The organism is Streptomyces sp. NPDC026589 (assembly GCF_040638385.1).
Lineage (GTDB): Bacteria > Actinomycetota > Actinomycetes > Streptomycetales > Streptomycetaceae > Streptomyces.
In genome coordinates, this window is record NZ_JBEZYG010000003.1 from 156,143 (window position 1) to 213,137 (window position 56,995).

The 56,995-nt window shown below is 69.5% G+C and carries 53 protein-coding genes, 1 tRNA gene and 1 pseudogene (1 of these 55 only partly in view); 13 read left to right on the top strand and 42 right to left on the bottom strand.

Annotated features, from left to right (window positions below; translation table 11 throughout):
* The 4 genes from AB0F29_RS06665 to AB0F29_RS06680 form a co-directional block, all read right to left on the bottom strand.
* Positions 1-1,243: hypothetical protein (locus AB0F29_RS06665; protein WP_361868102.1), on the bottom strand; the 1,243-nt coding region annotated here is incomplete at its 3' end.
* Entirely contained in the window at positions 1,240-1,884 is a 645-nt protein-coding gene (locus tag AB0F29_RS06670) for a WhiB family transcriptional regulator (RefSeq protein ID WP_361868105.1), read from the bottom strand. The genes AB0F29_RS06665 and AB0F29_RS06670, both read right to left, overlap by 4 nt.
* Before the next feature lie 153 nt (positions 1,885-2,037).
* Positions 2,038-2,733, bottom strand: a complete 696-nt coding sequence (locus tag AB0F29_RS06675; protein ID WP_361868108.1) for a hypothetical protein — start codon at positions 2,731-2,733, stop codon at positions 2,038-2,040.
* A 6-nt stretch (positions 2,734-2,739) separates the two neighbouring features.
* Positions 2,740-3,615: a helix-turn-helix domain-containing protein gene (locus AB0F29_RS06680; protein WP_361868110.1), complete on the bottom strand. Its 876-nt coding sequence runs from the start codon at positions 3,613-3,615 to the stop codon at positions 2,740-2,742.
* Positions 3,616-4,262: 647 nt separating this feature from the next.
* Here AB0F29_RS06680 and AB0F29_RS06685 point away from each other — a divergent pair.
* Positions 4,263-5,177, top strand: a complete 915-nt coding sequence (locus AB0F29_RS06685) for a helix-turn-helix transcriptional regulator (protein WP_361868113.1) — start codon at positions 4,263-4,265, stop codon at positions 5,175-5,177.
* Here AB0F29_RS06685 and AB0F29_RS06690 read toward each other — a convergent pair.
* The 9 genes from AB0F29_RS06690 to AB0F29_RS06730 all read right to left on the bottom strand — a co-directional run bounded on the left by AB0F29_RS06690 (position 5,174) and on the right by AB0F29_RS06730 (position 13,646).
* On the bottom strand, positions 5,174-6,421 hold the full coding sequence (locus AB0F29_RS06690) for an MAB_1171c family putative transporter (RefSeq protein WP_361868115.1): 1,248 nt from the start codon (positions 6,419-6,421) through the stop codon (positions 5,174-5,176). The two genes, AB0F29_RS06685 and AB0F29_RS06690, sit on opposite strands and share 4 nt — an antisense overlap.
* Positions 6,422-6,778, bottom strand: a complete 357-nt coding sequence (locus AB0F29_RS06695; RefSeq protein ID WP_361868118.1) for a hypothetical protein — start codon at positions 6,776-6,778, stop codon at positions 6,422-6,424. It lies immediately after the preceding gene.
* Positions 6,779-7,569: 791 nt separating this feature from the next.
* The gene (locus AB0F29_RS06700; protein WP_361868121.1) at positions 7,570-8,121 is read right to left on the bottom strand and encodes a hypothetical protein; all 552 of its coding nucleotides are present in this window, start codon (positions 8,119-8,121) and stop codon (positions 7,570-7,572) included.
* A 604-nt stretch (positions 8,122-8,725) separates the two neighbouring features.
* The gene (locus tag AB0F29_RS06705) at positions 8,726-9,316 is read right to left on the bottom strand and encodes a GntR family transcriptional regulator (RefSeq protein ID WP_361868124.1); all 591 of its coding nucleotides are present in this window, start codon (positions 9,314-9,316) and stop codon (positions 8,726-8,728) included.
* A gap of 22 nt (positions 9,317-9,338) precedes the next feature.
* The gene (locus AB0F29_RS06710; protein WP_361868127.1) at positions 9,339-10,223 is read right to left on the bottom strand and encodes a hypothetical protein; all 885 of its coding nucleotides are present in this window, start codon (positions 10,221-10,223) and stop codon (positions 9,339-9,341) included.
* Positions 10,198-10,632: a hypothetical protein gene (locus AB0F29_RS06715; RefSeq protein ID WP_361868130.1), complete on the bottom strand. Its 435-nt coding sequence runs from the start codon at positions 10,630-10,632 to the stop codon at positions 10,198-10,200. Before AB0F29_RS06715 ends, AB0F29_RS06710 begins: the two co-directional genes overlap by 26 nt.
* A 203-nt stretch (positions 10,633-10,835) precedes the next feature.
* Positions 10,836-11,546, bottom strand: coding sequence for a response regulator transcription factor (locus tag AB0F29_RS06720; protein ID WP_361868132.1), 711 nt, complete (start codon positions 11,544-11,546; stop codon positions 10,836-10,838).
* A gap of 601 nt (positions 11,547-12,147) precedes the next feature.
* Positions 12,148-12,399, bottom strand: a complete 252-nt coding sequence (locus AB0F29_RS06725; protein WP_361868134.1) for a hypothetical protein — start codon at positions 12,397-12,399, stop codon at positions 12,148-12,150.
* Between the two features lie 62 nt (positions 12,400-12,461).
* Complete coding sequence (locus AB0F29_RS06730) at positions 12,462-13,646, bottom strand: helix-turn-helix transcriptional regulator (protein WP_361868136.1); 1,185 nt, start codon at positions 13,644-13,646, stop codon at positions 12,462-12,464.
* A 121-nt stretch (positions 13,647-13,767) separates the two neighbouring features.
* On the opposite strand from AB0F29_RS06730, the gene AB0F29_RS06735 reads away from it, so the two are divergent.
* Positions 13,768-14,322: a flavoprotein gene (locus tag AB0F29_RS06735; protein WP_361868138.1), complete on the top strand. Its 555-nt coding sequence runs from the start codon at positions 13,768-13,770 to the stop codon at positions 14,320-14,322.
* Positions 14,323-14,508: 186 nt separating this feature from the next.
* Here AB0F29_RS06735 and AB0F29_RS06740 read toward each other — a convergent pair whose 3' ends face one another.
* From AB0F29_RS06740 to AB0F29_RS06870, 27 genes and pseudogenes are all read right to left on the bottom strand, one after another.
* Positions 14,509-14,916, bottom strand: coding sequence for an NUDIX hydrolase (locus tag AB0F29_RS06740; RefSeq protein ID WP_361868715.1), 408 nt, complete (start codon positions 14,914-14,916; stop codon positions 14,509-14,511).
* Between the two features lie 211 nt (positions 14,917-15,127).
* Positions 15,128-15,709: pseudogene (locus tag AB0F29_RS06745) on the bottom strand (class I SAM-dependent methyltransferase); the annotation flags it as partial.
* Positions 15,709-16,611: an NUDIX domain-containing protein gene (locus AB0F29_RS06750; protein WP_361868140.1), complete on the bottom strand. Its 903-nt coding sequence runs from the start codon at positions 16,609-16,611 to the stop codon at positions 15,709-15,711. The gene AB0F29_RS06750 and the pseudogene AB0F29_RS06745, both read right to left, overlap by 1 nt.
* Positions 16,612-16,742: 131 nt before the next feature.
* The gene (locus tag AB0F29_RS06755) at positions 16,743-18,011 is read right to left on the bottom strand and encodes a M15 family metallopeptidase (protein ID WP_361868142.1); all 1,269 of its coding nucleotides are present in this window, start codon (positions 18,009-18,011) and stop codon (positions 16,743-16,745) included.
* Positions 18,008-19,489, bottom strand: a complete 1,482-nt coding sequence (locus AB0F29_RS06760; RefSeq protein WP_361868145.1) for an NUDIX domain-containing protein — start codon at positions 19,487-19,489, stop codon at positions 18,008-18,010. Before AB0F29_RS06760 ends, AB0F29_RS06755 begins: the two co-directional genes overlap by 4 nt.
* Positions 19,490-19,540: 51 nt before the next feature.
* Entirely contained in the window at positions 19,541-20,596 is a 1,056-nt protein-coding gene (locus tag AB0F29_RS06765) for an NUDIX hydrolase (RefSeq protein WP_361868147.1), read from the bottom strand.
* Between the two features lie 141 nt (positions 20,597-20,737).
* Positions 20,738-22,672, bottom strand: a complete 1,935-nt coding sequence (locus AB0F29_RS06770) for an ABC transporter ATP-binding protein (RefSeq protein ID WP_361868150.1) — start codon at positions 22,670-22,672, stop codon at positions 20,738-20,740.
* A gap of 234 nt (positions 22,673-22,906) precedes the next feature.
* Positions 22,907-24,019, bottom strand: coding sequence for a hypothetical protein (locus AB0F29_RS06775; protein ID WP_361868152.1), 1,113 nt, complete (start codon positions 24,017-24,019; stop codon positions 22,907-22,909).
* A gap of 4 nt (positions 24,020-24,023) precedes the next feature.
* Complete coding sequence (gene fxlM, locus AB0F29_RS06780) at positions 24,024-26,066, bottom strand: methyltransferase, FxLD system (RefSeq protein ID WP_361868155.1); 2,043 nt, start codon at positions 26,064-26,066, stop codon at positions 24,024-24,026.
* A 34-nt stretch (positions 26,067-26,100) separates the two neighbouring features.
* The gene (locus AB0F29_RS06785; RefSeq protein WP_361868157.1) at positions 26,101-27,171 is read right to left on the bottom strand and encodes a lanthionine synthetase C family protein; all 1,071 of its coding nucleotides are present in this window, start codon (positions 27,169-27,171) and stop codon (positions 26,101-26,103) included.
* Positions 27,168-29,123 carry a lantibiotic dehydratase family protein gene (locus tag AB0F29_RS06790; RefSeq protein ID WP_361868716.1) on the bottom strand — a complete coding sequence of 652 codons (1,956 nt, stop codon included), beginning with the start codon at positions 29,121-29,123 and terminating at the stop codon, positions 27,168-27,170. Before AB0F29_RS06790 ends, AB0F29_RS06785 begins: the two co-directional genes overlap by 4 nt.
* 172 nt (positions 29,124-29,295) lie before the next feature.
* On the bottom strand, positions 29,296-29,481 hold the full coding sequence (locus AB0F29_RS06795) for an FxLD family lanthipeptide (protein WP_361868159.1): 186 nt from the start codon (positions 29,479-29,481) through the stop codon (positions 29,296-29,298).
* Positions 29,482-29,749: 268 nt separating this feature from the next.
* Positions 29,750-30,694 (bottom strand): Scr1 family TA system antitoxin-like transcriptional regulator, encoded by a 945-nt coding sequence (locus AB0F29_RS06800; RefSeq protein WP_361868162.1) that lies wholly within the window; start codon positions 30,692-30,694, stop codon positions 29,750-29,752.
* Positions 30,691-31,404 (bottom strand): hypothetical protein, encoded by a 714-nt coding sequence (locus AB0F29_RS06805; RefSeq protein WP_361868163.1) that lies wholly within the window; start codon positions 31,402-31,404, stop codon positions 30,691-30,693. The genes AB0F29_RS06800 and AB0F29_RS06805 overlap by 4 nt, the downstream gene beginning before the upstream one ends.
* A gap of 157 nt (positions 31,405-31,561) precedes the next feature.
* On the bottom strand, positions 31,562-32,461 hold the full coding sequence (locus AB0F29_RS06810) for a zinc-dependent metalloprotease (RefSeq protein WP_361868165.1): 900 nt from the start codon (positions 32,459-32,461) through the stop codon (positions 31,562-31,564).
* Positions 32,461-32,679, bottom strand: a complete 219-nt coding sequence (locus AB0F29_RS06815) for a DUF5999 family protein (RefSeq protein ID WP_361868167.1) — start codon at positions 32,677-32,679, stop codon at positions 32,461-32,463. The genes AB0F29_RS06810 and AB0F29_RS06815 overlap by 1 nt, the downstream gene beginning before the upstream one ends.
* A 146-nt stretch (positions 32,680-32,825) precedes the next feature.
* Positions 32,826-33,401 (bottom strand): DUF6624 domain-containing protein, encoded by a 576-nt coding sequence (locus AB0F29_RS06820; RefSeq protein ID WP_361868169.1) that lies wholly within the window; start codon positions 33,399-33,401, stop codon positions 32,826-32,828.
* On the bottom strand, positions 33,398-34,042 hold the full coding sequence (locus AB0F29_RS06825) for a hypothetical protein (protein WP_361868172.1): 645 nt from the start codon (positions 34,040-34,042) through the stop codon (positions 33,398-33,400). Before AB0F29_RS06825 ends, AB0F29_RS06820 begins: the two co-directional genes overlap by 4 nt.
* Complete coding sequence (locus AB0F29_RS06830) at positions 34,039-34,536, bottom strand: helix-turn-helix transcriptional regulator (RefSeq protein ID WP_361868173.1); 498 nt, start codon at positions 34,534-34,536, stop codon at positions 34,039-34,041. The genes AB0F29_RS06825 and AB0F29_RS06830 overlap by 4 nt, the downstream gene beginning before the upstream one ends.
* 122 nt (positions 34,537-34,658) lie before the next feature.
* Complete coding sequence (locus AB0F29_RS06835) at positions 34,659-35,909, bottom strand: acyl-CoA dehydrogenase (protein WP_361868175.1); 1,251 nt, start codon at positions 35,907-35,909, stop codon at positions 34,659-34,661.
* An 87-nt stretch (positions 35,910-35,996) separates the two neighbouring features.
* The gene (locus tag AB0F29_RS06840; protein ID WP_361868178.1) at positions 35,997-36,641 is read right to left on the bottom strand and encodes a GAF domain-containing protein; all 645 of its coding nucleotides are present in this window, start codon (positions 36,639-36,641) and stop codon (positions 35,997-35,999) included.
* Positions 36,641-37,225, bottom strand: coding sequence for an ATP/GTP-binding protein (locus AB0F29_RS06845; protein ID WP_361868717.1), 585 nt, complete (start codon positions 37,223-37,225; stop codon positions 36,641-36,643). Before AB0F29_RS06845 ends, AB0F29_RS06840 begins: the two co-directional genes overlap by 1 nt.
* Before the next feature lie 52 nt (positions 37,226-37,277).
* Positions 37,278-37,697: a DUF742 domain-containing protein gene (locus AB0F29_RS06850; protein WP_361868180.1), complete on the bottom strand. Its 420-nt coding sequence runs from the start codon at positions 37,695-37,697 to the stop codon at positions 37,278-37,280.
* On the bottom strand, positions 37,694-38,212 hold the full coding sequence (locus AB0F29_RS06855) for a roadblock/LC7 domain-containing protein (RefSeq protein WP_361868183.1): 519 nt from the start codon (positions 38,210-38,212) through the stop codon (positions 37,694-37,696). The genes AB0F29_RS06850 and AB0F29_RS06855 overlap by 4 nt, the downstream gene beginning before the upstream one ends.
* 70 nt (positions 38,213-38,282) lie before the next feature.
* A complete protein-coding gene (locus AB0F29_RS06860) occupies positions 38,283-39,779 on the bottom strand; it encodes an ATP-binding protein (protein WP_361868184.1) in 1,497 nt (498 codons plus the stop codon).
* Positions 39,780-39,826: 47 nt separating this feature from the next.
* A complete protein-coding gene (locus AB0F29_RS06865; RefSeq protein WP_361868185.1) occupies positions 39,827-41,851 on the bottom strand; it encodes a glycoside hydrolase family 15 protein in 2,025 nt (674 codons plus the stop codon).
* A 149-nt stretch (positions 41,852-42,000) separates the two neighbouring features.
* Positions 42,001-42,627 (bottom strand): ATP-binding protein, encoded by a 627-nt coding sequence (locus AB0F29_RS06870; protein ID WP_361868188.1) that lies wholly within the window; start codon positions 42,625-42,627, stop codon positions 42,001-42,003.
* Between the two features lie 144 nt (positions 42,628-42,771).
* Here AB0F29_RS06870 and AB0F29_RS06875 point away from each other — a divergent pair, with 144 nt between their 5' ends.
* Positions 42,772-44,112, top strand: a complete 1,341-nt coding sequence (locus AB0F29_RS06875; RefSeq protein WP_361868190.1) for a hypothetical protein — start codon at positions 42,772-42,774, stop codon at positions 44,110-44,112.
* Between the two features lie 3 nt (positions 44,113-44,115).
* Here AB0F29_RS06875 and AB0F29_RS06880 read toward each other — a convergent pair whose 3' ends face one another.
* Positions 44,116-45,147, bottom strand: coding sequence for an NAD-dependent epimerase/dehydratase family protein (locus tag AB0F29_RS06880; protein ID WP_361868192.1), 1,032 nt, complete (start codon positions 45,145-45,147; stop codon positions 44,116-44,118).
* Between the two features lie 544 nt (positions 45,148-45,691).
* On the opposite strand from AB0F29_RS06880, the gene AB0F29_RS06885 reads away from it, so the two are divergent.
* From AB0F29_RS06885 to AB0F29_RS06895, 3 genes are all read left to right on the top strand, one after another.
* A complete protein-coding gene (locus AB0F29_RS06885; RefSeq protein ID WP_361868194.1) occupies positions 45,692-46,030 on the top strand; it encodes a helix-turn-helix transcriptional regulator in 339 nt (112 codons plus the stop codon).
* A 355-nt stretch (positions 46,031-46,385) separates the two neighbouring features.
* On the top strand, positions 46,386-46,583 hold the full coding sequence (locus tag AB0F29_RS06890) for a helix-turn-helix domain-containing protein (protein WP_356727852.1): 198 nt from the start codon (positions 46,386-46,388) through the stop codon (positions 46,581-46,583).
* Positions 46,580-47,971, top strand: coding sequence for a site-specific integrase (locus AB0F29_RS06895; RefSeq protein WP_361868197.1), 1,392 nt, complete (start codon positions 46,580-46,582; stop codon positions 47,969-47,971). The genes AB0F29_RS06890 and AB0F29_RS06895 overlap by 4 nt, the downstream gene beginning before the upstream one ends.
* A 263-nt stretch (positions 47,972-48,234) precedes the next feature.
* Here AB0F29_RS06895 and AB0F29_RS06900 read toward each other — a convergent pair.
* Positions 48,235-48,310 (bottom strand) — tRNA-Arg (locus AB0F29_RS06900).
* A gap of 306 nt (positions 48,311-48,616) precedes the next feature.
* On the opposite strand from AB0F29_RS06900, the gene AB0F29_RS06905 reads away from it, so the two are divergent.
* From AB0F29_RS06905 to AB0F29_RS06935, 7 genes are all read left to right on the top strand, one after another.
* The gene (locus AB0F29_RS06905) at positions 48,617-50,260 is read left to right on the top strand and encodes an ATP-binding protein (RefSeq protein ID WP_361868199.1); all 1,644 of its coding nucleotides are present in this window, start codon (positions 48,617-48,619) and stop codon (positions 50,258-50,260) included.
* A complete protein-coding gene (locus AB0F29_RS06910; protein ID WP_361868202.1) occupies positions 50,257-52,152 on the top strand; it encodes a GTPase in 1,896 nt (631 codons plus the stop codon). The genes AB0F29_RS06905 and AB0F29_RS06910 overlap by 4 nt, the downstream gene beginning before the upstream one ends.
* A 135-nt stretch (positions 52,153-52,287) precedes the next feature.
* Entirely contained in the window at positions 52,288-52,749 is a 462-nt protein-coding gene (locus AB0F29_RS06915) for a single-stranded DNA-binding protein (RefSeq protein ID WP_361868204.1), read from the top strand.
* A gap of 199 nt (positions 52,750-52,948) precedes the next feature.
* Positions 52,949-54,436, top strand: a complete 1,488-nt coding sequence (locus tag AB0F29_RS06920) for a Cys-Gln thioester bond-forming surface protein (RefSeq protein ID WP_361868207.1) — start codon at positions 52,949-52,951, stop codon at positions 54,434-54,436.
* A 125-nt stretch (positions 54,437-54,561) separates the two neighbouring features.
* Entirely contained in the window at positions 54,562-56,226 is a 1,665-nt protein-coding gene (ettA, locus tag AB0F29_RS06925) for an energy-dependent translational throttle protein EttA (RefSeq protein ID WP_361868209.1), read from the top strand.
* 5 nt (positions 56,227-56,231) lie between these two features.
* Positions 56,232-56,654 (top strand): thioesterase family protein, encoded by a 423-nt coding sequence (locus AB0F29_RS06930; RefSeq protein WP_030077631.1) that lies wholly within the window; start codon positions 56,232-56,234, stop codon positions 56,652-56,654.
* Positions 56,651-56,995, top strand: partial view of a hypothetical protein gene (locus tag AB0F29_RS06935; protein ID WP_361868211.1) — the beginning only. Its footprint extends 372 nt past the window's final position; the window shows 345 of its 717 coding nt (coding positions 1-345); it begins with the start codon at positions 56,651-56,653; the stop codon falls past the right edge of the window. Before AB0F29_RS06930 ends, AB0F29_RS06935 begins: the two co-directional genes overlap by 4 nt.

Genomic DNA, 56,995 nt, shown 5'->3' on the forward strand with positions numbered 1-56,995 from the left:
TCCCCGTGTCGGTGGTGGTCGGTCCTCGGTCCCCGGTGGGTTCGGTCCCCGTGTCGGTGGTGGTCGGTCCTCGGTCCCCGGTGGGTTCGGTCCCCGTGTCGGTGGTGGTCGGTCCTCGGTCCCCGGTGGGTTCGGTCCCCGACTCGGCGCTTCCCGGTCCCCTGCCGCTGCCGGGCTTCGAACCGGCGGCCCCGCTCTCCTCGTTGTCCCTCTCGATCCCGGGCGAAGAATCCTGGGTCCCTGCGTCACGGTCCCCTCCGCTGTTATCGGGACTCGCCTCTTCCGGTCCCCGGTCCCCGGCAGGCTGAGCGGGTGCCTGGTCCCGGCTGCCGGGGACCGAGGTGGCCAGCGCATCTTCTGAGACGGGACCGAGTGCGACCGTGCTGTCCCGGACCGGGGACCATGGGGACGGCAGAGGGGTCGTGACCAGCGTGAGGGCGTGCCGCCGGGCGGCAAGCCGGGCGAGGAGTTCTTCCCGTTGGCCGGAGTCCGACCCGACCCCGGCGCGGCCGAGAGCCTTGGACAACTGCCGTGCGAGCCGGCGTCCGCGCCACCCCTGCCGTTGCTGCGGCGAATGCTCGGCCAGGCGGGCGGCGAGCTCGACGGCACGGGAGGTGGCGCGGTCGCGGGTGATCTGTGCGGCGTTGCGGTCCCGGGCGGAGATGCCCAGGCGGGACAGCAGCCGCTCGCGTACTTCCCGCCCCAGAGTGGCGAGCAGGCTCTGCGAGGCAGAGCCGGGCTGGCGCGACCGCAGCTCTATGCCCATGACGAAGTGCCAGAGGATGGCGGCCATGATGGGGCCGAAAACGGCTCGTACCGAGCCTCCGACCATGCCGCTCTCGGCGTAGGCGGGGACCACCATCACTCCGGTGATGACCCAGACCAACGTCCCCGGAAGCCCTGGGGTCCCTTCGTTGAGCAGCTGCTGGCGGGCAATCAGGGCGAGCGCGAGCAAACCGAGTTCGGCGACTCCGAAGAGCGCTGCTCGGGCAATTCCGTCCATGCCGAGGTAGTCGGTGGCGAAAGCCCAAGACGTCTCGCCGCTGTAGGCGGTGCACCCAGCCGCGGCGAGCGAGGAAACCGTCACGGCCAGGCTGCCCCGACGTTTCGTCGGCCGGCTCTGCCGACGTCCGAGCACCCAGCCGACCAGGACGAAGAACAAGGCGGCGACGGGAATGCCGATGGCGAGCAGGACGGTCTGTTCGGGGGCGACGCCGAGCGCCAGGGTAGAGTGGTGAGTCATGCGGCCTTTCCGAGAGGGGCATGCGACGAGGTCGACATAACCGAGTGCGTCACCGGCTGACTGGAGTTCGGGGTTGCAGGTACGGCCGTCTTGGCCCGCCGCTTCCTCTTCCTCTTTGCCTTCTTCTTGTAGGGGTTGGGAGGCACACCCAGGGTCAGATCGCGGTCGGCGACCTTGATCTCGGCCTTGCGCAGCAGGTCGCGTGCGTGCTTGGTGCCGATGCTCAGAGCCGCTCCGAGACGGATGGGGCGCCACCCGCGGGCGTAGGCGTGGTCGACGACGATGTCGCGCTCGGCCTCGGTCAGATGTACGTCGCGGCCGTTGAAGAACGCGACTACCCGGCTGTAGTCGAGTCGCTCGGGGAGCCCTTTGTGCCAGGGCGCTCGCTCGTCCTCGGTGAGACCGCCCCATATGCCCTCCGCGAGGCCGTTCTCCAGAGCGAAGTTGAGGCACTCGCGGACGACCGGGCACATGCCGCAGAGTTCCTTGGCCTCGGCGATGGCCTCGTGGTCCCGGCGGGTGGGGAAGAAAACCTCTTCGGAATCCTCGGGGTCCATGCCGTAGCAGGCGCCGTCGGGCTGCCAGAAGGTGTCGGCGATGCCGCGCAGTCCGGTGGCCGGGACCTGGTGATTGGTGCGCATGGTGATCTCCGTGGTGCTGCTGCCTTGCCATACCCGGGCGTGGGCAGGCGCACGAGGCGTCGGGTTCCGGCTGTGGCGGGGCGAGGGCGACAGCCGGGCGGAAGTGGTGGGGAGCGCCGCACGCGATCGGTGGGCGTCGGCTCCGGTGGCCGGTCAGGCTGGTGCGTGTTGAGGAGCCTGCCGGGCGGCGAGGTCGAGGCGGCTGGGGTGCGGGGCGGACATCAAGGCCCCTCCGCGCGTGGAGCCGTCGGGGCCGACACGCCTGCGGCGGCACGGTTCATCGACCTGCGCCTGGCACCAGTCGCACGGCACGCCGAGGGGGTCGGGGTGGCCCAGGGCGACGGAGGCTTCGCGGGCTGCCCGCGCCGGCCGAAGGGGGGCGAGAGCGGCTCGGGCGGCGGGCGGTATGCAGGACCCGACCTCGCGAAGGCGCTTCTGGAGCTGCGGGTCGGGTCCGGCGCGACCGCTGGTGATGGCCCGGTCCTGCGCGGGCAGCGCGTGGCCCGCAGCCACGGCGCGGCGGGTGCCGATCAGCTCGGCGGTCCAGGCGGCCTGGTCGTCCGGGTCGACACAGGGGGTCGGGTCGGTGTGACGGCTCAGGCGGTCGCGCTTGTAGCCGTCCCACGGGCGCCCGATGTCGGCGGGCAGGATCGGGTACTGGGAGGTCCGGATGTGCCGGTGGGCGGCGACGCGGGCGTCCCAGCCGTACGGCGTCGCCATCGGGACGTCACCCAGGAGCGCGTGCCACTGGTCGACTTGGTAGCGGGCTTCGCCCTCGTCGGTGCGGATGGTGCGGGGGTCGAGTCGGCCGATGTAGGCCAGCAGGGCGGCGATTTCGCGGCGGTCCATGGGTGGCTACTCCGATCCGGTCGGCGCGTCGATGGCGGCGAGGAGGGCGGCGGTGTGGGCGTCGGCGCGGGTCATCCCACCCTTGACCGCAGGGCCGGAGTGGGAGCCGCTGGGCCGGTGTGGGGCGTGCTCCCGGGCGATCCAGGAGCGCCAGTCGGCAGCCCAGAAGGCGGCGGGGCGCGGCTCCCACTCCGCTCGGTGCGCCCGCCACTTCGCGTCGGCGGCGGCGAGGCCCTCTTCGCCCAGTCGATCGCGGTGTCCTTGCTGGGTGGCCCAGGTGTGGGTGACCGGATCCACCAGCCAGTCGTCGACCGTGGTGACGGCAGCATCACTGCTGTACTTACCGTTCACCTTCGGTTCACTACGGTTCTGTGTACCGGTGACCGGTACAGCCCTGTACCGGTCACCGCTACGGCGATGTACCGGTTTCCGGCGCGGGGTACCGGTTCCCGGACCTGCCGGTGTCCGGACCTTCGTCGGGGATTCCGGTACCTCACGGGGGCGGATTCCGTACCGCTGGAGGGCGGAGATCCGCAGCGGCAGGTCCGTCTCGGGCGCTGGCACCGGCTCGTCGGAGTCCGTCTCCTGCTCGGTCGCGGCCTGCGCCGCTGCCTGGGCGGCGAGGGGCAGGCGGTAGACCGTGCTGCGCTGTGGGCCGGTCAGGTCGACGAGCTCGTCGAGTTCTCCCGCGGTGAGCAGTCGGTCGAGGGCCTGTTGCACGGTGCTCTTGGAGGCCCCGGTGCGCTTCACCAGGCTGCTCAGGGAGGCCCAGCAGACGCACTGCTCATCGACCACGCGGTCGGCCAGCGACAGCATGATCAGGCGGGCCGCGCCTCGGCTGGAGCTGTGGTCCCACACCCATTCACGGGCATCCCGGCTCATCGGCGGCCCCCGATCCTGGGGCGCGAGCGGCGCTTCGTCGGGGCGGGGCGGGTGTCTGCGGGCCCGGCGCAGGAAGGCGCCGAGGCGGGGGTGGCTGCCGCGCAGGCCGGGCGAATCGGCCTTTTGCGCAGGGCAGGGTGCATGTAACAATCCCCTCTGGTGTTGCCACGCTGACGCGCCCCGTGGAAGGGATCAGCGTGGTGATGGTGGGCAACCTGCGCCCTTGCAGGGGCGGAGGTTGCCGTTGCGCGTTCGGCGTCCGGGAGTTCCCGCTCCCGGGCGCCGCCGCTGTTTGCGGCTTGGCCTGCCGTACCTCTCGTGGTCGTCGTCCCCGGGCGGCTTGCCCGGGGACGACGAACATGGCAGGAAGCCTCGCCAAGATCCAGACTTGGCTCTAAAACCCTGTACTAGTTGCAGAGAGTCACGAGTCGAGATGTCCGTTCGCGGCCCTGCGGCGCGGTCCCTGCCGCGTCGTTAACCATGGCCTTCGGTGTGCGGGCATAGGGGCGGGTCCTGCCTGTTCGCGGCGTCACCCGGGGTGCCTGCCTGGAAGGGAAGGGGAATAGAGTGAGTCGAAGAGGGGTTGACCTCTGGGATCTCGCACCGAAAACTACGTGATGCGGGTTCTTGTTGCAAGACCTTGTCGTGTGGCCTTCACCGCCACGGACCAGCACGTTCGGGAGTCAGTTTTGCCGCCACGCCGGTTCAATGGCCCTCAGTTGATGAGGGCGCGCCGTGCCGCAGACGTGCATCGGCGTGAGCTGGCGGCTGCGGTGGGGTCGAAGTCCCAGGCGATCGTCGTGGGCTGGGAGACGGAGAAGACGTTCCCGCCCGGCGAGAAACTCCCGGTGATCGCGGCGAGGCTCAATGTCGACATCGACGTTCTGTTCCCTCGTGAGGGTCCGCGCGATCTTGCCGACCTTCGGTGTGACGCTGGGTATACCCAGTACGCCGCCGCAGAGGCGGTCGCGATGAGCCGGTACCAGCTGAGCCGCGCGGAGCGTGGCGAGCGCCGACTGGACCGTGAGTGGGTCGAGCCCTTGGCGAAGCTGTACGGCGCTCGCATCGATGAGCTGCTGGCGGCCCAGCGCCTGGCATTCGGCGAGGCCGTGCCCGCACCCTCGCCAACAGATCTGCCGGCGCTCACGCTTAACCTCCGTGCCCAGGTCGCCGAACGCCCGGAGAGTGAATCCTCGCCCGACGTGATCGCGGCTGGCGTCAACCAGGAGGCGGGCGCCGAGATCATTCGAGGAGACCAGGTCGAAGCCCTGCTCCGCGGCATGCCGGCAGACCGCGTATTCGCGGGCGCTCAGGCAGCCCGAGCCATAGCGATCACTGGCCTGGCCAGCTATTTCGGCGTGTCCGAGCTCCACCTTGACGACCGCGCCGAGAGCAGGGTGTTGGACGACCTGCGGTATCTCGCGAGCCGGTACAACATCGCCCTTGCCGCGCGCGGCGGCGAGGGAGGTGTTTCGCCCGCCATGATTGCGGTGCTGTCCGATCTGCTCAACCGCGAGCAGAGCGATCCCTCCGCGCCCTGGCGTGGTCGGGGCCCCGCCTAACCCTGGAAGTTACCGGGGCCGGCCGCCACCCGAAGGGCAGGCTCCTCGTTGATGGGGGGCTCGCCCGCCCGCTCGTGGAGCATCCGCACCACCTCCGCGGAGACGGGCACCGACACCACGCGCGCCAACCAGTTCGCTTCGGAGACGTAGCTGGTCAGGGGCTTTTGGCGGAGCTTCCTGGAGGGGGTGGCAGACCGTCGGCCCGACCGTTCGCTCTCCTGGGCCGCCCTGATCCAGTACGCCTCGGCCGCGGCCCCGGGGTCGTCATGGGACTCCGCCAGATCCTCCGCGACGGAGAGCAGGTCCGGGGAGGCGTGGTGACGCAGCTGCTCGACCCCGTCGGCGATTTCCTGTGTCCGCCGATCCAGGCGGACGTCCAGGGATGGTGCGCAACGCAGCGACTCGATGACCTTGGAGCCGGGCTGCTGCAGGGCATGGTGGGGGAAGGCGCTCATGAGGTCTGACCACAGCGGGTAGAGCGTGCGCAGCGTCCGCCACGTCGTCCAGCGGGTCGAAATCGCGATGGTCGACGGCACAGCGGCTCCAGCCGCCCAGAGGAAGGCGACCGTCATGCTCACCGAGTCGGCCACCGTGCGCATCGTGACCGCGCTGATGTCAGGAGGGAACCACGTTGTCACGGTGCGGAGGACCGGATAAACCGTGTAGATCGCCATGGCCGTCGCCATGAGGGCCAGCCCGACTTTCAGCACCCGCTTCTCCGCGCGGCGACTTGCCCGAGCCCACTGATAACAGCAGGTGCCCGCAGCCACGCCGAGGTAGGTGTACTGGATGGTCAAGAAGACTGATCCGCCCAAGCTGCCGGCCTGTGCGTCGGCGAAATCTATGCTCGGATGACTTCGGTCCACCACGGTGAAGAAGAGCACGACCAGGGCGACCATGGCCGCCAGCGCGCAGGTATGCGCCACATGGCTGATGCGCCGGCTCACGGCTACATGCCGATCGGAGTCTCCGGACGGCTCTCCGTACGCGGCAGTGATGTAGCGCAGTGCAGCGAGGATGGCGATCAGGGACGTCAAGTATTTCAGCAGTGCTGACAGGTCTGTCACGGGTGAGGTATCCAACGCGTGCTTTACCTGCGGGACTCTGCACCAGACTGTGGCGGCGAAGGCTACCGAGCACGCCCATAGGGCCCGCTGCATCGTGTTTCCGGACCTCAGAGCAGGAAAACGCCAGACAGCCGTGATGGTCATTCCGAGGGCGACGGCCCAGAGCATGGTCGTCATCTACGCGACCTCTCCGGGCCGAGGGCGGCGCGGTGGCGCGAGAGGGTGCGACAAGGTCGACTCCAGCCTGCTGACCAGGTCATGACCCGTCACAGTGGCCCGGTGGATTCTTCTCTTGATGAGGTAGGCCGAGAGTTCCGCCTCGCGCTCGTCCACACTTCCGTAACCGGCGCGAGCCTGGACGACCACTCCCGGGCTAAATACCTCGGCCACATCACTCTGCAGGGAAGGCGGCATAGATCGCATCGCCTCGTCGAGAGGGATGCCGGTGCCGTGGTCCAGCCACTCGTGGGCGAGCTCGTGCAGGACCACGTGCTCGGTCTGGTGCGGAGTGGATCGCGGACGATAGAGAACCACAGTGCTGTCCGCACCCCGTATCCGTAGCCCGCAGGCCGTTCGTAGATCGACTTCGGGGGCATCGACTGCTACAAGCCGGATGCCGCGCCCGCTGGCCGCCTCCATCGCTGCCACTAGGGCGGGAATGGAGAACGGGTCTGGGGCTGGCAGGTCAGCGATCTTCCTTGCGCAGTCCCTGAGCAGTTTGCGCATTTCGCTTCCTTCGCGCAAGGCTCGCAGCATCGTTCTCACCTCAGCTTCCGTCCGATCGGCGCCGGGTGATAGATAGCTTCTCTCCACGTGCCAAAAGGGGCATGGAGGAAGTGTGAAACCCGGAATGCTGACCATATGCCGGTCGTCTGGCAGATCTGAAACTGGGGCGTGCCGAATTCCGCTTCGCCGGATTTGACCGTACGGGCGAAGCGGGGACGTTTCATCGAAATTGCGTGAGGCGAATCACCTTGACGGAAGCAATCCGAGCTGTTCCGTCAGGGCTAGTGGGTTTCTGTGGCTCGGGCGCGAACCGGATTGATCTTTATCAATGCCCGGAATGTGCTTCGGGGCCTGCGGCCTGACCGGCTGAGATTGGCAGCGGAGTCCAATGCTTCGGTGTCGGGGCATCTGTGGTCTGCAGTTGGTGCGTTGCGAACTTTGGGCACGCATTCAATTGGAGCGGACCAGATTCGGGGCACAATCTCGCACCCGTGGGAGGGCGTTCATGCGTGAGGAGTCCCAACTTTAAGGGCGGCTGGGGATCGTTCGGCGGGCGAGCCGACGTAATCGGTAGTCTTTCGGGCTGCGGTGACGCCCAGTTAGATCGCCGGATTCCTCATCTGCTCGTCCCGCGGGGCCCTCGGTGTTGGCGGGCGGGAGTGCTGGATGCCCAGTCCTGGGAGGGTCAGGAGTCCCTCGCCCTCGCCCGCGCCGACGTCCGCCAGGTGGAGGTCGTGAGGGCTCTGGGCTCCACGGGCTCGCACCTCGGTCACGATCAGATGTGCCGCTGCGGCAGCCCCCGTCGGCGTGCGCTCGAAGTAGGAGCCCCACCAGCAGTGCAGAGGTATGAAGTCCTGCCACCCCCGGCCGGTCATCTCGGCGCGGTGGCCGTCGCTTTGCGCACCGTCCCTGTCGTCCACGAGCACCGTCACGCTGTCCGCCGGGCTGACCAGGACCACCAGCCGCCGCGGCTTGCCGTCTGCGCTGACCACGATGTCGAAGCCGGCGTCGTCCTGGCCGAGCTGCGCTTCGAGCTGGTCGCACCAGGCCCGGAGCAGCGCTTCGAGGGAAGCTCGAAGGCTGGCCCAGTCTGGAGCGACCGGCGCGGGCGGGGGCGGGGGTGCCGCCGGACTCGGTTGCCACTGCCACAAGAAGGGCAGATCCCCGGTAGTCGCCTCGGCGTGCCGGAAGAGATCGGCCTCCGACCTCTCCAGAGTCGTTGTCCGGCGCACTGACAGCTGCAGGCCGCCTTGGGTAGCACCAGGTGAATCCAGGATTACCGTGTGCGATGACGTTCGCCAGCGAACGGTCGGTCCGGTGGCGCTGCCGCCATACGACGTCGGCGAGCCGAGGCGCTGACTCACCGCGCCTATTGCCTGCCGAAGCCCATCTGTAGCCGACGGTGTCGAGGCCGACGCGAGGTGAAGGCCGAGCGTGACCGGCGGTCGCAGTTCCTGTGAGGGTGCTGTTCGCATCAGATGGGCAGCGAGCTCCGGTATCGAAAGTGCACTCGATGCGGCTATGTCCATATAGTCAGTTTGCAGCACATAGCCCACTCAATGACTCAACTGTGATGGAATACGCATTTTGCTACTCTGTGTGCTCGGAGTGATACGTGGACCCGCAGGCGTGGTGCGCCCGCCCCGGACTCGGAGCAGGTAGTCGGCTCCCGCCCCTGCTGGGCGGCCTCGCACAGCGCGGCGGATCGCGCGCGAGAGGGGGACCCACAGAGAGCGATGCAGCAACCCCTCCTTCTTAGCGAGCGTCGCTGGGCCCGTCCGTCCGCTTATCCGCCACGAATGTGCCGCGCGGTCGGACAGTAACCAAAACCCCTTCGTGCAGCAGGGGGCGGATCGCCCTTCGTACCGTTGCCACGGATACCGAGTGCTCGGCGGCGAGTGCCATCAGGGACGGGATGCGATCACCGGGGCCGTAGACGCCCTCTGTCACCAGTTTCCGGACGTGACGTGTGATGTCGTCTTGAATCGACGTCCCAGTCGCGAGGCGCCAGCTTTCTCCCACGACCTTAGGCCGCGTACCCATGCGACGGGTTTCCACCAGCCCTGCCTCGCGCAGCCGAGCGAGGGCCGTAGCCACGGTTTCGCGGCTGACTCCGTACAACTGCTGGATATCCGCGTAGGTAAGCACGCGGCCCGGCGGCCACCGGCCGTCGGTGATTCGCTCGCGTAGGTCCGCGAACACGTGCTCGGGTGAGTAGCGCAGTCGTCGGTTCCCGCTCATGTCAGGTCCGCGAATAGAGGGGAGCCGACCACGTGGAAGGAGCCAGCCATCGGCACGAGGTCCCGGTGTGTAGAGCCCCCCGAACATCGCCGGGGCCGGTGCCATCGCGGCGCTACGGTGCCGCCGTTCATGACCGATGTCCTCGCAGCAGCTTGGTCAGCAGGCGGCCCCCGTCGTCGGAGAGATGCATGGTCGTACTCCGGGGGCCGCTGAACCAGCCGTGCGGTTTCAGTCCGACGTGCTGGAGATTCATGGGCAGCAGGGTGGCGCTGACGGCCATCATCCCGGCCAGCAGGTCAGCGTCCGAAGGTGAGAGGCGGATGCTGACCCCTCCGTTGGGGCCACGCGTTACACGGCTCTCGGACAGACGGGCATCCGAGAACGCTCGTGCCAGTTCGGTGATCACCTCGTCGTGGAGGAGTTCGGCGGCGTTCACCGCCGCGTGCAGCCGGTCTGCGGCACCGGTGAGATGAGCGGCCCATCTCTTGGCGCGATCGAGCAGGTCGTCGTCGTCTTCGTCTGTCTCCGCCACGCTTGGAGCACCGGTTCCGGCGCGGGGACCGTCGGCGGCGTCGGCCAGGAGACGATTCAGCTCCTCGCGCGCGGCACGGAGCGAGTCCATGACGTCAGTGCGCTGTTGCGCCCACTCGTCCGGCGGTTCCGATGCCGGGGCGTGCGTCTGCAGGAACTCCCGCCAGGGCAAGGGGCCGGTGGTGCCCTGGTTCGACGCTGGACCAGGACGAGGAACGTGCCGCCATTCGTCGGTGCCGGGGACGGACCGCCACAGGTCGCCCTTGCTGTCGAGTACCGCGATGAGACCGTCGGGCGGCGGAAGGAGAGCGTCCTTCGCCTCCCACGTGCGGCGCCCTGGAGCCTGTTCCCGGCGCTGGCGCGCGACAAGGACACGTGCTGCCGCATCCCGCTGATTTGGCGGCAGTTCCAGCACCACGCGATACTTCGCCGCCTCCTCAAGGGTGGGCAGCCCGTCAGACAGGCGGGTGGTATTCAGCATCGTTGCTCCTGGATGGGGCGGTGTAGAAGGCCGCAGTCTCGCTGGCAGGGCTGAGACGGAAAGAGGCTCCCGGCGGGGGAGTGCCACCCTCATGAGGCTCGAGGTCGCCGTGGCTATCCGACTCGTACGAGGCCCAGACCCTCTCGCCGCCGCGTTGAGTGATGGAGTGGCCGAACTGGTCGGCCACGCCCAGGACTTCGAGAAGCTTCTCGTGCTCACCTTTGGTGAGTTCCGTTCGGAGACGAACCTCAGCGTGGACGGCGGCGGGCGTACCGGAAACGCGCACCTCCGTATTCCCAATCGTCCCGAGCGCGCTGAGCAGTACGGCGGCACGTTCCAGGGGCGAGCGCGGGGAACCTCGCAGTTCCTCGCCACGTGCTGCAGTGACAGCAAGCCGATCGGTGCTCACCGCGGCCTTCTCGGCACGGGCGTGACGTGCCTGAGACCGGGCTGCCTCGTGCGGGCCCCGGAGCCCGCCGGGCTCGGCTGCAACACCTGGCCTCTCCGAGCGACGGATACGCCGGGCGATGGAAGGTTCCTCGGTGTTGATCACAACGCCGTCTGTCTCGATGTGGGTGCCCGTACCGGTGCTCTGACCCCCTGCCGAGCCCATCAGATGAGCCCTTGCCGCATCGCGTACGCCACGGCCGCTGTTCGGTTGGGCAGCTGATAGCGGTCCATGAACTTTTGCAGAACGCTCTTGACGGTGCGGCCGGAGAAAGACAGCGCCTTCGCGATCTCGGCGGTGTCGCGTCCCTCGGCCAGCAGTCGGAGCACCTCTTGCTCGCGCGGAGAGATCTGGATGGTGTTCAGCCCGCGCGGGCCCAGCACCTCGCGCTGTACGCGACCGACCTCCGAGAGGAGTTGTGCCAGCAGGTCCCCCGGCAGGTGCCCGTCTCCGAGCGCAACGGAGTTGATGACGTTGACGAGTTGCCCGGGGGTGGCGTCGGCGCGCCGGATGATGCCGGCGATGCCGCACTCGGCGGCGCTCATCAGGTGTTGTGCATCGATCTCGGTGGCGATGAGGACGGTGCGTGTCCGGCTGGTGCGCTGGATGTGACGCAGCTGGACCTGTACGTCGTCGTCCACGGAATCGGCGACCAGGACGAGGACGCGGGCGTCGCTGTCCTGGTCGCCGAGAAGCTGTACTTCGGGTCGAGGCCGCAGCTGGGCCACGACACCCGCCCGGGAGAGCGGATCGGCGGCCCGAACGCAGACCGAGATCGGTTCGGTGCGCGGCGCGATCGACGGTCCGCGGCCGTGAGTCACCGAGGCGGAGTGGAGCTGGGGCCATTCGGCGTCTGTTGCTGCGGCAGCGGTCACAGCTCGGCCTCCTCTCGCACGAGGGCACGAGTTGTGCCACGGGAGCGATCCGTGTGCAAGGTGTTCTCACAGGCCCCGCCGAAGATGATTAGTTCGGTAGGGCAGGGGGGCGATGGTGATGACGCCGTGAAGCCCGCCGGACCGCATCGCACGGAGGCGTGCCAACCGGGTGCGGCATCAAGGACCGTCGGCGGCATGTGCGGCCGGGGCGCTGGTGTGAGCGGTTCGACGGCCTTCATGGCGCTGCCCGCCGCATCGGGTACGAGCACATCATGCGTCCTCTCGGGGCTAGTGGTCCGGGCCCTCTCCGGCGCTCCTCGGAAGTGCCGCGGGGGTTCGGCCACACCGCAGGTAGCGCCGGAGAGGGGGATCATGGGGTGACGAGACGACGCGTTCATCGGTCGCCCTCGGTGACGTCTTCACGGAGGGACGAAAGAGGGAGCGCTGTTCCGGGCACGTTGGCGTGGGTCGGACAGGAAGTGACCGGAATGGTCGGTTCCGAGACCCTGCGGGACGGCGGTCCGGTGCGTCGCGCCCGTCCTCTGCTGCGGTACAGACTCTGCCAGGCCCCGGAGGTCTGCGAGTAGTGCAGGAGGACGCCTCAGGTCGCCCCCTCGGTGGGCGGGCCGGCGTGCGCACTGTGGATGTGGAAGGAGGCCACTTCCACCTGCTCCTCGAAACCCTCCTCGTCCACCAGGGCTCGGAACATCGACTCGCTTATGGACCGGCAATAGTCGCAGGTCTCCACGTCGGCGGGTCCCTCGCGGTGCGCCATCGCTGCGCGGGCCTGCTCCGCTGCTTCGGGAGCCAGCCCGTCGAACAGTTTTTTCGACAGGTCCGTGTCATCGCTCACGCTGTCATCGTGGCCATTGAGAGCCCCGGAAACTCTTTCACTTCAGAAAGAGTCCAGCATTCCTACATGCCGATCCAGGCAGCCATATTCCGCAGCGGCTCCGGAGCCTGACGGGAGAGGTGAACGAGCCCGCGGATCGTTTCCCGGGCGCCGGGGTGGTAGCGGGTCTGCTCCGGTGCCGCCCGCCGCGCTGCCCAGAGCGACTTCAGCGACGGTTCGCCCCGGCCCAGCTCCATCTCTACGCGGGCCCGGTCGATGAAGTAGTGCGCGCGGCGGGAGGTCGCCATCGAGGCCGGCAGCCGGAGAGCTTTGGCCTGTCGCAGGGCCTCGTCGTACTGGCGCATCTCCATCGCGACGCTCATCTCGTGCAAGGCCACGTTCGCCGCGTTGAAGTTGAGCCAGTGCAGCCGGCTGGCGTCGCCGACCCGTTCGGCGTACTCGCGGGCCTGTGCGATGTGGTCGGCGGCCAGGCTCGCCTTCTCCGCCCGCGCGGCCAGCACCGATCCACCGAGGTGGAGTTGACCGGCGACGGTGAGGGCGGCGCGGTCTGATTCGCCCTGGTCGAGCAGGCTGTGGCCGGAGCGGACCAGGCGCAGGCCGATGCTGTACTCGCCTTCGCGGAAGTAGACCAATCCCCGAAAATACTGCCGCATGGCGGCCAGACACGGGTCCGCGGCCCGCTCCGCAGCCCAGCCGAGCCGGTCGAGGGCGACGCTGGCGAGGTCGTAGTACCCCAGCTTCACCGTGATGTCGTGCGCGGTGCGGTAGGCGGACGCCAGAGCTCGCCACAACTCCCTAGTCGGCGAGCGCCAGCACAGGACGGTCAGCTCCGTGATGACGTCCGGAAGGGCTGCCGCCGCCGCGTGCAGGTGGGTTGCGCGCACATGGGCGCACAGTTCCTCGGAGGCGGCGACCAGTTCGGCGACCGTGCGCGTGGTGACGTGGGGGTCGTCGCCGAGGTCGTACAGGTCCAAGGACTCACGGATCGGCCGGATCAGTCCCGCCAGCCGGTCCTCCTGCATCTGCGTCATGTACGGCTGGCCAGTCAGCACGGTGACGTCGATCCGCAGCGCCCGCGCGACCGCCGCCACGAAGTCCACGGACGCCGGCCGAGCCCCGCACTCCACCTGGGTCAGCCAGCTGTACGAGTAGGGGATCCGGTCGGACATCACCCGCTGCGTCAGCCCCGCCAGCCTCCGCTGCTCCTTGATCCGCGTACCAGTGTGATCGTTGCCCCGCGTCGGCATACCGGTCTCCCGTCGCTGATCTGCTCCTGGAACGCTACGCGACGCTCAAAGGTGCCAGAGGCCCGTTTCTCCGCAGAGCCCGCTACGTTGCCGGCGGCCCGGCTGTGATCGGATGGCCCTCATGACCACTGCGACCCTGTACCTGTTCAGCAGCGCGGCGCCGCCCGTCGTGGACGTCGCCCGCGTCATCGAGGAAGCGCAGGCCGACGGCTGGGACGTTTGCCTCGGTCTCACTCCCACGGCGGCGCGCTGGCTCGCCGACTCCCTCGACGGCCTCGCCGCCCTCACTGGCCACCCAGTCCGCTGGGACTACCGGATGCCCGGCCAGCCGGACGTGTGGCCGAAGCCGGACGCGATCGTCGTCGCACCGGCGACCTTCAACACGATCAACCAGTGGGCGCTCGGGATCACCGATAAGTGGCTCGTCGGAGTGGTCGCCGAAGGCATCGGCAAGGGCATCCCCATGGCGCTGATGCCCTGTGTGAACCGGGCGTACGTCGCCCATCCGCAGTTCGAGCGGTCGATCGACGCCCTCCAGGGAGCTGGGGTTCGGGTGCTGTACGGCGCAGGCGGCTTCGTCCCGAACGAGCCGGGCCAAGGTGACCCCGCCACGTACCCGTGGCGGGCCGCGCTGGACGCCGTCGCCGACGTACTCGACCCGACCTCGATCACCTAGGCTCCTGCTCGGCCCATGCCGGGGCGTGCGGGCGACTTCGGCGGGCAGCCGAGGTGTGGGAGCGACGAAGTCGCCTATGCAGCTATTCCACGATCGGAAAGAGCCGCCTTCCCTCCTCGTCGGATAGGGATCCGTCCATGCGGCGGTCGGGCAGGCCCAAGAGCTGCTGTGCCAATAGTGCGCCGTCTACCTGGCTGCGGCGAAGGCAGTGAAGTACGCCGACTGGTGGACGATGGGCAGGTCGGGCTGCCAGGCGGTGAGAATCTGGGCGCTACATACGAACAGGTCCTCGGGGAGTCGGTTGAGCGGGTACCACTCCCAGCCGCCGATGCTCTCGTCCGGCTGCGTGGTCGGCTGCCCCTGCCAGGTGTGGACGACCGCGCCGACGGTCACCCGCAGGACACCGGCGACGTGATCGACGAGCGTACCCAGGAGCCCCACGTCCTCGGCGCGAGCGACCAGACCGGTCTCCTCGGCGAGTTCGCGGACCACTGCTTCCTCGAAGGATTCGCCGGCCTCCACGCTGCCGCCAGGCAGTTCGAGGGTGCCGAGGCGGTGTCGGCCCAGCAGGATGCCCTGCTCGCTCAGCAGGATCGCTCCGACCCCGACGGCCGCGCGCGGCTGGGGCTCGGGTGCTCCGGGGCCGGCTGGTGACGCGCGGCGGTCGGTCGGGCAGGCGGCGGGCGCGGATGAGCTGCTGGACGACCATGGCGCTCTCGTCGGGGTGCGGTAGCAGGTCGATGGTCTCGATACGAAAGCCGTACTCGGTGAGCAGGTCCTCCCACAGCCGCGGTGTCAGAACCCACATCTGCGTAGGCAGAGGCGGGTCGTCGCGCAGCAGGATCATCTGCTCGCGCGGCGCCACCTCCGTGGACGGCCCGCGGCCGTGCAGGTCGGTGTGCAGGAGCGAGAGGATCAGCGGGGCTCCGGCACACATGCCGTCGCGCAACGCCGGCAGCGAGCGGTGCGGGTCGATGAAGGCGAGCGTCCCGATTGCGTACGCGGCGTCGAACGGCTTGGCGCCGACCAGGTACTCGGTCACGTCTGCCTGGACGAACTCCACGCCATCCACGTTCGCGTGGACTGATACGGCACGCTTGTGCTGGGTCGGGGACAGCTCGATTCCAGTTACGCGGGCCCCGTGAGCCTTCGCGAGATGGACGGCGTGGTGGCCGGCTCCGGACCCGATGTCCAGGACGCGGCGGCCGGTGACGTCGCCAAGGGCTTCTACACCCGGACCGACCCCGTCCCAGGGCGTCCAACCGAGCCGGTCGAGGACGGGCGGAGTGTAGCCACGGGCCAATTGGCGCTGGCCGTAGATCTGCCAGGCCCGGATGTTGGTCTCCTCGGCGAGCACGGTGCCTCCTGGGCGAGCGGTGTGGAACATCAGGTGTGCGTGATCAGATAGGAGGGGCCCTCGCCATGCCGGGCTCGCTCGACGGCGTCGAGGCGGTCGAAGGCACGCGGCGCCATCAACTCCTGCCACGTCGAGAGGTCGTGGACAGCCCACATGTCGTGCTCGGCGGGATCGAGCCGGATCCGGCCGAGCTGCTCGGCGGTCAGCTGCCCTCCGTCGAAGACGAACCCCACCTTGTTCAGCGGCAGGCGCGGCCCGGCGTGCAGGAAGTGCGTCAGGAGGAGCCGCGGCGTGCCCGGACCGGGTTCGAGGCCCGTCTCCTCGACCGTCTCGCGCAGGGCGGTCTGCAGAGGGTCCTCGCCGGGAGCGTCGAGGTTGCCGCCCGGGAACTGCCAGAGCCGCGAGCCGTAGACCGAGCGGAGCTGAACCGGCCGGTCGTGCTCGTCGCGGATGTACAGGCAGCCGTACACCGTGTGATGGGGGACGGTCTGTACGTACGCCAGAGGCGTCATCGGCATGGGGCGGCCGGGCCGGGCAGGTCGGTGGTCGAACGCGAGGGCGAGAACGCCGAGGGCTTCCCTGTCCGGCGGGTACATGCTGCGGAGGGCGCCGAGCAGCTCTCCGGGCGGCCCGTCCGGGGCGATGCGCGCAGGATCCTCCGAGCTGAGCAGGTCCTCGAAGGAGCGGTAGGGGGTGATCCGCTGCACGACGACATCGAGTTCCCGCCCGGTTTCCCGATCCCGGAAGACGACCGTGTCACCGACCGCGACGGCGCGCTTCTGCGGAGCGGCCACCACCACCTCGACCGTCTTGCGGCCTGCTTCCACCTGGCGGTAGTAGCGCCCGAGCAGGTTGATGTGGTGCTCGTGTGGTCCGTCTCCGGACGCCGGGCTCGGGACAGCTGGGATCGCTTGCTGGGTGTTATCAGGCACGCGTACCTCCGTGCGATGTGGTCCGTCCACTGCGGGCCTGGGATCACTACCGGGTCAGGGGTGCGGTGGCCACGCTCCTGTGTTGCCGGATCGGCGTGGGCGGCGTGGAAGCGGACGAGGCTGTCGACACGCTAAGGAAGTTCGATCGCTCCGTAGAGCGCATGCGGCTCCTGCCGCATGAGCGCGTCGTACCGGTCCGATGCCGAGTAGTGCCAGAACTCGGTCGCATAGTTGGTAAAGCCTGCGTCCTCCATGGCGTTGAGCAGCAGCGTGCGGTGGAAATACGCAGGATCGCTGAGGTTCGGGGCGTGAGTGAAGCAGGCACCGTCGCTCTCCTCGGGGGAGGCATTGACACGGGTGCCGAGATCGAGTTCGTGGCCGTCCTGGTCGACGAGGGTCACGTCCACCGCTGCGCCCGCGGAGTGGGGCGCGATCTCCGGCGGCGACACGTACCGGCTGGCGGCGTGGTGCAGCTGCTCAGCCCCCCAGTCCGGGTGAGCGGCGGCCAGCTCGTCCCGGTACGCGGTGAAATAGTGCTGCTGGAGGGCCAGTGGCCGGTAGCCCTCGATGAACAGCAGGTCGGTGCCGGCGGGCAGGAGCGAGCGGGCGTGCTCCAGCCGGGCCAGGACGCCCTCGCGGATGTGGGCGAACGCGCCCAGCGGATCTTGCCTGCGGGGATCGACGCGGAAGCCGTGATCACGCACGTCGACGAGCGGCTCTCCGCACTCGCGCACCGGGATCGCGGCGACCCGCGGATCGGACATCAGCACCAGATTGTTCATTGAGTCTCCCTGCGACGGTTTGCACTGCGGCGGCGGTATGGACGAGGCAGAGGCTAGGCCGGTTTCGCGCAGAATCCGCGCGATGGTGCCCTGCAGGGTGCTGTCGGCAGGGAGCACGGTCTCCAGCCCGCCGGGCAGTAGGTCCAAATCGCGGTACCAGGAGGCGAGGTGGTTGTCGGTGACTTGCTCCAGATACGCGGCATCAGCCTTCGACGCGTGTCGGGCAAACGTCGTCTCCAGCGGCACGTCGAGGTAGTAGCAGCTGGAGACGCCGCGGTGGTCCCGTACCAGTGACGTGATCATGCGGCTGTAGCGGTCGGCGTACAGGATCCCTTCGAGCACGACGTGAAAGCCGGCGTTCAGAGCTTCGCGTGCGATGGTGCCCAGCAGGGCGATGTTGGCGCCGCGAGCCGTGTCGTGTTCCCTGAGTACGTTCCGGCGGATCACGTCCTGGCTCACGATCGCGATTCCGCGGCCGTGGTGATCTCGCAGGCCCTGGGCCACACTTGACTTGCCTGACGCCGAGTTGCCGCGGATCACCACGAGGCGAGTGTCCGGACGGCCGGCCGCAGCCGTGGTGGACACGCGACGGTGTGCGCGGTCCGGTGTGCCGGTCATGCGGGCCAGCCCATCTCGCTGTACAGCTCCCCGTTCTGGATCTTGCCGATGGCCACCCTGGTGTAGGGGACGAGGTCGTCGGGGAGCGCGTTCGGGTCCCAGAACGCCCACTGGGTGCACTTGTCCGGCTCGCGCAGCTCCGGTTCGCCGCTCCAGGTGCGGGCGCGGAAGAACAGGCCCATGCGGGGCTGGTCCCCGGCCTTGTCGATGTGGTGGATGACGTGGACGAGTTCGACGTCCTGGCGCTCGATGTGGAGCCCGGCTTCTTCCCGTGCCTCTCTGATCAGGCAGGTGATGGCATTCTCCTGCTCGCAGTGGCCGGCCAGGACGTGCCAGGTGGACGGCGCGAACGGGGAGTCGGGGTGTCGCAGCCCGAGCAGCACGGTTCCGTCGGGCCTTTCCAGGTAGAGGTGGACGCCGATGACGTTGAGGACCGTGCCGTGCGGTGGAGCTGGACGTCCCTCCTTCTGCGGTGCGAGCCCGCTCTGGGACGCGGTGCTGGTCGGGCGGCTGGCGGAATGGCGTCGCACGAGGTCGCTGGTGGTGTCCGTGATGCGGAGGCGGTGGAGGTCCTCCGGGGCGAACCAGGCGAGCATCACCCCTTCCGTCGGCCGTTCGCGGGGGTCGCCGTTCCAGCGGCCGGCGTAGATGGCGATGGGCACGGTTCCGCCGGCTTCGTCGGAGGCGTACTCGGTGCCGAACGGGGTCAGGTCGGCGATGTCGAGTCCGGCTTCCTCGGCCAGTTCACGCCGTGCGGTGTGTTCCAGGGTGGCGTCCTGGGGTTCTCGTCCGCCGCCCAGCAGGGACCACATGCCCGGCTCCCAGATCAGGCCGGGGAAGTAGTCGCGCAGGTGAAGCAGGTACTCGCCTCGGTCGTTGTAGATCAGAACGGAGGCGTTGGCCGTCTCCGGCTCGACCGTCAGTGGAACCTTGAGCAGCTTCTCGCGCAGGGAGGGGGAGGCCACTTTGTCCACGGATCGCCACTCGATGCCGCCGACCTCTTCCTCCTGCAGCACGACCGCCGGCGCGGTCGCGGTGCGCAGGCGGAAGAGGAACCGGAGGTCGAAGTGCTGGTGGCCGGGTTCGCCTTTGCCCGGGCGGGCGTCCATGTCGTGGATGTCGATGTCGAGCGGCACCGTCTCGTATCCGGGCCACGGCGTGACGGCCTGGGGCGGAATCCCTGTCTCCTCGTGCAGTTCCCGCAGGGCCGTTGCTGCCAGGGACTCATCAGCAGGCTCGCTGTGTCCACCAGGCGGGAGGACCCTGCCGCTCGCCAGGTGCAGCACGTGCAGAACGCGGCCGAGCGAATCGACGACGATCGCGCCGCAGGTGACGTGCCCGGTGAAGGTGGAGCGGCTGGCGATGTCGGTGGGACGTCCGAGGGCGTCCAGGAGGGCACCGAGCTGCTCACGCTCGTGAGGGTGGCGCGCGAGGTAGGTCTCGACGGTGGTGCGGATGTGGTCGTGCGACAGCGGCATGGGTTACCTCAGAGGTGCATGGAGCGGGATGACGCGGGGCGGGGCGTTCGATCAGCTCAGCCGCATCCCCTCCGCGGGGATCTCCTCGATGGCGGTGGCACGAGCGGCGGGTAGACCCCATTGCTCGCGCGCCGTCTCCGCGGCGAGCTGGGCCTGCCGCTCTCCGGGCGGGCCCCATCCCAGCAGGGCGGCTGCCTGGGTGGGGGTGGCGAGCATGCGTGCGAAGGGGCGGCCTGTGGCGGGATCGACGGCGGCCGGTCCGATGGCGGTGATCCGGGCGGCGAGGCGGAGCCGGGCGTTGGGTCCCACTCCGCCGTAGACCTCGCCGGTCTCGTCCAGTACCCAGCCCAGCCGCACCGGATCGGTCAGGGTGAGCTGGGCTTCTTCGGCGGCTTCGCGGTGGAGGGTGGCCTCGGGTGTGGTGTCCGTCTTCTCCACGGTGCCGCCGGGCAGCATGGGCAGGGCGCCCCGGGGAGCCGGGTCGGCGACGAGGACGATTCTTCCGTCGGGAACGAAGCACCACGCCCAGGCTTGCTGCACGGGGAGCCGCTCGGGGACAGGGGTGCGGTTGAGCGGGCTGTCCCACATGGGGCGGTAGCGGACGTGGACGTCATGGCGGTCCAGCGGCGGGGCGTCGAGGATGTGCCGGCCGTCGGCGAGGTGGGCGGTGGCGGTGTTCCCGAGCCGGGCGCGGTAGGCGGCGAGCATGATCTGCCCGTCCACGGGGCGCAGCCGCTGTACCGCGTCCCGGGTCTCCAGGAAAGCGAACTCGGACAGCTCCTCCCGGGGCAGACGGATTGCCTTCGTCTGGTAGGGGGTGAGGGTTCCGCCGTCGAAGACGTACCGGATCTCTCCGGGGAAGGGTGCGCCGGGCCTGGTGTACGGGCGGTGCTGTGAGAGGGAGTGGACGGCGAGCACGCGCGACAGGGGCAGGTCCGTCAGGCCCAGCTCCTCGGTGATCTCGCGCCGGCAGGCGTCGTGCGGGTGTTCACCGGCTTCGACGACTCCGCCGGGAAGCAGCCACCGGTCGTCCTCGCGGTAGGTGGGGTGGACCAGCAGGACGCGGCCGATCTGGTCGGTGATGATCGCGGCGCTGCCGAGCCACACCGCGTGGCGGGACGCAGCGTGCTGCGCCGGCGATGTCGGACCCTGCGACGCGACGCGATCCGAGGGGGAGACGGGAGAGGCCACGGGTATTGCCTTTCGGGCGGGGCGCAGGGAGGTGCGCGGCGGGGGGGTGGGCAACGGTCATGAGGCGATCTCGCCGCTCATCCGTCGCTGGAGCTCCCACAATGACTGGAAGAGCCCGGGGGACTGGGTGAGTTGGGCGTACGTGCCTTCCTGGACGATCCGGCCCTTGTCCAGGACGACGATCCGGTCGGCGATGGCCACGTTGGTGAGCCGGTGCGTGATCAGCAGGATCGCGCGGTCCTTGGCCAGTTCGCGGAGGCCGGAGAAGATCCGGTATTCGGCTCGTGCGTCGAGTGCTGCTGTCGGTTCGTCCATCACCACCAGCGCCGCCTGCCGGTGGAAAGCGCGGGTGAGCACCAGGCGCAGCCACTGGCCCCCGGAGAGCTGTTGCCCGCCGAACCACTCGCTGGTCAGGAGGGTGTCCAGGCCGGAGCGGAGGTTGGGCAGCATCTCTGAGGCGCCGGATGCCTCGCACGCGGCGAGCAGTGCCGCGTCGCTCGTGTCGCCCTGGCCGAAGCTGATGTTGTCCCGCATCGTCAGCGGCAGGTAGGTGAACTTCTGGGGGACCAGGGCGACTTGTTTCCACGCCTGCCAGGGGTCCAGTTCCGTCGTGGAGGTGTGGTCCCAGGCCACTTCGCCTTCGGTGGGAAGAAGGAGTCCGCACAGGAGGCGGGAGAGGGTGGATTTCCCGGAGCCGTTCTCCCCGACCAGGGCCACGATCTCGCCGCGCCGCACGTGCAGGGACACTCCGCTGAGGGCGTCCTTCGGGGCGCCGTCGTAGCGGTAGGTGACGTCCCGGACCTCGAAGCGCTCCGGGGGCGCGGGCAGGGGCGCGGTGCCACGGGAGTCGGCCATGGCCTGGCCGTGGGCGTTGTCGAGGAAGTTCTGCCAGTCCTGTACGTACCAGCCGGTGCGCACCAGTCGCGCCCCTCCGCTGATGATGCCGCGCACGGAGCCGGTGGCCGTCTGGAGAGCGAAGACGGCGCCGCCTCCGGCAGCCAGGCTCATGCGGCCGGAGGCCAGGAGCCACAGCAGGGCCGCCCACACTGCGATCGAGGCGACCCCGCCGGCCAGAGCACCGGCCATGCCCATCCAGGCACCCGTGTTCGCGGCCTTGCGCTCAGCCGCGTTGACGGAGGCGGCAAGCTTTCGGTACCGGCCGATCAGGAACGGGCCGGCCAAACAGGCGCGCATCTCCTCGCTGGATTCCATGTACGCCATGTGCCAGCGCAGCTTGCTCAACATCCGCCGCCGCCCGGAGGTCTCCAGACCCGCCAGGTAGATCACGCGCGCGGACCGGACGTAGGCGGCTGCCTGCGGCAGGCACGCAAGGAAGAGCAGCGGCAGGAGCAGCGGGTGCAGAACGGTCAGGACGGTGGCGCCGGCCGCCAGCGTCGCGGTGGCCGCGAGCACACCCTGAGCTTCTTCCACCAGATCGGGTGTGACCTGGGCGCCGCGGTCAGCGATGTCGTAGGCGTCGTTGTAGCCGGGCTGGTTGTTGGCGGCGAGTTCTGCGCCGAGCGCGGCCTCGACCATCGTCAGCTCCGCCGCCCGGGCGAGAACCGGGCGCAGACGCCCGGTCAGCCAGACCACGACGATGCCCAGCAGCGCGCGCAGCCCGGTCGCCGCAGCGATGACAGCCAGCTGCGGAGCGGCGTCCCACAGCCGCTCGGTGATGACGCCCGAGGAGATCAGCGCGGTGATCGTCCCCGTGACGGCCAGGAGGCCGAGAGCCGCGAGGACGCCGGTTCCGACCTGGCACACCAGCAGCCCGACCGTTGCACGGCGATCCACCCGCCATGCCATTCTCACGGAACGCAGCACGAGCACGGGCAGTCGCCGGGCCATCGTGCGGGTCGTCAACAGCGATCCCGCCTGGAGCCGGGACTCGTCTCGGTAGAGGTATTCCTCCTCTCGAACACCGGCCTCATCCGGTTCGTCGTTCTGCGAGGCGCCGTTGGGCTGCTGCTCTGGTGTGATGGCCGAGGTCATCGTTCCCCCTAGGACGGTCACTGCGGCAGAGTCGTGAGGTCTAACGACACGGCTGCGATATCGAACACACGTCATTCGGTCGTGCTGGGAAGCCTTCTAGTTCCGGCGTGAGGAACCTTGCGGGCGCGGGATCCCTGGTCCGGCTTGGAGCGGCTCTGTACCAGTAGTGGCCGAAACGCCGACGCCGCCGCGTGACGGCGGACCATCCGCGAGTTTTTTCCGGTCGTCCCGCTTTTAGAGGGGATGTGGTTCCGTCGTGAGCAGTCTTTCCAGCTCTGCACCCGCCTGGGCGACCGCGTCCGTCAGCGCCTCGTGGTGGGGGGCGGGCAGGACGCCGGATCCCAGTCCGGCCGCGGCGATCACCGAGTTGAGCGCGTGGGTCGAGCCGCGGTCCAGGGCGGACGCGGCCAGGGGGTGGCGCAGTACGTCGCGGGCGGCGTAGGCATCGAGCCGGGCCGCCTCGACGATGGTTTCGATCAGCGTGCCCGCGTACTGCCCGTAGGGATCGAGTTCGAGGGCGGTCAGGCCCACCCGGGTCTGGAACACGGCGGTGGACGGGTCGGGAGGGGCGATGAGTACGGCGGCTTCGTCCAGGGTGTGCTGGAGGTCGGCCCGCGCAATCGGTACGCCGGCGGGACGGCAGTGGGCTCGCAGGAGCAGACCGATGGCATTCTCCCAGGGTTCGGTGGGCTGGGTGGCGTCGATCAGGTCGAGGGCCTGCTGGCTTCGTCCTTGTTCCATCAGAGCCATGATCTTGATCTGGCGGCCGTCGAGGAGGCGGTTGCCGATGCCGCGGTGCTTGGCCATGGCTTCGGCGGCCTCCGTCCACCGGCCGATGCGGGCGAGGGCGCGGGCGCCGTCCACGAGCAGGGTGACCCACAGCTCCTGGCACACCTGCCGGTGATCGGCGTCGCTGCTGGTCAGCGCGGACAGGTCGACGGTGCGGCCGTCGATCTCTACCTTCGCCCGTTGTCGCGCGGCCTGATTGAGTCGGGCGAGGAGGTCATAGGCGGCCTGGCCCTGGCCGTCGCGTGTCAACAGCCGGGAGAGGTTGACCAGCGGCATCAGCGACATGACGCCGATCGGTCCGCTCAGGCGCCCGGCGTCGGCGAAGACCTGGTGCTGGCGCCAGCACAGGTCGGTGGCCAGACCGGACAGGCCGATGTCGGATGCGATGAGCGCGGCGTAGTTGAGGATCCCGCAGGCGCGGGCCACCAGGTCGTGGTGGCCCGCACCTGCGGGCGCGACGGTCAGCCCGGTGAGGTGGATGAAGCGGCTCTCCAATGGGAGTGCCGGTGCTTTGGTGCGGAGGACCAGGGGAATTCGGCTGACCAACGCGGGGATCATCGGCTCAGCCCTTGCGCGCCCAGTCGACAACGAGACGGCTGTAGGGCTTGTCGACGACGAAGCGCGAGTCGTCGGCGGTGAGCGGGCCACCGGAGTCCGCGACAGCCATCCGGAATCCCGGCTCCGGGGCGTCGTTGCCGCCGCTCGCGTCCCAGGCGCGGATCTCGTCCACGACGCGCTCGGCGAGGCCGGCACCGCTCTCGCCGTGGCCGATGACGCCGATCTCCCAGTACCGGCCCTGCTCGTCATCGCCCTCGCGGATGGTCAGGTACGCCAGCGACCCGCCGTCGAGCGCGGCCATGGATCCCCAGCCGAAGTGCGGTGTAAAGCCGGGGCGTTGGCCCGGAAGCCGGGACAGGCCGTTGGGCAGAACACACGCCAGGTACAGGTACAGCCACTCCCACGCCGATCCCGCGCGGAACTTCACCCCGGTGTAGAGCTTGGTCTGCTGCTGGTCGAGGACGAAGGGCAGCGCGTCGCGGTCGACGTGCTGTTCGCTGAACGTCTCCAGCCGGACGTTGCCCTCACCGGCCATCGGCACGAGGGTGTACACGTCGTCGCACACGCCCTTGCGCAGCGGGATGAAGGTAGCCATCTCGCAGGAGACGGTCTTCCAGGTGTCGCCGTCGCGTTCGAAGGCGAAGCTCCGGGAGATGCTGCCTCGGATGCGCATCGGCAGGACCAGGCGTCCGCCGGGGGCGAGCTGGTCGAGGATCTTCACCGGGACGTCGCCGGCGCCGACGGTGAAGATGATCCGGTCGTAGGGGGCGTGCTCGGGCAGCCCGGCGGCGCCGTCGGCCATGACCGCCGTGGCGTTGTCGACGCCGGCCTCGGCGAGGTGCCGGCTCGCGCCCGCGACGAGGTCCTGGTCGACGTCGAGGGTCCACACCTGCCCGTCGGGGGAGACGATCTTGCCGAGGAGGGCGGCGTTGTAGCCGGTGGCGGCTCCGGCTTCCAGGACCTTGTGGCCGGGCTGGGCACCGAGCTGTTCGAGCTGGGTGGCGACGATGGACGGCGCGGAGATGCAGGAGATCATCTCGCCGTACGCGTCGTGCTTGATCGGGACGGCGTCCTCCTTGTACGCGGCGTCCAGGTCGACGCCGGGCAGGAAGGCGTGCCGGTCGGTGGTACGGAAGGCGTCGATGGCCGCCTGGCTGCGCAGGTGGCCGCTGTCGACGAGTCGTTGGGCGAGGGCTTCGCGCAGCTGGTTGGGGTCGGTAACGGGTGTCACTGTGGTCTCCATTCGAGGGAGGCTAAAGTCCGCGGACACGGACTTGCGGGTAGACACGTCGCCTTCTCCGGTGGAGAAGGCGACGTGACGGCCGAGCCACGCGGTGGCGGCCTGCGCTTCGGCGGGCACGCCCGCGCGGTTGAAGGCGAAGATCGCGTGGTGGGCGATGACACCCCGGATTCCGCGTATCAGTCGGCCGTCGGCGGCGAGTTGGCGCAGGCGGCGGCCGGCGTCCTCGAACGCGGCGACGCGCTCGGCCCAGCCCGCCTCCGCGTCGGGCCGCCGGGCGGCGTCCGCGTTCATCAGCCGCCGCATCGCGGAGACGGCCCGGTCCAGCGCGGCTTGCTGGGGTGGGGTGGCGGGGGGCCGCAGGGCGGCCCACCGTGCGTACACGTCTCCGGCTTCGAACGGGTCCAGCCCGGCCTCGCGGATCATGGCGGACAGCAGCATCACGCTGCGCTCGCGGGCGCCCGGGGTGCCGGTTTCTGCGAGCGCGGCCGGGCTGTCGGCGCAGAAGACGTCGTGTGCGATGTCCATGCCGTCGGGGCCGCCGAAGGCATGAGTCTCCGGCTCGTAGATTCCGCCTGTCCAGCTGGTGACGACGCGGTCGGCGACGAGCTGGTCCAGCAGGTCGATGGCGGGCTGTTGGGTGCGTAGGCGGATACCGGCGTCCTTGCGTAGGAAGTGGAAGCGGTGTCCGGCCAGTGCGGACGCCAGGGCCAGGGCGGCGTCCCTGTGCGGAACGGGGAAGGTCACGGATGCGTGCCACCAGGACGCGTCCGGAGGGGGCGACAGGTTCTCGTCGTCGAAGGTCATGGGCAAGGGCTCCTTGCGAGGCGGCAGGGCGGGGTCAGGCGAGCAGGAGAGCGCGGGTCCAGCCGGTGATGTCGGTCGCGTGCAGCGCGAGTTGGGCGCCGACGCGGCCTTCCATGAATCCGGGTTTGGGTAGGTGTTCCCAGTCAGCGGCCAGTCGTCGGTGCAGGTCCTGGATGATCGGTGTGAAGCGTGCGGGGGCGGGGCTGTCGGCGGCGACAGCGCGGGTGAGTACCAGCAGGCCGGCCCAGCCGTGGCAGAGCGTCGAGTCGGTGATCCGGGCGAGGTGCCGCGGGTCGGTCAGGATTCCCTCCACGGTGTCCTCGGCCGCATGCCGCCGGGCGGGATCGCCGAGAGCGAGTGCGGCGAGCTGCTGGGCACGGGCGATGCCGGGCTGGCCGTAGCACCAGGACTGGCGGGCCGGTTCCGCTGCGGTCGGCTGCTCGGCGTCCAGGTGGGTTGCGGTGGACCAGTAGTGGGTGCCGTGCCGGTCGAGCCAGGTCGCGAACGTGCCGACGGCTTCCTCCTGACCGGGGACGCTGACTCCGGCGCGCAAGGCGAGGGACAGCACGGCCAGAGGCCCCGCGACGCCATGGGCCATGCCGTTGTTGCCATGCCCACCGGCCATCTCCTTCCCGTCCGGGCCGACCGCCGACCACCACCCGGGCAGCACCCGGCCTTCACCGTCGGCGGGGTGCGCGAGCGCGACGAGGCGGGCGAGCACGGCGGGCAGCCGGGGCGCGGGCTGGCGGCGGGACAGCAGCAGGGCGGCGAGTCCGCTCAGGCCGCGGATGAGGTCCCATTCGGCGAGGTCAGGCAGCGCGCCGGCCGCCTGACGGCGGTGGGCGGCGGCGAGCCGGGCGTCTACGACTTGGTCGACGGCCGCGCGGACGTCATCCCCGGCCGCGTAGGCCCGGGCCAGGACGAACTCCAGGGCGGGTGCGCCGTGGAAGAGGCTGGCGTTGCTGCCGGTACTGACACCGCGGGCGGTCGCCTGGGCGAGGTGGCGGCGGGCGGTGGACAGGTCCCGCCGTTCGATGTCGAGCAGGGCCATTCCCAGGGCGCCCTCGGACAGATCCTGCCGACGGGGCACGGGTGCCGTGGTCATGAGCGCCTGGCCAGGGGGACGACGATGCTGTGGGCCCGGCCGTCGATCCACCCGTCGGCGGCCGGCGGGGGAGCATCGTGCAGAGTGGCGATGCCGAAGGGGCTGGCGTCCAGGTGTGCGCGCAGGAGGTCCAGGTCGACATCGCGGGTCAGGTCGAGGGGGAGCTGCTGGTCGTCCTCGGCAAGCAGGACCCGCTCCGGCACGCTGAACCGGGTACGCCAGTAGTGGAGTTGGTTTGCCCACTCATGGAGTGGTGCGGTGCGGGCGGGCAGCGTGCGGCTGCGGATCTTCCACCGTGCGGCTGTGAGAATGGTGCGTCGGTAGGTGAGGGCCGGGGTGAAGGGCAGGGCCCAGGCCGCGCCCCAGTCGAACCAAGTCACCTGCGGGTGCGCGGCCCGGCTGATCTCGCCGAGGAAGCGGGCCATGGGCGGGGTGTAGTTGTTCCACAGGAAGTTGATCGCGGTGGGGGCCAGCAGCTCCAGTCGCTTGCCGGTCGCGGATTCCACCAGCTGGGGGCGGCCTCCGGTGACGGTGACAGCGAGGTCGCGGGGGAAGAGGACGTGCGGAGCGGGGCGACGGAATTCGCCGACGCTGACGACGCGGGGTAGGGCCTGCGGGGCGCGGGTCAGCAGGTCGGCCGGTACCCGCCCGGCGTGGAACGAGAGCTGTACGAGTTCCGCCTCCGGATCAACAGTGGGCAGGTGCGCGTACGCTTCCTCGGCGCCGGGGAACAGGTGCCAGAACCGGCCGGTCATCGATCCGGCCGAGCGGGACACGGTCAGAACGCGCAGCCGGAAGTCGCCCCGGTTCAGGGCCTGGACGGAGGTGGCGTGCACCTGGGCGGCCAGTTCGAGGTGGGGCGCCCATCCTTGAGGTTCTCCGGCCGCGGCTTCCAGTTCCTCGATCATGGTCCCAGTCAGAGAAACGGTGTGATCGCCTTCGGCTGTGGCGGTGCCGGCCAGCTCCAGCAGCAGACGGTCGCGCCGGGACATCGGCCGGGGCGGTTCACTCGCCGTGACGAACCCGGCCGGGAAGCCCATACCTCGGTCGGGATCCGTGGCCACCTCCACCGGCACCGTGGTGTTCTCGCCGTAGCGCTCGGTAAACTGCGCGGCCCACCGGCGCCAGGTAGGTGTCCCGTTCGGATGGGTGACCAGGCGGGCCAGGATGGTCGCCGCCGTCTCCGCCTCGGTCAGCACCTGCTGGGGCAGTCGCACATCGGCGTCCAGCCGCAGGTCGCACGCCGTCCGCAGGCCCGCCGCCTGGACCTTCACCGCGGCCGGTAATACGTCTGTGGGGAAGGCGAAGGTCGCGGGGGCGCGGAGCGAGGAGCGCAGCAACCTCACCCGTAGCAGTTCACCCAGAAGCCGGTCGCGCGCCGCTTCGCTCGCGGCAGGTAACTCCGAGCCCAGCTTGTCGGACAACTGGCGGTACTCGATCGGAGTTCGGGCCAGGTCGAGCACGAGGCGCAGCACGGGGCTGAGGACAATACGGAATTCGGCATCGCCCTCGGACGGAACGTGAATGTGCTGGTCGCGCTGCCGGATCAGGGAGTTGACGCAAACTTCGACATCGACCATGCGCTGGGCATCGCTCTCCCAGGTGCTGAGCATCTCGTCGAGCCCGGCGGGGTCGGGGCGGGTGACGGCCTGGTGCTCCTCGCCGAAGCGGACGGAAGCGGACCGGCCGAAGCCGAGCAGGGCGACGCCGGCGAACAGGCCGTAGGGGGTTGAGCGACGGGCGTGGCGGATCGCGTAGCGGGCGGTGGCCAGCGCTGCCCGGCGCATTCGACGTACCTTCGGAGTGCGGCCCGCCATGATGGCTTGCACCTGCTCGGACAGGTGAGGGCTCGCTTGCGACACAGTCCGGCGGAAGTCGGCGTCGGACCACACCGTGCTCAGCCACGCGCGCCACTCTTCCGCAGTCGCTGTGGACGCCGGCCAGGGCGGCATGGCGGGCTCGGCGACGTGAACCGCAGCGCGCAGCATGGCCTGCCCCGCGCCCTCGTACTGACTGGGCCGTTGCCGTGTCATCAGCGCTCTCCTCATCTTCTGGCGTGACGGGCGGGGGCGTGCCGGACGGGGAGAGCCCCCCGTCCGGCACGCGCTGCCGGGGAGTCCCGGGTTACGAGGTGGTGCAGGCGCTGGGGCAGGAGCTGCCGCAGGTGTCGCCCGTGCTGCACATCAGGACGGTCTCGGCCGCCGGCGTGCCCTCGATGAAGGTGATGTCGAGCCCGAACGGGTCGTCGTCGGTCGTCACGAGGTCCGCCTGCGCGGGAGCGGTCGGCCTCTCGGCCTGGACAGCGGTCATGCATGCCTCCTAGGAGTGGTGGATGGTGCGGGATACCGAGACCCGGTCGGGCCTCGGGGTCTGCTGCCAGACGGGCGGCTGGCAAGTCGCCTGGGCCGTGGTGTCTGGGGGTCGGTGTGTCCTGCCGGGCTGCTGCGCGTTATGTCTGCGAGGGCGTGCGAGGCTATTCGGGCCGAAGGGGTGCCCGGTCAGATCGGGCCGATCTGCGCCGCCGTGACGACCGTTCCGATGGCGCCGACGAAGACGACGATCTGCAGGAGCCGCTTCATCACCCGCTGCCCAGCAGGGGCGGGTCGGCGGACATGGCCGCGTACCGCTCGTGGGCACGCTTCAGCAGGCGCACGGAGGCATCCTGGGACAGGCACAGGGCCGTGGCCTGGTTGAGGAACGCACCCTCGCGCTGGATCCCTTCGATCCCGCTGGAGTACCTGAGACGGGGGCCTTCGCAGACGTACAGGCGCATCGGTGGGGGCTCGGGGGAGTAGCCGTCCACCGGCGGCTGCGGAGTTTCTCTCGGCGAACGCACCAACAGCTCGGTGACGGTGAAGTACGGGTGGTCGTCGAAGCCCGGCGTCGGAGGCAGAACCCGGAGCCGGAGCCGCTCGTTGCGTACTTCGCAGAGGAGGTGGGCGAGTTGTTCGGCGAACGCCGAGTAGCCGCCCAGAGGCCGGCGCAGCACGCGGTCGTGGAGGATCAGCAGGGGTGCGCCGTCTCGTCGAGCCTGCGGCCGTGCTCGTGCGAGTGGACGAGGAGAGTGGAAATGGCCGGTCGCCCGCGCACGCCAAGCCCTGTACTGCGGTGACTGGTAGGCGTGGGGGATCTCCCACTGGCTGAAGAACCGGGCGCAGATCGCCACCTTTTCCACCGCGGCCAGCCGATCCTCCCAGTCCGGGTGTTGGTCCACGGCAGTCCGTGGCGGGCCTTCGTCGTGGGTGCCGGCCAGTCGGAGCAGGGCCCGGCGCGCCGCGTGGTCCTGGCCCACGTAGCCCGGGACGAATGCCGAAGCCTCCTTGAGGGAGAAGCGGAGGCCAGTGCCGCGTTCGATGCGGGCGAGCCGCGCCGTCTTCACTCCGGTGCGTCGAGCCATCGTGCCCAGCCTGGTGCCGGAGGACTCCCTCAGGTGCCGCAGGTACACGCGCAGCACAATGTGGCCCGCGTATTCCTGGGGCCGCGCCGCTCGGGGGGTGGCCCCCAGGTAGTCAGGGGAGGTCACGGCAACTCCGTTCGGCTGCTCTGGGACATGGTGCCGCCGAGGTCGACCAGGTCGACGGGGGTGACGCCGTGCAGGGTCTGGATATCCCGCATGGCGAGCGTCCACCGTTCCCTTGGGTGATCGATGTGGACCTTGAGGTGCTGCTTCGGGGGCAGAGGCATCATCCGGAGTGTCGTCTCGTCGAAGTCGACTCCGGCGATGCCCCAGGGCTGCGCATACTTGACCAGAGCTGCGGTGTATCCCTTACGCAGTTGAGGGCAGGCGTTGATCGACTCGTGTGCGCAGGGCAGGCAGACAGGCGGCGCCGAGGTTTGTTCTCCCTCGCTGAACGGCCGCCCTTTCAGCGCTCGTGCCAGGAAAAGGTGCCGCTCTCCCCACCGAGCGAAGTCGGCGTCGTACGTCGTCTCCCCGCATACCTGACAGAGCATGTGGTGCAGGGCCTGGCGCTGCCTCAGCGGGTGCACGTCGCCCAGGGCCGGAGTGCCCGAACCTTGTGCGATCGACTGCCTGACCCACAGGACGCCTCGGCGGCGATCGGCTCGGCTCAGCTCGTCGGCGTACCCGATCCCGGTGCCGCCGACGCCCGTCCTGCGGACGATGGTGCCGGGCAGAACCCGTTCGCTACTCCAGGGGGCGATGAAGGGCACATGTAGTCCCTGCCAGTAGAACTGGCGTTTCGGCTTCGGGATAGTGGTCTCGCCGTTGTTCATGGTGTGTCCGTGAGGTTGATAGTGGGCAGGGGGCGTCGTGCTCCTCGACCGGGGCGGGCGGGCCTGCGGGGAGGCGAAGACGGGTGCGTGCAGGGTCTCGACCGTCCGCTCGTGCGGGGCTGGGGGCAGGGCGCGGCCTTCTGGGGGAGGAGGACGGTCAGTCGGCGGAGCTTCGTACGCCGGCGTCGGTGAACGTCGCGCTTCCGAGTCGGGATGCCCAGAGCTTGGGCCGCGTGGGCTTATCGGCGGCAAGGGCAGCGACGGCGTCGGCCACCTCGTCCTTGCTGGGAAGGAGCAGCGGGTTGGACCACACCGCGTTCAGCTCCTGCGTGCCCACGGTTTCGATCGCCGACGCGACGAGCGCCCGGCCCACCTTGTACGGGTTGATTTTTGTTTTGAGGCGAGCGAGCTCCTTGCGCTTGGCCACTTCCTTGTACGACTCGGATTTCGGTGCGCTGTCGGCATCAACCGCGGTGTCGAACAAGTCGCGGGTGATGACCTGGTCCGCCCAGCGGGCGTGTCCTTCCTCCAGGAGGGACACGCCCTTTCCACCGAGGAGGGTCTTCGGCGTGCGCTCGGTCCAGTTCGTTCGGTGCCCTGACGCACGGTTCTGCGCGTGGTGGACCAATTCGTGCACGACCACTTGAGTGAGGAATTGCGGGTCGGACAGGACACCGGTGTGCTCCAACGCTTCCGGGACGAGAAGCGTCTGGGATTCGTCGGCTCCCGGGCCGGGTTGGGTGGCGGCCATCACCATGACCCCGCCCAGGTCTGCGGAGAGCTGGCGGAACTTGCGGAGCATCACGGTGCCGAGCAGCGCGATCCCGGGCCGATTCAAGAACGGCCTCAGCTCTTGGTAGGTCAGCAGGCGGCGGGCCATCGTCGCGGTCTGCTCGGACTGCCAGGTCTCCACCGGGACGATCCGGAAGGCCACCAAGCCCGGGAGGTCCAGGCCGGTCGTCGGCTTCACCAGCGGGGCGACCAGGGCCAGGATGCTGTCGACCTGCTCGCGCACGTCCTCGTGGCGGCCGGTCTCGTCCAATACGATCAGGTCCATCAGAATCCCATCCAGTTCCGGAGGGTGAGGGCCCCGTTGAGAGGCGCGCTGTCCGGCTCGATGATCTGGCCGTCCGGCTGGAGGCCACCGGTGTCCTCGAAGAGCAGGACACCGTTACAGAGCCGGGAGAACCCCACGCCGCTGTCCCGGGCGACGACCTTGGCGCCCTCACGGTCGGGCCCGTCAGCGGGCGGACAGGGCGGAGTGTGCGAGCACATGATTGTCCCTTCTGAGGTGCTGCTCTGGGCGCTCTCCAGCGTCGGCCGACCGGGGGAGCGAAATACAAGCCCGGCACCGGAGAGGGGGTTTATGGGAAACGGCGCTCGCCGTGCGTTCAGATGTCGTCCGCCGAAGGTCCGCTTCGTCATGCGGCCTCCCCGAGCACGACGGTCGGAGCGTCCTCGGCAAGGTGGCCCACCGTGTACCGGCGGCGCACCGCCTCCAGAGCGACGGTGATCGGCGGCAGCCCGACGGTGGCCCTGCGCCCGTCCACCGACTCCGGTGCGCGCAGCGGACACAGCGTGATGCCCTCGGGATTCAGCAGGAGCTGGGTTCCGTAGTCCTGGGCGCGCCCGCTGGTGATGAGGGCGCGGTCGTGCAGGTGCGCCCAGTGGTCGATGCGCGCGTCGCCGGCCTTCGCGGCGCGCTCCAGCAGGACGGTGGCGGTGCGTTGGAAGTCGGGTTGGTCGTCGCTGTGCAGAGCGATGCTCCATGCGGCGCGGGCGGCATCGGGGCCGACGAGACGGTGGCCGGGCCAGCCGTATTCGGCCAGGATGCGGCGCAGCCAGTTGGCGTCGGCGTGGTCGGAGTGTCGGCCCTGGCCGAGGCGGACGCCGTCGAGGTGGTTGCGCACGCGCCCCGCCCGACGTGTTGCCGCTTTCGTGGCCCGGTCGACGAGTTCGCGGGCGATGTCCGGCCGCAGCGGTTCGGTAGCCGTCACGTGATGCTCCGGCTGTCCGCGGCGGACCGCGGCTCCCGGACCCGGCAGCCGATGAGAGCTGCAAGCCCAGGCCGCTGCTCGGCGATGAGTTCGAGCCGCGCGACTGGCTCGCCGTGCTGTCCCTTGCTCGGTCCTCGTAGGTTCCAGCCCATGTCGATGACCCGGCGAAGGAAGGGGGCAATCGGATCAGCGTAGAGAGGATCGCTGGCGAGGGCCTCCGCGCGCACGAGCGGCAGGCCGAGCCTGGCGGCGAAGTCGGAGGCCCACAGGGTGATCAGCTGGACGGTGTTGTCGGAGTGGTCGGGGAGGGTGTGGACGCAGCTCAGGAAGAGGCACGGACCTTGGTCCCATCCGTGGCAGGACGTGTGTTGCGGGATCATGCAGGCCAGCAGCAGCCCGTCCTCGAACAGCCCGGCGGGCGCGGCCTGCGGGTCGCGGAACAGAGCCGGTATATCGGCTTGGGCGGGTACGGGCAGGCCGCGCATGGTGAGCCAGCGGTGACGGTCCTGGACGAGTGCGACGGCCTCGTCCCGCTCGGCGTCCGTGCTCAGGGTGCGCATCTCGTACACGGTTGCCGGTGCGGGCTGGCCCGGAGGGGTGGGCGACGGCTGGGTGAACGGCGCGGCGGGTGACGTGTTCACCGGGCGGCCCCGCTCTCCACCGTGCCGGCCGAGTTGGCGCCCAGCAGTCCCCACGCGTGGGCCAGGACGACGAGCTGGGTGACGGTTTCGGCGCCCGTCGTGTCGAGTAGTTCGTAGAGTGCGGTCCGGAGGTCGGCGGGGGCGATCTTGGCGGCGAGGGCGACGTCGCGGGGAGCACTGTGTTCAGCGACCGCCCTCAGCAGCAACCCCTGCTTCTCGGTGAGCACCGGCGCCGACTGCTCCGTTGCGGGCGGGGTGACCTGTTCGGCAGACAGCACAAAGTGCACGAGCACGTGCGGCTTGCAGCGGGGCGGCAAGTGGAGACACCGCCTGATATCGCGGACGTACTGACGGATTGTCTCGATCGCCAGGGCGTTCCTCGTGGCGATCTGTTGGGGGGAGAGACCCTCCACGAGCAGTTGAGCGACACGATGCTGAGCCGGACTCAGCGGCGTGATCGGCGCGCGGGTCGTCATGGACAGGGTCACGGGCATCTCTTTCTCGGTTGGGCTGACGGTTTCGGGAGGGGGTGCCGCCGGTCCCCGCGGGGGGCGGGGGCCGGCGGCACGGGCCCGTGCGCGGCGGTTGGGATTCACGGGGCGCCGCGCACGGGGGTTCATGCGGCCGTGGGGTCGGGCTGCGCCTGGGTGGCATCGGCGAGGCGTTCGGACCACTGGATGTGGTTCTCTCCGAAGGCGGCGTCGGCCAAGCGGATGCGTTGGACTTCGCCGGTTCCGGCCGGTGGGTAGGTGTGCTGGATGTCGCGCCACAGGCGCTGGAGGACGTAGTCGCGGTCCAGGGCCTGGGCGCCGTGCAGTTCCATGGCGTCCTGGGCCGAGGCCATGGCCCACTTGTGGCCCAGGTACTTCGCGTTGATCAGGTCGGCGTCGCAGGACAGGCCCTGGTCGAGGAGGTGCACGGACTGGTAGGCGAGGATGCGCCCGGCGCGCAGCCGGGCTTCCATGTCACCGACGCGGTCCTGCAGGACCGGCAGATCGGACAGGGCGCCCCGGTAGCGGGGACGCGCCTTGAGACGAGCGGTCGTGGTGGCCACGACCGCTTCGTGGATCCCGAGGCTGACTGCGGCCAGGTTGGGCCGGCCGTACAGGATGCTGCTGCTCTGGGCCACGCTCAGCCCTTGACCGATCTCTCCGACCACGTTGTCGGCGGGGATACGGACGTGGTCGAGGTCGAGGTGGCCGACGGAGAACCCACGCAGACCGAGGCCGGGGCGGTGGTCGGCGACGGTGAGCCCGGGGCGGTCGGATTCGACCATGAACGCGGTCAGGGCCTGGGAGGTGCGCACGCCGGCCTCGGCGGTCCGGGCGAGGACGAGGTGGGCTCCCGCGAGGTGGCTGTTGCCGATGTGGGCCTTGGTGCCGGTGATCACCCACTGATCGCCGGTGCGTTCGGCGGTGGTCTCGATGCCGCCGATGTGTCCGCCGGCGGACGGTTCGGTCACCGCGATCGACAGGAGCAGCGAACCGTCCGCCACCCTGGGCAGCCAGCGGGCCTGCTGTTCGATGGTGGCGAAGTTCAGCAGGGCGCCGACGGGGATCAAGGTGGCCTGCAGGATGGCTGCGGCAGCCGCCGAGACGCAGGCGATGCGGTGGATCAGGACCGTCTTGGCCACATGACCGGCGGCCAGACCCCCGAGGGCCGAGGGGACGGTGACGGCGAACCATTTCCGCGCGGCCATCAGATCGGCGACCTTGCGCTCCACCCGGCCCGGAGCGGCTTCCATCCGCCCGGCGCGCGGCGCGACGTGCTCGGCCGCGAAGGCGTCCGCCTCGGCCCACAGCAGTTCGTGGCGGGCGGTGAGGTAGGGCAGCAGCGCCGGAGGCGGTGTGGCGGGTGTGGCGGACATGGTCGTCTCCCTCTCCCTGGGTGAAAGTCGCACGGTGGAGCGGCCGGGGATCGCTGACGGCTCCCGGGTGGGGGTGGCGGAACGGGGTCAGCGGCCGGGCGCGGGGGCGATGCGGTCCATCACCTGCGCGCCGGCGCTGATGACGATGTCTCTGAGCCGTCGAGCCTCGTGCAGGGGGCGCTTCTCGGGGTCGATGACGCAGACCGTGCCCAGCACCGTCCCGCTGTCGTGGATGAGCGGAGCTCCGAAGTAGGAGCGGATCCCGACCGCGTCGACCACCTGGTTGCCGCTGAATCGGGGGGAGGCGTGCACGTCGTGCAGGGGGAGGGCCTTCTTGCGGGCCACGACCTCCGGGCACCAGCCGTGGTCGTGGCTCATGGTGCGGCCGACGATGACGTACCCGCTGTCCGCCGGCGGCTGGTGCAGTCCGACGAAGGTCTGCTCCTCCAGGAACAGGTTGACGAACCCGTACAGGAACCCTGCCTTCTCCGCCATGTCCTGGGCCAGCTCGTCGAAGTCCTGGCTGGCGGCGCTGGACACGCCCAGGCGCTCCAGAAGCTCGTACCGCTGGCCCAGTTCGATCGCCCGGTGGGCCGGCGGGGGCCCGGCGACGCTGGGTCCGGACGGGATGGACGGGCCGTGGAGACCGTTGCGCATGCCGCGGTGCGGTAAGGAAAGGACGGTTGGATCGGTTTGCGCCGTGAGGTGGCGGTCGGTGGGCTGGTATGACATCAGGCGTCCTGGAGGGTGGTGGTGGATGGAGGGCGAGCGGAATCTGCCGGTGCGTTCTTCAGGGAGTGGTCGACGAGGGTCAGCAGCACACCGGCGACATCACGCGGGTCTCGGGCGTCGCAGGTGACGACCGGTACGGAGGCGTGCAGTTCGAGGGCTACGCGGACCTGGTCGGGGTGGTAGCGATGGGCTCCGTCGAAGTGGTTCACGGCGACGACGAAGGGCAGGCGGATGTCCTCGAAGAAGCTGACGGCGGTGAAGCTGCTTGCCAGGCGACGGGTGTCGACCAGGACGACCGCGCCGACAGCTCCGCGGGAAAGGTCGTACCAGAGGTCCCCGAACCGGTCCTGGCCGGGCGTGCCGAACAGGAACAGCTCCAGGGGCACGGGCTCGGGCAGGCTGAGGCGGCCGAAGTCGAAGGCGACGGTGGTGGTCTGCTTCGCCTCGACCCCTTCCAGGCTGTCCACGTCCACGCTGGCCTCGGTGAGGTACTCCTCCGTGCTCAGCGGCGTGATCTCGCTGACGGCCCCCACGGCGGTGGTCTTGCCGACGCCGAAGCCCCCGGCGATCACGACCTTCAGCACGGTCGGTGCGTCGGCCTGCGGACGCGACGGAGTCAGCGACACCACGGCCGGGTCATCCGGCCTGGGCGTAGGTGACGGCATCGGGCCACTTCCTTTTCAGGCCCGCCGCGAGGGCAGCCAGTAGATGGGGGTTAGGACGCTTGTCTGCGTCTGCGTCTTCCTCGGAGGTGGCATAGGCGTCGGTGACGGAGATGACCAAGGCGTGGGCGTCCAGGAGGTCCGAGACGATGATTTTGACGGCGGTGACGGGGCGGCCGAGCCGTCCCGCGAGCTCGGCCACCGAACGGCGGTGCTCCCCGCACAGGGCGAGGATCTCTTCGCACTCCTCGGCCTGACCGGGGCCAGGCCGTCCGGGTCCGGCGTCCAGCACGGTGTCCACGCCCAGCAGATGCCGCGGCCTGGTGCGCCCGCGCGTCAGCGTGTAGGTCCGGACGAACGACGCTTCCTCGGCTGCGTCGCCGTGGGTACTCACCGGACCTCGTCGCCCGTGCCGACCCGGACGGGGATCTGCATGAACGGCGCGAATTTCTGGAGCAGCCGCCCCATCTCGAACCCGGCGGCGCCGGCGTCGGCGTCCGTGGCGGTGATGACGGCGAGGACGGTGTCCACCAGACCGTGATGGTTGCTGGGATGGCCCCCGAAGGCCGCACTCTGACCGGCGCTCTGGACGAAGAGGAGGCAGTCGTCGCGCTCGATCATGACCTGCCTGGCCGGCCGCTTCTCGTGGTTGGGGCCGGTGATGTTCGAGGCGATGGAGGCCACACCGCTGAGCGCGGCCGACAGCTCATCCGCCCAGTCTTTGTCCACCTCGCTGTCGAGGAGCCGCAGCCCGTCCCGCGACAGCAGGACGGCGTGCGTGACGCCCGGAACGTCGGAGACGAACTGCCGCAGCAGCCAGGCCATGTCCTCTCGCTGAAGGTTCGCGGGCGACGCAGAGGTGGTTGCGACGCCGGTCGCGGCGGGGCTCATCTCAGAGTGGGTGCTCATGGGTATCGCTCCAGAGAGGGGAAGGGCCATCGGATACGTCCGGGCCACGGGGAGAGGGGCTCGTCAGCCGTCAGCGCCTGGGCTGTCCGGTCGGATCAGGGGGCGAGCTGGTGCTTCGGCCGGACTCGATGCCGTTGCGGAAGGCGCCGGCGAGTCCTGGCCTCGCGGCCGTCGTCGGGGCTTGTCCCCGCTCGGGTGGCGGTCGGTGTGCGCCGGGCTGACGCGTACGCCGGGGAAGAGCGGGCGCAGGGGCTTCTCCGGCCAACGGTGCTTCTGCGGCGATCAGCCGACCCGCCCGGCCGGCCGATGCGTCGGCCGCCGCCGAAGGCGACGGTGCGGCCGGGCTGATCTCCTGGGGGCCGCTGTCTGCACCATCGAGGGGGTCAATCGCTACGAGGAGCCGGGCTGGAATGACCACTAGAGCCGTGGTGCCTCCCGTTACGTTCTCCTGGAGGACAACGGACAGACCGTGCGCCTTGGCGATCTTCGCGGCGACCAGCAGGCCGACCTGCCCGGATCGCAATTGACCGCTGACATCGACCTCATCGGGGGCCTTGAGCAGGTGGTTCATCTGTGCACGGGTCTGTGGATGCATGGGGATGGCCCGGTCCTCGACCTCGACCGCCAGCCCGTTCGGCACCCGCTGCGCCCGCACCGTCACCTTCGTCGCCGGATCGGAGTACTCGCAGCCGTTCTCGATCAGCTCGGCCAGCAGATGCGTCAGATCCGGACCCACGTGTCCCGGAAGCCCCAGCTCCGCGCCCACGGATCCAGCAGCAACTACCACGCGTGGGTACTGCACCACCTCGGAGACCGCACCGCGGAGCGTGGTGGTAACGGGCACCGGCCGGCGCACGCTGCGCAGGGACTGCCCGCCCAGCACCGCCGTGCTCTCGACCTGGCGACGCATCCGCGTCACGAGATGGTCGATCTCGAAGATCTTCGCCAGCAGTTCCGGGTCGTCGGTCAGCATCTCCAGCTGGCTGAGCGCCGTCAGGGCCTTGCTGACCAGGGCGTGCTCACGCATGGCCAGGCGGCGCAGCACTTCGAGAAGGACGACGGACTGGGACTCGTCGTGCACGCGTATCAGCGCGGCGACGGCCTGCACCTGGAGTGCACTCAACACGGTGTCGACCTCGGCGTTGGGACTGGCCGACTGCGGTGGTGCAGTGTCCGGCAGCGGCGGTCGTGCCCCTCGGCACAGCTCGTCCGCCGACCATGCCACCGACTTCTCCACGGCCGCCGCAGCTCCCGTGAAGGCGGTCAGCACCGCTGCTCGCCGTTCCTCGGCGGCCACCTGCACGGCGCCTGCGGCCGAGCGCGCTCCACGGTCTGCGACCCACGCGACGACGACGAGTCCGACGACAAGGCCGGCGACGAGGAGGCCGGGAGTCACCGTGGACAGCGACCAGGCGGCGAAGACGCCGCCCAGCAGTGCCGTAAGCAGTAGCAGGGGCCGTGCCACGGCACGACGGACACAGCGGATGGTGAGGGAGTCGATCTGCGGAGGCCGCCGTCTGCGGTGGCCGGTCGCAGCCAGCCGAGTCGGGAACGCGGTGTCGATCATGGATAGCCTTAACGGTGGTGGCTCACAGGGGGATTGGACCTTGACGCTCACCCGGGGCGCACGTCCTCGGGTGTGGTCCGCGCGACGAGGCTCGTCCGGCTGGCCGATGCGTTGACGAGTTCGCCGTGGAAGGCGGATTCGTCGTGCCTCGCGACGTTCAGGTCGGACCGGCGCGGGCGGTGAGTCGCGGCCGGTGTCGTTTCCGGCTGCGCTTCAGCTGCGTGAGGCGTATTCCGGCGTGGGGAAGGGGATTCGACGCGAAGAGAGGACTGGGTCCGCAGGAGATCAAGGCGCCGGGCGCTCTGGATCAGGCCCGTGTGGCTGAACGCCTGCGGGAAGTTGCCGAGCTGGCGCCGCTGGACTGGGTCGTATTCCTCGGCCAGAAGCCCGAGATCGTTGCGCAGCGCCAGAAGACGCTGGAACAGGGCGTGGGCTTCGTCCAGTTTGCCGATCAGGGCCAGGGCATCGACCAGCCAGAAGGAGCAGAGGATGAAGGTGCCTTCATCCCCCTTGAGGCCGTCCACCCCGGCGTGGTCACCGATCGTCGGGTACCGGCGCACGAGCCCGTCCCGTGTGGACAGCTCCCGGCGTACAGCCTCCACGGTGCCGATGACGCGCTGGTCGTCGGGCGGAAGGAAGCCGACCTGGGGGATCAGCAGCGTGGCGGCGTCCAGTTCCTTCGAGCCGTAGGACTGGGTGAAGGTGTTGCGCTCCGGATCGAAACCCTGGGTGCAGATCTCGTCATGGATCCTCTCGCGCAGCTCGACCAGATCCTCTACGTCCATGTCGAGGGCGCCGGCCTCGGCCAGGCGGATGGTGCGGTCGACGGCCACCCAGACCATCACCTTGGAGTGCACGAAGTGCCGGCGCACCCCGCGGATCTCCCAGATCCCCTCATCGGGCTCCTGCCAACGGCGGACCAGCTGCTCAATGAGCCGCCGATGCAGAACCGCGGTATCGGCGCAGTGGGCGACACCGCTCTGGTGCGCGAGATAGAAGGTCTCGATCACCTCGCCGTACACATCGAGTTGCAGCTGGTCCGCCGCCCCATTCCCGACCCGCACCGGGCCTGATCCCTCGTATCCCGGAAGCCACGGCAGCTCCCGCTCCGGAAGATCCCGCTCTCCACCGATTCCGTACATGATCTGCAGGTTCTCCGGATCACCGGCCACCGCCCGCAGCAGCCATCGCCGCCACGCCTGGGCCTCCTGCCGCTTTCCGATCCCCAGCAGGGCGGCCAGGGTCGTGGAGGCGTCGCGCAGCCAGGTGAAGCGGTAGTCCCACTGTCGTTCGCCTCCGATTTCCTCGGGCAGCGACGTGGTGGGCGCCGCGACGATTCCTCCGCTCGGCGCGTAGGTCATCGCCTTCAGCGCTATCGCGGAACGGACCACGGGTTCACGGAAGGGCCCGTCGTAGGTGCATTCCTGCGTCCAGTCCTGCCAGAAGGCGAGCGTCTCGCCGAGCGCGGCCTCCGGATCGGGAACGTCCGGGGCTGCCGCGTGGGAGGGGCACCAACTGAGCACGAACGCCGCGCTCTGCCCTGCGGCGACGGCGAATTCACTGACGATGACGCCGTCCTTCTCCACCTGTCGGACGCCGGTGTCGAGCCACAGCGCGTCCGCGCCGGACTCCGCGACCATCCGGCCCCCGGCCTCGTGGATCCACGGGCTGACGCTGCCGTACCCCGGCCTGGGACGAAGATCCGACACCATCGGCACCTCGCCGGTCACGCCCTCGACGATCCGGATCACCTGCGGTGCGCCGTCGCGCGGCGGCATGAAGTCGAGAACCCGTACCGACCCGGCCGGGGTGCGCCACACCGATTCAAGGACGAGCGAGTCACCGAGGTACCGGCGCTCGGCGACCGGTCCGGTGTCGTGTCGCCCGGCGGGCGGGGCCGGAGCGATCTGCCAGGAGCCGTGCTTCTGAGTGCCGAGCAGGCCGGCGAAGACGGCCGGCGAATCGAAGCGGGGCAGGCACAGCCAGTCGATCGAACCGTCGTCGCAGACATGGGCGCTGGTCTGCATGTCACCGATCAGGCCGTACTGCTCGATACGCGGAAGGCGAGTCATTGTGTGGATCTCCGTAGAACCCCGCGAACCGGGGATGGCTTCAGGGCCGCCACAGCGGCCGGGAACGGTAGAGCAGGAAGGGCGCGGTGGTCATCTGCGCGGGGAAGTCCGGTTCAACCCCGGTACGGACTCCTCGTCCCGGGGAGCGGTCATGCGGCGCACCCTGAGAAGGGGAGCGTGCAGTGCACGGTGGTTCCGTCGGTACTGACACTCCAGCAGTCGACGATGAACGTGACGAGCGTGAGCCCCCGACCGGACTCAGAGTCGGCATCAACCCGTCTCGGCCGCGCCGGAGCTGCGCTCGCGTCCGTCACCGAGATACGCACCAAGCCGTGCGAGGCCGAGATGGCGAACCCCACCTCACCTCCGCCGTGCTGAATCGCGTTGGTCACCAGCTCGCTGACCACAAGCTCGGCATCTTCGATCGTTGCGCCGGGCACGCCATGCTGGCTGAGGAAGGACTTGGTGGCCCGGCGCATTTCCCGTACTCGTAGCGGCTCGGGAAGAAAGGCGGCTTGAAAGGGCTGGTGGTGCGGTACCTCAAAACTCGTGACCCGCGGGCCGTTACGCCGGCTCTGCAGGCCCGCTCGGCCCGGGGTGCGGTGTGCAGTTGCGCTCAGCCTCATGCTTGCCTCGGCTTCGTGGGGAGTGCAGACCGGCCTACGCCACCCGAGAGATCCGATGCAGAGGGCAGCTAAGGGGAAGCCAAGGATTCCCGTGACAGTTCGCTCTCGCCATGTCACGGCGGGTATCACATCTGCGCTGTCGGGTGACATGAGGTATCACCGACATGTCATCTGAACCCCACATCGCCACAAGATCGCTTCGGACGGCAGGAGTTGGGCGATAGTTAATGGGCGGGGCTCCCCACCTGGCAGCCCTGTCGACCGTGACGGCCGGCTGCAAGGGAGACGTTGGCCATGGACCTGGACCCCCGAACACTGCTCCAAGCGCTTGTGCGGGAGCGCGGCTGGACCTACGACGACTTCCGGCGAGCCTACGAGGCAGCCGCCAGGGGGTTAGCCGCGGAAGACGGTATGTCTCCCCCTTCGGCGACGGTGGCGGAACTGACATTCAGGCGTTGGACTTCAGGGCGAACGAAGACGCTTCCCGCTAAACCGGCGCCCCAGGTTTTGGAGCGAATGTTCGGGTACGGTGCGCGGCCCCTGTTGAGCCCGCCGCCCGAGCGTCCGCTCGAAGCAGCACCGAACCACGTAACTGCGCTCAACGAAAGTGAAATTGCCATGACTGCTCGGGATGCCGCCGCGCATGCCGGCGATGCTGCCTCTCGCAGCGTTGCGGACATGACCCTCGAACAACTCCACGACGACGTCGCAGCCCTGGCCCGCGCCTATAACCGCACCTCGCCGATCGAGGTCTACATTCGAGCGAAGGGGCTTCTTGCGACCGCTCAGTCCGCGCTGGAACGCACCCAGGTGCCGCGTCAGCAGACGGAGGCGTATCTCGCTGCGGGGCAGTCGGCGGCGCTACTCTCCGCCATCAGCTTCGATCTGGGCTCCCTCCCCTCCGCTGTTTCCTTGTCACGGACGGCGGCACTGTATGGGAAGGTTATCGAGCATGGTCCCCTACAGGCGTACGCTCATGGGGCTCTGGCCTTTTTGTCCTTCTGGAGCGGGCGACCGTCGGAGTCCATTCGCTACGTTTCCACAGCGCAGGCGTTCGGGGGACTCGGCGATACAGCCCTGACACGGCTGTCAGTGATCGAAGCGCGCGCGTACGGGCACCTAGGTAATCGTGTCGCAGCAGAGAAGGCCGTACGAAGGGCCCTGGAGCAGTCCACCGGCAAGCGCGACGATCTTCACGACGATATTGGCGGGGAGTTCGCCTTTCCGAGTGACCGAGTCGCTATGAGTAACGCCACCACCTACCTTCTGCTGGGTGATGCGAATGGTGCCGAGGAGTCGGCGGAGCGAGCGCTTCTCCTCCTCGGCACCAAGCCCGAGGGCGAGCGACCGCTGCTGATCTCAACCCAAGCCTCCGTGGACCTCGCGCGGGCGCGGCTGCTGCGCGGCGAACTCGACGGTGTTCAGGATGCCCTCGATCCCGCCTTCGCCGTGCCCGCGGAGTGGCGAGGCGCGGGCACGCTGGAACGCATGGCCGAAGTGCGATCCGGCCTCTGCCACCCCGACTTCAGCAATTCGGCGGAGGCCCGGACGCTCGGGGAGCGCATCGAGGAGTACAGCGCAGCTGCGACGGCCCACCGGCTCGGTGCGGGAACACCGCTAGCCATTGAGGGCTGACCCTCAGGCGCTCAACCTGTCCAGGATTTTCTGTTCCTTCTCTGGCGAGATGCCGTGCTCGGCCCAACGGGGATGTTCTACAGGTGTGCCGCCTCCCTGGAGCCATTCCCACGTGTCCGCAACAGTTTCCGCCAAAGGGCGGCACCGGAGCCCAGCTGCCTGCGCACGGGAGGAGTCGATATTCCAGACTCCCGCATGTGTACGCCAGAGTGGCAACTCCGTCCACTGCTCTACGCCGCTCTCGATCAGCAGCTCATCGGGCGCCCAGACGAGTTGTCCGGCTCGGCCGGTGACATCGAGGCATGCCGAAAGGAAGCCGCCCATCGTCTCTCGGCCCAACGGTGCCGTGATGTTGAACGCTTCGCCGCCCCGGCTGGCCGCTTGATCAAGCGCGAAGGCGGCCACATCTCGAACGTCTACGGGCTGAATAGTCTTGTCAGGGGCGCCGGGTGCGAGAATCGTGCCGCCCTTAGAGGCTCGCCGCAGCCACCATGGAAGACGGCCTACGTACTCTCCTGGGCCAAGAATTACACCGGGGCGAAGGACCGACACCCTCGACGGGCCGAACGCCTGGAGCGATGCGCGTTCGGCGCCTGCCTTCTGCCGACCGTAATACCAGTCGGGGCCGCTCCAGTTCGCGGGCAGCCGACCGTAGTCGACATCTGCGTCCGCTGGCCCGTCGAGCACTTCTGATGACTCGCTCAGCGGTTCTGACGGCCACCCCTTATAGGCGTTGACCGTAGAGATGTACACGTAGTTCCCTGCTACGGGTTCCAGTACCTCGGCGCCGGCCAGCACGTCTTTCGGCGCTAGCTCGGAGGCCGAGGTGTCGATCACTGCATCCCAAGGTCCTTCCTGGGCCAGTCGAAGCAGGTCTTCCCGTACGGTTCGGTCCCCGTGGATCTGGTGGGTTCCCGCTGGCGGTGCTCCAGACCTTCCCCTGTTGAAGGCAGACACCGACCACCCGCGATCCAGTGCTGCCTGCGCAACAGCCCTGCCCAGAAACCACGTTCCGCCAAGCACACAGATTCTCATGCCGTTGATCCTGCCCGCTAGCGCTCGCCTACACCAGCGCCTGCCTTGCAAGGGGCGCCCAGAGTCTCCGCCCCAGGCGTGAGCGAAGCCCGCCCGCCGGCACGGGCTGTTTCCCTCGGCCCGACGCCACGCTGCGCAAACGCGGGTCGAACCCCGACCGCGGGAGAATTTGGCGAGCACTACGGGCTTCGGCAGTCTTCTGGTTAGGCCCGTACGAACGTTGCGCGAGGCGTGGGTCTGCTGCAGTGATTTCGCCCTACTGAGGTCGGGGCGGAAGGCCATCTTCGGTTCTGGGCGAGGACATCCGCTCACGGCAGACAGGGAATACCCCCCAAGGACTGGATACCTCTGCCGGGATCATGTCAACGTACAACGTCCCGGAAAACATCAGCCCAGACACCTGGGTAAAGCGACGAGGCGAACAGCTCCGCAGCCCAGCCGGGGGTGCTGCGCTGCCGTGGTCCGCAATTGGGAGGCATATCTGTCTGAATCCGCTATCCGATCTACCCGCTTCACTTCACCCGCGCTCTTTACCCTCGGCGGGTTGAACGCTTGGGTCGGCCAAACGGCGGGTGACTACCTCGCCGTATCCACTGGGCTGTGCGTCTGTGCCTGCGCGGCCGGCTTGTTCGGCGAGGACCTTCTGCAACGCGGCTACCGCGCCGACCGTGTTGTCCTCGCGTACGTTGCGACGCATCCCGACGCCACAACACGACGGGTGGCACGGGCCATCAAGATTCCCCAACGCCGCGCCACGCATCATCTCGACCGGCTCACGGACGACGGCCTGCTGACGGTTGCCTCGGTCGGCGGACCCAGAGCCCTGCGTACATATCGGCTTGCCCTCGCAATCGGCCAGCCCAAGCAGACGCCGGATTCGTGATGCGGCGCGCAACATAGACCACGATCGCCGGTTAGCCAAACCGGCGATCGTCGCGACCATTGAGGTGTTCGCTTTACGGCTGCGCTTGGCGGTGGAGCCGTGGTGGACGTAGGCAGCTTCGCGTTGACAAGAGGAGGCGCGGGGCAGCTCTGCTGCGGCGCTTCGCCGTAGGCAGCGCGTGCCGCCGGCAGGCGGCCGTCCTGGCGCAGCTCGCGCCAGGTGATGCTGCCACACCCCTGTCGCTCCTCGCTCCCTGCAAGGAAACCCCTGCCGTGCGCCAATCCGCGATACCGCTTGCCCTTTTCCGCTCTGAGACGACATTGAGTCCTGCCCTCGGCGGCTGCGAGGTGCCGGCATGGCGGTAGCGGTGCGGCCCAGGGAAAAGCTGACGGTCGATGACGTGTGTGACGAGCTGGGAGTAGCCCGATCGACCTTCTACGACTGGCGGCAGAAGGGGCGAGGGCCGCGTTGCATTCGGCTGCCTAACGGCAGTCTCCGGATACGGCGCAGTGATTTCGAAAACTGGCTTAGTGATTGTGAGGATGCATCTTGATCGATGGAACGTTTGACGTACGGATCTACAACATCGAACGCCGAACGCGAGCGAACGGATACACCTACAAGGTGGTCTGGAAGGTCGATAAGAAGAAGCACAGCAAGACGTATTCGTCGAGGGCGCTCGCCGATGCGCGACGCTCCGATCTGTTGACCGCAGTCAAGCGTGGCGAGCCCTTCAGTACCGAGACCGGTATGCCGATCTCGTACTCCAGCAAGGCGGCGGAAACTAACTGGTACGACTTTGCTGTCGAGTTCGTCGACAAGAGGTGGTCGCACTTCTCAGCCAACCAGCGGAAGAACGTAGCCAAGGCGATGACCCCCGCGACCATCGCCCTGCTCCGAACGCCTCCCAGGCAGTTTGATCCGGTCAAGGTGCGTACCGCGCTGCGCGAGTACGCCTTCAACTACAAGCGCCGGACGAACCCTGAAGAGGCGATACCTGATGAGGTCCGCGTCATTCTCGAATGGGTTCAGCGCAACTCTTTGTCGATGGCCGCGTGGGAGCAGTCGGACCGGGTCGACGCGGTCGTCACTGCGCTCGGAACCCGGCTGGACGGCACGACGGCGGCGTCCAGCTCTGTGTCCCGCAACCGGCGGATCATGAACCTGGCGATGGAGCATGCCGTTCGGCACGGCATCCTGAGCCGGAACCCCCTCCCAAAGGGTAAGGGCAGCGGGGGCGGCGCCCCCAAGGTCGCTCAGGCCATCGACAAGCGCTCGCTGCTGAGCCCCGAGCAAGTCACCGCGCTCCTCGACTGGATCGGCAAGCGCCCCCGACGGGGGCTGGTCTACAGGGCCTTCTTCGCCGCTCTGTGCTACGCCGGCCTTCGACCGGAGGAAGCTGTCGCACTGCATGTGAGCGACGCCGCGCTCCCGGAGACGGGCTGGGGTGAGTTCATCGTGCACAGCGCCCGGCCGGAGGTCGGCAGCCAGTGGACCGACAGCGGGCAACCTCACGACATCCGCGACCTGAAGGGACGAGCCGTGGGCGACACTCGGACCGTGCCCATCCACCCCGACCTCGTCGCGTTCCTCCGCGAGATCATAGACCGCTACAAACTCAAGCCGACGGACCTCCTCTTTCCTGGGGAGAACGGTGGGATGCTGGCGGGCTCGGTGTTCCGACGGGTGTGGGAAAAGGCTCGAAAGGTTGTTCTCAAGCCGCACGAGTTCGAGTCGCCCGCAGGCAAGCGCGTGTATGACTGCCGCAACACCTGCCTCACGGCGTGGCTCAATAAGGGCATCCCGCCGGCCCAGGTCGCCGAGTGGGCGGGGAACAGTGTGCCCGTGCTCCTCGCCACTTACGCGAGGTGCATCAACGGACAGCTCGCGAACTATCTCAAGCAGATTGAGGACGTCCGGTACGTCCCCGAGGAGGTGTAACCGGACGTGATCGAGGGCGGTGCGGAACCCCAGGTAGACGGGGCCCGCACCGCCCTTTAGCGTTACTCCGCAGGGGCGGTTCGGGTGCATTTGGGTGGGGGAAGCTGGGGGACGCATGGGGGACAGGCACCCGTAGAAGCCCAGTTTCAGCCGTTGCCAGCCGGACGCCCGCGCCTTCTGGCGAAGCGGGTGTTCACTGGAAATCTGCCTGGCCAGACATAGTCTGACCAGGCAGAACGCGGCCCACCTGGACGTGATGTCGGTGGCGCCCCCGGCAGGACTCGAACCTGCGGCCAAGCGCTTAGAAGGCGCCTGCTCTATCCACTGAGCTACGGGGGCCGGGAGTCCTGATCGGTGGTTCCGTGGCCGTGCCGGGACAAGGATAGGGCTCCGATCCCCTGGACCCGGTTGCTTCACCTGCGTGGCACGATGTGGAGGTTCGGTGAAGCGAACCGATAATCGCAGGTAGGTGCGATTCCTGCATCGGTTTTCGCTCCCCTCGCGCCGGGTGTTGTGTACTCGTTATGCCCCCGCCCCACTCGTCCCCTCTGTCCTGACTCTGTCCAGAGGGTGGAACCGCCGCGCAGAGGGGGCTATACGCTTCAAAAAGGCTCCAAAGTTGGGCATTCTTCGCATGTGGTGACCATGGACGTACGGCCTCAGCTCATCGACGCACTTTCCGCCCTGCGCGACCGTGTCGCCGCCGTGCGTCTTCCACTGCCCCTGCCGGGGGCCGAACGCGCCCGGCAGACCAGGGTCGAACTCCTCGCCCAGCTCGACGACTACCTCCTGCCGCGCCTCAAGGACCCCGAGGCGCCGCTGCTCGCCGTGATCGGCGGATCCACCGGGGCCGGGAAGTCCACCCTGCTCAACTCGCTGGTGGGCTGCCGGCTCAGCGAGGCCGGGGTGCTGCGGCCCACCACCCGGACCCCGGTGCTGGTCTGTCACCCGGACGACCACCACTGGTTCGCCGGGGTGCGGGTGCTGCCCCAGCTGACCCGGATCTGGCTGCCGCCGGGTCAGACGCCCGACCCGGACGGACTGGACGACCTCGCGGCCCGGGGTGAGGACGGGGAGACCGCGCTGCGGGTCGAGACCGCCGTGAGCCTGCCCCGCGGGCTCGCCCTCCTGGACGCCCCCGACATCGACTCGCTCGTCGTACGCAACCGGGTCCTCGCCGCCGAACTCATCTGCGCCGCCGACGTCTGGGTGATGGTCACCACCGCCTCGCGCTACGCCGACGCCGTGCCCTGGCACCTGCTGCGTACCGCGAAGGAGTACGACGCGGCCCTCGTCACCGTCCTCGACCGGGTGCCCCACCAGGTGATCGCCGAGGTGTCCCGGCAGTACGCGGCGCTGCTGACCCGGGCCGGGCTCGGGGACGTACCCCGGTTCACCATCCCCGAGCTGCCCGAGTCCGCGGGCGGCGGCAGCGGACTGCTCCCCACCACCGCCGTCGCCCCGCTGCGCGCCTGGCTCGCCCACCGGGCCCAGGACCCCGCCGCCCGGCAGCAGGCGGTGGCGCGTACCGCCTCCGGCGTCATCCAGTCGCTCAACGTGCGGATGCCCTCACTGGCCTCCGCCGTCGCCGCCCAGTACGCCGCCTCCGTACGGCTGACCGGGGTGGTCCAGGACGCGTACGGCACGGAGGCCGCCCGGATCCGGCGCCGCCTCCGGAGCGGTGCCGTGCTCTCCGGGGACGCGCGGACCAGGTGGCGCGGCTACCCGCTCTACAGCTCGCCCGAGGAACTCCTCGAAGCCCTCGTCGACAGCCTGGTGGCCCTGCTCCAGTGCTCGGTCTCCGCCGCCGACGAACAGATCCGCACCCAGTGGCGCCGCGAGCCCGCCGGTGGTCTGTTCCGGTTCGAGGGCGCCGGACGCGAGGCGGGCGGCTGGGGGCCCGCCGAGGACGTCGAAGGCCGGATCTCCGTCGCCGTACGCCGGTGGCGGCGGGTCCTGGAGGAACTGGCCGAGGAGGAGGTGCGCCAGCTCGAACGCAATGTGGCGCCCGCCCCCGAGATCGTCGCCGCACTGCTCGCGGCCGCCCTCCTCGGCGGGCGGCGCGCCCGTGCGGCGGGGGAGCAGCTCGCCGAACGCATCGGCGCCCAGGGCGCGCTGCGCCTCCGCGACAAGGGCGGTGAGCTGCTGACGACCTACCTCGACCAGGTACTCGGCGGCGAACGCGACCGCCGCCTCGCCCCGCTCGACGCGCTCGACGTCGCCCCCGAACCCCAGGCCGAACTGATCGCCGCGCTTTCCGTACTGCAGAAGGAGAGGTGGCAGCGATGACCGCCGTCACGGACCAGGACAACAGCAACGGCAGCGGCAGCGGCGGCGGGAAGTCGGACGCGGAGGCGCCGGACAGGGGTGCGGACGGGCGCTGGGACGACGGGCTCATCGCCCGGCGCGCGGCGGCCGCCGAGGCTCGTGAGGCCGGGGAAGCCGCCCCCCGGACGCCCGCCGACGACGACGAGGAGCCGCAGGTCGAGGCGTACGTCCCCTCCGGCGGGCCGCTGCCACCCCGGCTCGACGCCCTGCGCGAGCTTGTCGGGCTCTCCCGCGCCCGGCTCGACCGGGACACGCTCGCCGAGGCGGGACGCGTGCTGGACGAGGCCGCAGCCCGGCAGCGGCTCTCCTCGCGGCACACGGTCATCGCCGTCGCGGGAGCCACCGGCAGCGGGAAGTCGACCCTGTTCAACGCGCTCGCCGGGGCCCCGATCTCCGACACCGGGCTGCGCCGGCCCACCACCTCCCAGCCCATCGCGTGCAGCTGGACCGACGGGGCCGCCGGCCTGCTGGACCGCCTCGCCGTCCCCGGCCGGCTGCGGCGCAGGCCCCACCCCGGGCCCGCCACCCTCGACGAGGCGCTCCAGGGACTCGTCCTGGTCGACCTGCCCGACCACGACTCGGCGGCCACCGAACACCGCGACCAGGTGGACCGGGTGCTGGCCCTGGTCGACGCGGTCATCTGGGTCGTCGACCCGGAGAAGTACGCCGACGCCGCCCTCCACGAGCGCTATCTGCGCCCGCTCGCCGGGCACGCCGAGGTCACCTTCGTCGTCCTCAACCAGACCGACCGGCTCCCCGGCGAGGCGGCCGACCTCGTCCTCGACGACCTGCGCCGCCTCCTCGACGAGGACGGCATCGCGCTCGGCGAGCACGGCGAACCCGGCGCCACCGTCATGTCCCTGTCCGCGCTCACCGGCGACGGGGTGCCCGAACTCCGCGAGATGGTCGGCCGCTTCGTCCAGGACCGCACGGCCGCCACCCGCCGACTCTGGGCCGACGTCGACGCGGCGGCGGCGCGGCTGCGCCCGGTCTACGTGGCCGAGGGCCGGCCCGGACTCGGAGAGCGGGCCCGCGACGAGTTCACCGACCGGCTGGCCGAGGCCGTCGGCGCGGCGGCCGCCGGACAGGCCGCCGAGCGGGAGTGGCGCAGGAACGCCGGGCGGGCCTGCGGGACGCCGTGGCTGCGGCTCTGGCGCTGGTACGAGAACCGGGGCCTGCCCGGCAGCCTGGACCGGATGGGCCAGGCGCTGACCCCGCCCGAAGAGGAACTGACGGCCCGGCAGCGGGTTGAGCAGGCGGTACGGATCGTCGCGGACGACGCCGCCGACGGGCTGCCGGGGCCCTGGGCGCAGGCGGTGCGCGAGGCCGCGTTCAACGGGGCGAAGGGGCTGTCCGAGGCGCTGGACGAACTGGCGGTCAAGGCCGGGGCCCCCGGCGCGTCCAAGCGGGGCGGCAGAACGGAGACGGGACACGGGGCCATCGCCGGAACCTCTCCCGGAGCCCCGCGCGGCGGCCGTCCGGCCAAGCCGCCCCGGCCGAAGTGGTGGCCCGCCGCGGTGCTGGCCCAGGTGTCGATGACGCTCCTCCAGATCTTCGGCGGCCTGTGGCTGGTCGGCCAGATCATCGGCGTTCTGGAGCCGGGGCTCGTCACGCCCGCGCTCATCATGCTGGCCGGAGTCGTCGGCGGCCCGCTCGTGGAGTGGTCCTGCGCCGCGGCCATCCGGGGACCGGCCAGGCGGTACGGGCAGGACGCCGAGCGGCGGCTGCGCGAGGCGGCCGCCGGATGCGGGCGGGCCAGGGTCCTGGACCCGGTCGCCGCCGAACTGGTGCGCTACCGGGAAGTGCGCGAGCGGTACGTGACGGTGACGGAGTTCTCCACAACCGGCCGGTAGTCCACAGGCCCGGACGCGATTCCCGCCCGGCGCCCACCATGGAGTCCGCACCCCACCGACGCCCGGAGAGGTACGAGCGGTGCGATGCGGTACGAGCGGTGCGATCCGGTACGACAAGGAATGCGGGGGCGGGAAATGAACGAGACCTTGGTGACACTGGTGGGTAACGCCGCGACGGCGGTGGAGTTCCGCGAGACGGCCACCGGTGGAATGGCGCGATTCCGTTTCGCCGTGACTCCGCGGCGCTGGGACCGTGAGAAGCAGCTCTGGGCCGACGGCCGCACCAGCTTCTACACCGTCTGGTCCTGGCGGACGCTCGCCGCGAACCTGGCCGGTTCAGTTTCGGTCGGAGAACCTCTGGTCGTGCACGGCCGGTTGAAGGTCCGCGAGGAGGAACAGGCCGGGCAGCGAGGGACGTTCGTCGACGTCGAGGCGGTCGCCGTCGGCCACGACCTGAGCCGGGGAACGGCCGCCTTCCGCCGGGCGGCGAGAGCGGAACCAGTTCTGACGGAGCGTCCGGAAAGTGTCACGGACGGCGATGCGCACGCGGCGCCGAATCAGCGCGAACACGTCGACGCAATGGCCGCGGTGTCCTGAAAAGGCTGGTCGTCGACAAGCGCGACAGGCCGTCGCGCGATAACGATTCCGATTCGGAATGGTTGTGCAAGGGCAGTACGGGGGACTGCCCTTGCACCGTTCTTTAGGATTCCCAGTGCTCACGGGTCACTTGGGTCTGCTGGCGAGGCATTCCCCACACGCGCACCATGCGCGAGGGCCTCGCCCGGAGGGGAATTCTGTGTTTTCTGCGTCTTCAGCGTCCGCTGCGTCGTCCGGCACGACAGGGGCTCCCCCCGGCCGCGGCACCCGCCGCCGGGTCGCCGCGCTGCTGCTCTCCGGTCTCGTCGCGGCTGCCGCACTCGTCGGCGCCGGACCGGCGGCGGCCGACGACCCGGGCCGGCACCACAGCGGCGCGGCCGCGGTGCTCGACGGGCTGAAGACCTTCGACAGTGCCGTGCTCCGCGTCGCGGGGAAGGACGGTGCGCCCGACCGGACCCAGGAACTACCCGCCGGACTGTTCGAGATGACCGTGGACGGCGGCGGCAAGCTCAAGACCTACTGCGTCGACCTCCACAACCCCACCCAGGACCAGGCGAGGTATCTGGAGACGCCCTGGGCCGAGACCTCGCTGAGCACCAACCGGAACGCGGGGAAGATCCGCTGGATCCTCCAGCACTCCTACCCCCAGGTCGACGACCTGGCCGCGCTCGCCGACGCGGCCGGCACCGGCCCGCTGACCGAGCGGACCGCCGCCGCCGGGACCCAGGTCGCCATCTGGCGCTACTCGGACAACGCCGATGTCACGGCGGCGGACAAGCAGGCGGAGAAGCTCGCCGACTGGCTGCACCGCAACGCGCGCAAGACGAAGGAGCCCCGGGCCTCGCTGACCCTGGAGCCGGCCGCCGTCTCCGGCCGGGCCGGCGAGCGGCTCGGCCCCGTGACCGTGCGCACCGCCGCCGACCAGGTCTCGGTGTCGCCCCCGGTGGACGCGGCGGTCAGCGGCATCGCGGTCACGGACGAGAAGGGCGCCCCCGTCACCGCCGCGGCGGACGGAGACCGGCTCTACTTCGCCGTGCCCAAGGACACCGCCGACGGCACCGCCTCCCTGACCGTCCAGGCCACCACCTCCGTGCCGGTCGGCCGGGCCCTCGTCGGGACCGGCCGCACCCAGACCCAGATCCTGGCCGGCTCCAGCGAGTCCACGGTCTCCGCGCGGGCCGGCGCCACCTGGGCCGAGAAGGGCGCCGCCCCCGCACTGACCGCGCGGAAGAACTGCGCGGCGGGCGGCGTGGACATCACGGCCGCCAACCGGGGCGACGAGCCCTTCACCTTCGAGCTGGCCGGAACCGAGCACACCATCGCCGCCGGGGCCACCCGCACGGTGACGGTCCCCGTCGCCGAGGACCAGGCGTACGACTTCACCATCACCGGGCCCGGCGGGTTCGCCAGGTCCTTCACCGGGGTGCTGGACTGCGCCACCAGCGGCAGCGTCCTGGACCGCGAGGGCGCGGGCGACGCCGGCAACGACATCGGCACACGGAGCGCCCAGCAGTCCGTCCCGGCCACGACCGGATCCACCACGTCGGGGATGGCGGGCGACCTCGCCGAGACCGGCGGCTCCAGCGCCACCCCGATGCTCGCCGCGGTCGCCATCGGGCTGCTCGTCGTGGGCGGCGGCGCGGTCTTCCTCCTCCGCCGGAAGGCACCGCACTCCGACGGCGAGTGACCCTCCGTACGCGGGAAGTGACGTCTCTCCCGTGTCGATCCCCGGACGGGTTTCCGTCCGGGGAGGGCTGTCAGGCAAGATGGGGTGTATCTGCCCACACCTCTATTGCTGCCGGACGGTTTCTCTTGGCTGAGTACATCTACACCATGCGCAAGACGCGCAAAGCGCACGGCGACAAGGTGATTCTCGATGACGTCAACCTGAACTTCCTGCCCGGCGCGAAGATCGGTGTCGTGGGGCCCAACGGCGCCGGTAAGTCCACGGTGCTGAAGATCATGGCGGGCCTGGAGCAGCCGTCCAACGGTGACGCCTTCATCTCGCCCGGCTTCAGCGTCGGCATCCTCATGCAGGAGCCGAAGCTCGACGAGAGCAAGACCGTCCTGGAGAACGTGCAGGACGGCGCCGCCGAGATCATGGGCAAGCTCAAGCGCTTCAACGAGGTCGCCGAGCTGATGGCGACCGACTACTCCGACGCGCTCATGGACGAGATGGGCAAGCTCCAGGAGGACCTGGACCACGCCAACGCCTGGGACCTGGACGCGCAGCTGGAGCAGGCCATGGACGCCCTGGGCTGCCCGCCCGGCGACTGGCCGGTCACCACCCTCTCCGGTGGCGAGAAGCGCCGCGTGGCGCTCTGCAAGCTGCTCATCGAGGCCCCGGACCTGCTCCTCCTCGACGAGCCCACCAACCACCTCGACGCCGAGTCGGTGAACTGGCTGGAGCAGCACCTCTCGAAGTACCCGGGTGCCGTCGTCGCCGTCACCCACGACCGGTACTTCCTGAACAACGTCGCCGAGTGGATCCTGGAGCTCGACCGCGGCCGCGCGATCCCCTACGAGGGCAACTACTCCACGTACCTGGAGCGCAAGGCCACCCGTCTCAAGGTCGAGGGCCGCAAGGACGAGAAGCGCCAGAAGCGGCTCAAGGAGGAGCTGGAGTGGGTCCGCTCCAACGCCAAGGGCCGCCAGACCAAGTCCAAGGCCCGCCTCGCCCGGTACGAGGAGATGGCGGCCGAGGCGGACAAGATGCGGAAGCTGGACTTCGAGGAGATCCAGATTCCGCCGGGCCCGCGGCTCGGTTCCATCGTCGTCGAGGTCGAGAACCTCTCGAAGGCCTTCGGCGACAAGGTCCTCATCGACGACCTGTCGTTCACGCTGCCCCGTAACGGCATCGTCGGCGTCATCGGTCCGAACGGCGCGGGCAAGACCACGCTGTTCAAGATGATCCAGGGCCTGGAGACGCCGGACAGCGGCGCCATCAAGGTCGGCGACACGGTCAAGATCTCCTACGTCGACCAGTCCCGCGCCAACATCGACCCGAAGAAGACCCTCTGGGCCGTCGTCTCGGACGAGCTGGACTACATCAACGTCGGCCAGGTCGAGATGCCCTCGCGCGCCTACGTCTCCGCGTTCGGCTTCAAGGGCCCGGACCAGCAGAAGCCGGCCGGCGTCCTGTCCGGTGGTGAGCGCAACCGCCTCAACCTGGCGCTGACACTCAAGGAGGGCGGCAACCTGCTGCTCCTCGACGAGCCCACCAACGACCTCGACGTCGAGACGCTCTCCTCGCTGGAGAACGCCCTCCTGGAGTTCCCGGGCGCCGCTGTGGTCATCTCCCACGACCGCTGGTTCCTGGACCGCGTCGCCACGCACATCCTCGCCTACGAGGGTGACTCCAAGTGGTACTGGTTCGAGGGCAACTTCGAGTCGTACGAGAAGAACAAGATCGAGCGGCTCGGCGCGGACGCGGCCCGCCCGCACCGTGCCACGTACAAGAAGCTCACGCGAGGCTGATCGTCTTGGCCCGTCACCTCTACAGCTGCCCCCTGCGCTGGTCGGACATGGATGCCTTCGGCCACGTCAACAACGTGGTCTTCCTCCGCTACCTGGAGGAGGCGCGCATCGACTTCATGTTCCGGCTGGCGCCCGGGGACGGCTCGCCGTCGTTCTCGGGCGGGTCCGTCGTGGCCCGTCACGAGATCGACTACGTACGGCCGCTGGTCCACCGGCACGAGCCGGTGACCGTCGAGTCGTGGGTCACGAAGATCGGCGCCGCGTCCCTGACGATCGCCTATGAGATCAAGGACGCCGACCAGGTGTACGTACGCGCCTCGACCGTCGTCGTGCCGTACGACCTGGCGGCGGAGCGGCCCCGGCGGATCTCCGCCGAGGAGAAGCTCTTCCTTCAGCAGTACCTGGCAGAGGAGCCCGCCGCGGCATGACCGTGCCTGTGCAGTCGCTGCGGTTCGCCGACGCGAGGGAGGCGGCGGATCTCGCCGCCTTCCTCGGCCGGCTGCTCCACTACGACCGGGCCGCGGCGGTCCGGTTGCAGGCGGGCGGCGGCGACGCACTGGCCGTGTTCGGCCGCCCGCCCTCCTTCGAGGTCCTCGCCATCCGCGCCGCCCGCCTGGCCCGCCCCGAGACGCTCGACGTCACGGTGTCGGCCGGGGAGCTGCTGGAAACCCTCGACGTTCCCGTCCCCGGTGGCCCCGCGGGTGCCCCGGAGCCGGGCGCCGGTGCGCTGCCCGCCCCGGTCACCGGGCCGCCCTGGACCGGTGTCCTG

Coding starts and splice junctions, on each gene's coding strand:
- AB0F29_RS06730 (WP_361868136.1), bottom strand. CDS start 13,646: ATGCCGACGCGGGGCAACGATCACACTGGTACGCGGATCAAGGAGCAG.
- AB0F29_RS06910 (WP_361868202.1), top strand. CDS start 50,257: ATGACCGCCGTCACGGACCAGGACAACAGCAACGGCAGCGGCAGCGGC.
- AB0F29_RS06775 (WP_361868152.1), bottom strand. CDS start 24,019: ATGATCCCCGCGTTGGTCAGCCGAATTCCCCTGGTCCTCCGCACCAAA.
- AB0F29_RS06915 (WP_361868204.1), top strand. CDS start 52,288: ATGAACGAGACCTTGGTGACACTGGTGGGTAACGCCGCGACGGCGGTG.
- AB0F29_RS06875 (WP_361868190.1), top strand. CDS start 42,772: ATGGACCTGGACCCCCGAACACTGCTCCAAGCGCTTGTGCGGGAGCGC.
- AB0F29_RS06905 (WP_361868199.1), top strand. CDS start 48,617: ATGGACGTACGGCCTCAGCTCATCGACGCACTTTCCGCCCTGCGCGAC.
- AB0F29_RS06675 (WP_361868108.1), bottom strand. CDS start 2,733: ATGGACCGCCGCGAAATCGCCGCCCTGCTGGCCTACATCGGCCGACTC.
- AB0F29_RS06880 (WP_361868192.1), bottom strand. CDS start 45,147: ATGAGAATCTGTGTGCTTGGCGGAACGTGGTTTCTGGGCAGGGCTGTT.
- AB0F29_RS06865 (WP_361868185.1), bottom strand. CDS start 41,851: ATGACTCGCCTTCCGCGTATCGAGCAGTACGGCCTGATCGGTGACATG.
- AB0F29_RS06710 (WP_361868127.1), bottom strand. CDS start 10,223: ATGCTGAATACCACCCGCCTGTCTGACGGGCTGCCCACCCTTGAGGAG.
- AB0F29_RS06735 (WP_361868138.1), top strand. CDS start 13,768: ATGACCACTGCGACCCTGTACCTGTTCAGCAGCGCGGCGCCGCCCGTC.
- AB0F29_RS06835 (WP_361868175.1), bottom strand. CDS start 35,909: ATGTCCGCCACACCCGCCACACCGCCTCCGGCGCTGCTGCCCTACCTC.
- AB0F29_RS06860 (WP_361868184.1), bottom strand. CDS start 39,779: ATGATCGACACCGCGTTCCCGACTCGGCTGGCTGCGACCGGCCACCGC.
- AB0F29_RS06795 (WP_361868159.1), bottom strand. CDS start 29,481: ATGACCGCTGTCCAGGCCGAGAGGCCGACCGCTCCCGCGCAGGCGGAC.
- AB0F29_RS06785 (WP_361868157.1), bottom strand. CDS start 27,171: ATGACCACGGCACCCGTGCCCCGTCGGCAGGATCTGTCCGAGGGCGCC.
- AB0F29_RS06805 (WP_361868163.1), bottom strand. CDS start 31,404: ATGAACAACGGCGAGACCACTATCCCGAAGCCGAAACGCCAGTTCTAC.
- AB0F29_RS06755 (WP_361868142.1), bottom strand. CDS start 18,011: ATGACCGGCACACCGGACCGCGCACACCGTCGCGTGTCCACCACGGCT.
- AB0F29_RS06670 (WP_361868105.1), bottom strand. CDS start 1,884: ATGCGCACCAATCACCAGGTCCCGGCCACCGGACTGCGCGGCATCGCC.
- AB0F29_RS06855 (WP_361868183.1), bottom strand. CDS start 38,212: ATGAGCACCCACTCTGAGATGAGCCCCGCCGCGACCGGCGTCGCAACC.
- AB0F29_RS06760 (WP_361868145.1), bottom strand. CDS start 19,489: ATGCCGCTGTCGCACGACCACATCCGCACCACCGTCGAGACCTACCTC.
- AB0F29_RS06815 (WP_361868167.1), bottom strand. CDS start 32,679: ATGTGCTCGCACACTCCGCCCTGTCCGCCCGCTGACGGGCCCGACCGT.
- fxlM (WP_361868155.1), bottom strand. CDS start 26,066: ATGACCTTCGACGACGAGAACCTGTCGCCCCCTCCGGACGCGTCCTGG.
- AB0F29_RS06790 (WP_361868716.1), bottom strand. CDS start 29,123: ATGCCGCCCTGGCCGGCGTCCACAGCGACTGCGGAAGAGTGGCGCGCG.
- AB0F29_RS06840 (WP_361868178.1), bottom strand. CDS start 36,641: ATGTCATACCAGCCCACCGACCGCCACCTCACGGCGCAAACCGATCCA.
- AB0F29_RS06890 (WP_356727852.1), top strand. CDS start 46,386: ATGGCGGTAGCGGTGCGGCCCAGGGAAAAGCTGACGGTCGATGACGTG.
- AB0F29_RS06830 (WP_361868173.1), bottom strand. CDS start 34,536: ATGCCCGTGACCCTGTCCATGACGACCCGCGCGCCGATCACGCCGCTG.
- AB0F29_RS06705 (WP_361868124.1), bottom strand. CDS start 9,316: ATGGCACCGGCCCCGGCGATGTTCGGGGGGCTCTACACACCGGGACCT.
- AB0F29_RS06870 (WP_361868188.1), bottom strand. CDS start 42,627: ATGTCACCCGACAGCGCAGATGTGATACCCGCCGTGACATGGCGAGAG.
- AB0F29_RS06810 (WP_361868165.1), bottom strand. CDS start 32,461: ATGGACCTGATCGTATTGGACGAGACCGGCCGCCACGAGGACGTGCGC.
- AB0F29_RS06690 (WP_361868115.1), bottom strand. CDS start 6,421: ATGACGACCATGCTCTGGGCCGTCGCCCTCGGAATGACCATCACGGCT.
- AB0F29_RS06770 (WP_361868150.1), bottom strand. CDS start 22,672: ATGACCTCGGCCATCACACCAGAGCAGCAGCCCAACGGCGCCTCGCAG.
- AB0F29_RS06680 (WP_361868110.1), bottom strand. CDS start 3,615: ATGAGCCGGGATGCCCGTGAATGGGTGTGGGACCACAGCTCCAGCCGA.